Origin of the sequence: Flavobacterium sp. LC2016-13 (genome assembly GCF_009707955.1) — a bacterium.
Lineage (GTDB): Bacteria > Bacteroidota > Bacteroidia > Flavobacteriales > Flavobacteriaceae > Flavobacterium.
Window position 1 is genome coordinate 1 of sequence record NZ_WMDQ01000023.1, and the last position, 42,837, is coordinate 42,837.

The window sequence follows — 42,837 nt, forward strand, 5'->3', positions numbered from 1 at the left end:
TTAGGGCTGTCGGTTCTGTTATGTTGAAAGACTGTGTTGTCGAACAATTGTTTGCATCTTTTATTGTCACAATGTAAGTTCCTGCGGATAATCCTGTAGCTGTTGCCGAAGTTTGAATCGGAGTTGTATTCCAGCTATAAGAATAGCTTCCTGTTCCGCCGGAAACACTTACCGTTGCTGAACCTGTTGACGAGCCATTGCAAGTCACATCAGTTTGAGTTGGAGTTACAGTAAGTGCTGTAGGTTCTCTTATGGTGAAAGACTGTGTTGTCGAACAATTGTTTGCATCTTTTACAGTCACAATGTAATTTCCTGCCGCTAATGCTGTCGCCGTTGCCGAAGTTTGAACCGGAGTTGTATTCCAGCTATAAGAATAACTTCCTGTTCCGCCTGAAACATTTACTGTTGCTGAACCCGTCGCGAAACCGTTACAAGTCACATCAGTTTGAGTAGGAACCACAACCAAAGCTGTCGGTTCTGTTATGGTGAAAGATTGTGTTATCGAACAATTGTTCGCATCTTTTATTGTCACAATATAATTTCCTGCTGCTAATGCTGTCGCAGTTGCTGAAGTTTGAACCGGAGTTGTATTCCAGCTATAAGAATAGCTTCCTGTACCACCGGAAACACTAACCGTTGCAGAACCCGTTGCCGAACCATTGCAAGCCACATCAGTTTGAGTAGGAGTTACCGTCAAGGCTGTTGGTTCTGTTATGGTGAAAGACTGTGTTGTCGAACAATTATTCGCATCTTTTATTGTCACAATATAATTTCCTGCTGCTAATGCTGTCGCAGTTGCCGAAGTTTGTACCGGAGTTGTATTCCAGCTATATGTATAACTTCCAGTTCCACCGGAAACACTTACAGTTACAGAACCCGTTGCCGAACCATTGCAAGCTACATCAGTTTGAGTAGGAGTTACAATCAACGCTGTCGGTTCTGTTATGGTGAAAGATTGTGTTATCGAACAATTGTTCGCATCTTTTATTGTCACAATGTAATTTCCTGCTGCTAATGTTGTCGCAGTTGCCGAAGTTTGTACCGGAGTTGTATTCCAGCTATAAGAATAACTTCCTGTTCCGCCTGAAACATTTACTGTTGCTGAACCAGTCGCGAAACCGTTACAAGCTACATCAGTTTGAGTAGGAGTCACCGTCAAGGCTGTAGGTTCTGTTATGGTGAAAGACTGCGTTGTCGAACAATTATTCGCGTCTGTTATTGTCACGATATAATTTCCTGCTGATAATGTTGTAGCTGTTGCCGAAGTTTGAACCGGAGTTGTATTCCAGCTATATGTATAACTTCCTGTTCCGCCTGAAACACTTACCGTTGCTGAACCCGTTGCTGAACCATTGCAAGCTACATCAGTTTGAGTAGGAGTCACCGTCAAGGCTGTGGGTTCTGTTATGGTGAAGGATTGTGTTTTTATTGTATTAAGGGCATCTTTTACTGTTACTATATAGGTGCCTGCCTTTAGATTACTGGCAGTTGCAGTAGTCTGTACAGGATTAGTGTTCCAACTGTAAGAATAACTTACAGTTCCACCGGTTACATTAACGGTTGCCGAACCATTATTGTCACCGTTACAGCTCAAATTGGTTTGCGCTCCGGCAGAAGTAACGAGTGGAAACACTTGACTTTCATAGGCACCAATATCGATAATACCAGCGTTAGCATAATCAAACACCCTAGGATTGCCGGCAAGATCTTTGGTATTGGAGTCTAGTCCATTATAAAGGCTGTTAGACCCCTTGTTCACAAGAGGACTATTTGCTGTTAACGCATAATTACCAGTAGTAGAAGGTGCGTTACTGTAAGTGTTTGGACTTACAAATAAAGGATCGATTGAACCATCTATAATATTATTAGCAGCATCTGCATTTATACCCTGCACGAGGCTATAAACGATAGTGTTTGGATCAGAACTGCCGGTGCTAATAATACCATCGCTATTGCCATAAATAATACTATTTTGTACAATAATGCTTGCACCTTGCGTATAAATAGCCCCATTGTTGCTACTATTTCCACTTATGACCGAATTAATGAAAGATATCTTACTAGTGTTATTTATTATGTATACACCTCCTCCGTTATCATTAGCTTTATTGCCTGAAATTTCTGTGTTTTTAAATACAGTAGTTGAAATAGATCCTATAAAAATAGCCCCGCCATTCATAGCGCTGTTGCCACTGAATGTAACCCTTTCAAAAACCGAAGCATTATTGGAGAGCGAGTGAACAGCTCCGCCATAGGTGGCTATATTATTTTTAAATATCGTATTCTGAATTATGGGATTGGATCTTGAGTATAATTCAAGAGCACCTCCAGCGTTGGCCGTGTTTTCAAGGAACTGAATGTTGGACAGCACAGGAGAAGACTCTACAAGTATCATGCCTCCACCTTGAGAACCAGATAGAAACTGCCCATTTAGTGGTAAATAACCAGTCCCGTTGGCATACCCTTTTGTAATAGTGAAACCATTCAGTTCGGCATTACTTGCTCCATCTGCCATCACTACGACATGATAAGCATTGTCTGTAACATTATTTAGTATACCCAAATCACCACTTAAGATTGTTTTGTTAGCGGTGAGTGTAAGATTACGACTAGCAAGGGTTGTTTCTGTTCCGGCAAAACCGCCATACATTTTTACATCTCTCAGCATTACAAATGCCTTATTCCTGTTATCTGTGCTGCTAAAATCAGCTGCATATTTAGGATAATAGGTTCCACCAGCTACCCAAATTTGCTTTACGGTTCCGGCAGTACTTGTATTTAGTGTTTTTGCCATACGTAAAGCTTCACCAAGATTGGTAGCTGCATTCGTCCAGCTGCTGCCTGTACCAGAGCCGGTAGCGTTAGTGTTTACATATATAATACCGTCTGTATTTAATCCCTGGTATTCATAAGCACCAATATCAATAGTACCCGAATTATTGTAATTATATATACGAGGCTTACCTGCCAAATCTTTAGACGACGCGGTTAAACCAGAGAAAAAGCTATTACTACCTGCATCTATACCAACACTGCCAGAGCTTAATCGATAATCACCGCCACTGAAAGGAGCGGTTGTATAACTAGGCGCATTTACAAAAGATACCGGTGATGAACCATCAAGAATATGATTGGTTGCATCTGCAGCTATATTTTGCACAAGGCTATAAACGACAGTATTTGGATCAGAAACACCTGAACTGATTACACCATGACTATTGTCATAAATAATACTATTTTGTACAATAATGCTGGCACCTTGCGTATAAATAGCCCCATTGTTGCTAGTATTACCACTTATGACTGAGTTAATAAAAGATACCTTACCAACGTTATTTAGTATGTATACAGCTCCTCCGTTCTCTAAAGCTTTATTACCTGAAATTTCTATGTTTTTAAATACAGAAGTTGAATTAGATCCGATATAAATGGCCCCGCCATGCGAGTTAGCTTGGTTACCACTGAATGTAACCCTTTCAAAAACAGAAGTATTACCGGAGGTTATGTAAACGGCTCCGCCAAGGTAGGCTAAATTATTTTTAAATACTACATCTTGTAAAGAAGCATTAGATCCTGATTGTAATGCAAGACCAGCTCCATTGGAGGCTGTGTTTTGCACGAATTCTAAGTTGGCCAGCACAGGAGAAGCTGCTACCAGTGCCAGACCTCCACCATAAGGACCAAGTAAGGTCTGCCCATTTACTGTTAAACTACCACCCTTACCGGCAGATCCTCCTGTAATAGTAAAACCATTCAGTTCGGCAGTACCTGCTGCACCTGCCATTACTACAACATGATAAGCATTGTCTGTAGCATTATTTAATATACCCAAGTCACCACTTAAGATTGTTTTGTTAGCAGTAATCGTAAGATCACGACTAGCGAGGGTTGTTTCTGTTCCTGCAAAACCGCCATACATTTTTACATCTTTCAGCATTAGAAATGCCTTATCTCCTTCAAATCCGCTGCTGAAATCGACTGCATATTTAGGATAATAAGTTCCACCAGCTACCCATATTTGCTTAATGGTTCCGGCAGTATTTGTATTTAGTGTTTGTGCCATAACTAAAGCTTCACCCAGATTGGTCGCTGCATTCGTCCAGCTGATGCCTGTACCAGAGCCGGTAGCGTTAGCATTTACATATATAATTCCGTCTGCATTTATTTCCTGATATTCATAAGCACCAATATCAATAGTACCCGAATTATTGTAATTATGTACCCTAGGTTTACCTGCCAAATCTTTAGTATTGGAGTCTAGTCCATTATAAAGATTGTTAGCCCCCTTATTTATAACGGGACTGTTTGCTTTTAAAGCATAATTACCAGCGGTAGAAGGCGCATTATTGAAAGCGTTTGGACTTACAAATAAAGGATCGATGGAACCATTAATAGTGTTATTAGCTAAATTTGCATTTACCCCTTGCACGAGGCTATACACAATATTGACGGTAGAAGAACTACCACCATTATTGGTAATACCGTGACTATTGCCATACATAATGCTATTTCGTATAGTAATGTTGCCCGTGAGTATATAAATAGTTCCATCACTGCTGGCATTACCACTAAATACAGTATTGAGAAAAATAACGGTAGATGCGATATTATCACCTATTAAGACAGCGCCTCCGTAACGTGAAGCTTTATTACCAGTAACCTGTACGTTTTTAAATACAGGAGCAACAGAATTTACTAAATTGATAGCCCCGCCATCTGATGAAGCGCTGTTGCCACTGAACGTAACTCTGTCAAAAACAGAGGTATTACCGTAGCGTATAGTAACACCTCCCCCGAAGTCAGCTGTATTATTTTTAAATACCACATCCTGTATAGAAGCATTGGCTTCAGTGAGTAATGCCAGTGCACCTCCGGACTTTGCTGTGTTAGCTATAAATTCAAGATTGGCCAGTACCGGAGAAGCAGACACTAGCTGCATAGCACCACCAAAAGATCTGTTTACCGCATTACCATTCGTTGTTGTTAAACTTTGGATTCCGTTGGCATAGCCTCTTGTAATAGTAAAACCATTCAGTTCGGCAGTGCCCGCTTCACCTGTCATGACTACAACATGATAAGCATTATCTGTAGCATTATTTAACGTACCGAGTTCGCCACTTAATATCGTTTTGTTGGCGGTGAGCGTAAGATCACGGTTAGCAAGGGTTGTTTCTGTTCCGGCAAAACCTCCATACATTTTTACATCGATCTGCATTAAAAATGTTACGTCTCTGTTATCTGCACTGCTGAAATCAGCTGCGTATTTAGGAGAATAGGTTCCACCAGCTACCCAAATTTGTTTAATAGCAGTATTAGTAGAAGCCTCTAGCAATGCATCGGCGAGTTCACCGGTAGCACTGGCCCAGCTGCTTCCGTCGCCCGTAGCACCTTTTTTAACGTAAACAACGCCATCAGCATTAGGAGTAACAGCATCATATATTGGCAAAACACGATTGATAGGGACTTTATCTATTCCTGAGATTGGAATAGTAATCAAAGTATCGCTGGATGAACCTGAATTATTAGTTTTCCAAGTCGGTATAAAAGTATTTGTATTTGAATCCGGAGCTGTTATTTTAGCCTGAATTTGGACAATGACAAATAAAAAAAGTAATAAAGTGTAAAGTTTTCTCATAGAAACTACGTTTTGGAGCACAACAAAGTGTATTTAATGCGGCAAAAGTATAGTCTAAATTTTAACAATTTGGCTTTGTAAATACGAAGCAAATTGAAGAAGTGAAATCAAAATGTTAAAATAATATTTTGTAAAACATTGATTTTAAATAAGTTGATAAAAAATAGGTAAATTTTTTAAAAAAACAAGAATGCAATTATTTGACAATTGTCAAACTTTATTTTTCAGATGTGTTACGAATTTGGCTACGAACCCGACTTAAAGTTTCAAGATTAATACCCAAAAACGAAGCAATATATTTTAGGGGAATGCGTGTCGAAAGATGTTTATAGGTTTTTAAAAAATATTCGTACTTGATTTCGGCTTTACTTAGACGTCCCATCAAAGCTCTAACTTCTGCATCCGAATAGTATTTTTCATAAAAACGTCGCGCGGTTATATTAAATTCAGGTTCAATATCATACAAATGCTGTAAGTCTGAGTGTTTCATACCCAGAAGGGACGAATCTTCAATAGCTTCCATATTTTCATAACTTGGAATTTGTAATATGAAACTATGAATTGAGGCCACCAACTCATTTTCTACTGTAATCCAGGTTGTAATTTCCCTATTAGAATCTTGTACATAACCTCGAATAGCTCCTTTATTCACAAAATAAATCATATCGCAAATTTCTCCTGCCTTATGCAATTTTCTGCCTTTTCTTACCTCAAGTGGGTAGGTATTTTCGATAAGAAATTTTTTAGAGCCCTCACTGATAGTATATACGCTGTTAAAAACGTATAAAAGTGTAGCAGCTTCTTCAGGAGTACTATGACGTACGTGATGATTCAATTGATTCATAATTGATTTTAAAATTTTATTGTTTTAGTTTGCTTTTTAAGTCAATGTATAATTGTTCATGATAAGGAAGACAATTTTTAAATAAAAAATAATTACTCTTTATAGTCCTCATCGTTCACAATAGTTAATAAAGCTTCAAAATCAATTCATTTGGTTTTTTTTTGATGAATTTTAGAACTACAGCTTACTTCGTAATTAATACTGTCCTTTAATTTAAATTTTATGTGTGCTTCAAATCTACTATATTTCATTAAATTTTTGGTTGAATAATTTATCTTTTAATCTGAAAAATTTGAGACACTAAAGCAAAGATGGATGGAATTAGAAATTATAGCAGTAATTTGGCTACGTTTTGATAAATTAGGCTAATTTTTGTTGAATATGCTGATTGATTGGCTAGAAAGAAAGAGGAAAATTAACTATAAAAATATTAAATAATGGGATTGGAACAGGCGCGCGAACATTTAAAAAAATGGAACAAGGATTCAGAAATTGTAATTCTTAATACTTCAAGTGCAACAGTAGAATTGGCAGCAGAAGCTCTTGGTGTTACCGGTGGAGAAATAGCCAAGTCGATTTCATTATACGATAAGGAGGGAGGCGTAATTTTGATTGTAATATCGGGATATCAAAAGATAGACAGTAGCAAATTCAAGCAGGAATTTGGTTTAAAAGCCAAAATGTTGACTTTTGAGGATGTTGAATCTTTGGTAGGGCATCCTGTTGGTGGTGTCTGTCCATTTGGGGTTAATAAAAAAGTTCGGGTTTTTCTCGATGAATCACTTAAGAAATTTGAATATATCTATCCAGCTTGCGGAAGTGTTAATTCAGCAATTCAGCTTACGACTACAGAATTGGAAAATTTTTCAGGATCTGAAAAATGGGTAGATGTTACTAAAGAATAATACGGACAAAGAAAATAAAATAATAATTCAAGATATTTATTGTCTATAAAAAGCTCCATTATTTCTAATGGAGCTTTTTCATCATTTTTATTTCAAAAGAAAGATTGCTTTCATTGTTCGTCCTTATAATTAATTAAACGAATGTCTAAATTCTAAAAGAGAGGGCAGTCTTTGTTTTATACAATTTTTAGGATTTTCAGACATAATAAGTAGATAAGAAAATAATTTCTGCTTCTGGATTTTTTTTTCTAACTGAGTCATCTTTTAGTTTTTAACATAAAAAATGATTAATATTGCTTTTTTAGATTCTCACCCCTTTTAATTAATGTCTGTTTATAGTAAATATGCTGATCATATTTTATTAAATTTTCTTAAAGAAGATGATCAATTAGCGTATACAGAAATTTTTGAAAGGTATTGTAAAATTCTGGTGAACCATGCCTATAAAATATTAGGTAATCGTGATGAAGCAAATGATGTTGTTCAGGAAGTATTTTTATCTATCTGGAACAAACGCCATGAATTAACAATCACAGGGTCTCTTTCCTCTTACTTATACAAAGCAACAAAAAACAGAATCCTAAATCATATCGCCCACGAAAAAGTGGTTTTGCGTTATGCCGATTCAATTTCAAACTTTATTGAAAAGGATTATGTATTCGCAGATTCAAATCTTAGACAAGAAGAATTAGAAGCTATTATTGCTAAAGAAATTGCTTTGCTTCCTGAAAAAATGCGCGAAGTTTTTCTTTTAAGAAAAGTAGAAGAACTTTCGTATGATGAAATTGCACTTCAATTAAATATTACAGATAAAACAGCAAAACAACAGGTATATAATTCACTAAAAATACTAAGGGAAAAACTCAAGTCTTTTATGAGTGTTTTTATTTGGTAAAATATAATATTGCTTTTGTTAATTTCTATGATATAATCTAGTCATAACATCTTTGTTAGTGAACAAAATTTAACGTTGTTGTAGAATTGTTAATGATATAATAATATTTTTTTAATTTTTTTTTGTCATCATCTATGACAAAAGTTATTTATAACTGTCTTACTTAAAACAGGACAAAATTTCTTGTTGTAATTATGAATGAAACTGAAATTTTAGCGTTGCTACAAAAATACCAGAATGGTTCTTTATCCAGTGAAGATGAGGATAAACTAGATGCGTGGTATTTGCACAAAGCTTCTAATAGCTCAATGCAACTTAACGAGTACGAACTCGAAGATAGTTACCAATACCTAAAATCGAAATTGCCATTACAGCAAGAAACAAAAGTAATTAGTATTTGGCCACGTGTTGCTGTTGCGGCATCAATAGCTTTATTGTTGGGCACGGGAATATTTTATTTCACAAAACCAAAAGAGCAAATTATTCAGGTTGCTGCGAAACAACAGGAAATTGCTCCGGGAGGAAATAGAGGAATCCTGACACTTTCAAACGGAAAGCAAATTATTCTGGCTAATATTTCAGCAAAAGACACTATTGCCAAAGAGGGAGAAGAAGTAACAATTAAGATGGGCGCAAATGGAGTTATAACATATGTGATAAATCCAGATGCAGATACTTCAAAAGAAGATCCAAATTCATTCAATACACTTTCTACACCAACAGGAGGACAATACAATATTGTTTTGGCAGATGGAACCAAAGTATATCTAAATACGGTTTCCTCTATTAAATATCCAACCCAGTTTAATAGTGATCAAAGAGTTGTCGAGCTAGAAGGAGAAGCTTATTTTGAAGTGGCTAAAAATAAAAATAAACCTTTCATCGTAAAATCTGCTAATCAGACTATAGAAGTACTTGGAACACATTTTAATGTACATGCTTATAATAATGAAACAGTTGTAAAAACTACTTTATTGGAAGGAAGTGTTGCGGTTACTTATAAAAATGAAAAATCAGTTTTAAAACCCGGACAGCAATCCAGTGTGTCAGATAACTTTACTAAAATTAAAATTAGAGAAGTCGATACCGAAGCCACAATTGCCTGGAAAAACGGTCGATTTAAATTTGATAATGCCGATCTTAAAACAGTAATGAAACAATTGGAACGCTGGTACGGAATTAAAGTAGAATACCGTGGCGATGTCTCTGATGTACGATTTAACGGAGGTACGTTTATGAATAAAAATTTGTCTGAAGTATTAAAAGTACTTGAGCTTAGCGATATAAAATTTAAGGTCGAAGGAAAAACAATTATTGTGTACCCCTGATTTTAAATTTACCTGAATATATTGAGACTATAAACTAAAAAACCAGAAGCAGTTGCGATGCTTCCGGTTTGTTTTAAAAGTTCATAGCCAATATAAGTTGTCCACCTATTGTTTAACTAAAACCAATGTAAATGTATGAAATTTAATTTACAACCAAAAAAACCTTACAAAAAACTCGGAAAAAAAAATCCGAAAATTAATTCTTCAACCAATTTATGGGCGTTTAGTGCCCTGTTCATGCTCCTTTGCAGTTTTGCAGGTCAGGCACAAAATATTACCATTAATTTTAAAAATGCACCACTTGAAACAGTTCTGACAGAAGTGGCAAAACAAGCTAATTACGAGGCTTTTTACACTCAGAATTTACTCAAAAACTCAAGTCCTGTAACTATTAATGTTAAAAATTCTCCTTTAAAAGAGACTTTAAATTTAATTTTTAATAATCAAAATTTAAAGTACACGATTACCAATCAAACGATAGTGGTGACTCCACTGAGAGGCGAAGATTTGGGAAACGGAGTAACGGACGTTCGAGGAAAAGTACTAAACAACAAAAATGAGCCTTTTCCGGGAATCAATGTCTATGTTCAAGGCACAAATAAACATGCAATAACCGATTTTGACGGAAGCTTTACTCTTTATGATGTGCCGAATAATGGTACAATTGAGTGTTCTGGTTTAACTATTGAGAAAACATTATTTCCTATTAACGGACGTAATCTCATGACACTTATAGTGGTAGAGAAAACATCTGAAATGAAAGAAATTGTAGTAACTGGTTATCAAAATATTGCACGTAGTCGATTTACCGGTGCAATTACTAAAATTGACGAAAAAACTTTAAATGAAAATATCAATACTAGTTTATCAACAGCATTAGAGGGGCGTGTGGCTGGTTTAATGTTTCAAAAAAATGTAACTGGTTCAGACGCAGATAAGCCAATATTAAGAGGAATGGGGACTTTTTCTCCTACAGTTGGCTACGCACCGCTTTTGGTAATTGATGGTTTGCCAACCGAATTGACTCTGGAAGATATTAATCCTTATGATATCGAAAGTGTCAACGTTCTTAAAGATGCAGCGGCAGCCTCTATTTATGGTTCAAGAGCAGCAAACGGAATTATAGTTTTAACGACTAAAAAAGGAAACGGTAATTTGAAAGTAAGCATCAATTCTGATTTCTTTATCTCTACAAAGCCAAATTTGAGAGATATGAATTATGCCTCTACAAGTGATATAATTGATTTTGAGCAGAATGTATATGATAAAGAGCGAGCAAGATTTGCAAACACGGCTACTATGTTTAGCAGTTATGGAGATATTGGAAGCAGTAACCCGAAATATTACAGCCCTCTTTACCAGCTGAACAGAAACTTAGAAGATGGAAAAATCAGCAATGCAGATTATAGCAATGCAGATTATAGCAATACTATTGCGCAATGGAGAAAAAACGACTATTATAAAGATTACAGGGATAATGTATGGCAAAATGAATTGAGACAGCGTTATAATGTTGCATTTTCGGGCAGCAGCGCGAAGCAAAATACGTATGTGTCATTTAATTATGATCAGGCAAAAGGCCGTATAATAAACAACGACAGCCGTGCATTTAATCTTTATGCAAAAACCAGTTTTCAGGTAAAAGACTGGTTAAATGCTACTATTGGATTAAATGCAACGTATAGTAACGACGATGCTACTGATGGTGATTTTGGTAATTATGATATTCAAAAAAGATACGAGCGTATTACGGATGATAATGGAAATCGTGTACTATCATCATTTGTAGGTATTAAGGATGGTTTTACCTCAAGCAGTGTTATTAACCCGGCTATGGCAGAAAAAATAGCCGCTTTAAGTGGTTTTAAACCCATAACTTTTAATGTTTTAAATGCACTTGATGAAGGTATTGTACATCAAAACTCTTTGAGTGTAAGAGCTTTTGCAAACCTGAAAGCTAAAATCTGGAGAGGCTTAAGTGCAAGTTCACAATTTCAATACGAATCAAAAAGAAACGAAAACGAGTCGTATTACGATGTTAATTCTTATAAAATGCGTTATGCTATTAATGCTTTAACAGGATATAATGCTACTACGAATGCTTACACCAATGTAGAAGGAGTTTCAACAGGAGGCCGATTCAAACAAATAAGCAGTCAGGTTAATAATTATTCTTTTAGAAATCAGTTAGATTTTAATCAGGATTTTGACGGAGGCAGACATTATGTTAGTGCCATTGCCGGTTTTGAAATGAGAGAAACGTATGTGCCTAAAACTGTTGAGCAGTTACGATACGGCTATGATCCTGTTACACTTAGCTCTGCTGTACTGAACAGTCTTGCATTAAGTCAGACTGGTGTTTCGAGTTATATTTATGGAAATAATCAAACTTTGGCAGCGGGAACAAGAACGCAGAAAGAAGTTTTACATCGTTATTTTTCAGTATTTAGTACTTTAGGTTATACTTTTTTATCTAAATATAATGTAACCGGAAGTTACAGGGTAGACAGAGCAGATTTGTTTGGAGTAGATCCGAAATATAAAAACCGTCCGTTGTGGTCTGCAGGTTTAGGCTGGAATATTAGCAACGAAAATTTCATGAAAGGAATTGAATGGGTTAGTGCGCTAAAACTAAGAGCAACTTATGGTGTAAACGGAAATATAGATCAGTCTACAACTCCATACGTGACTGCTACAAGAAAAAACGATAACTTATATCAATCGTTGCAATACACAAGTATCACAGATCAGCCAAATCCAATGTTGAGATGGGAAAAAACACAAACGACCAACTTTGGTATAGATTACAGTTTGTTTCTAAGTAAGTTAAGAGGTAGTATCGATATTTATAATAAATACAGTACCGATTTGCTGGCTACAACAGATTTAGATCCTACCGTTGGTGCATTGAGCCGAAGAATTAATGCCGGAGCTTTGCTAAACAGAGGAATTGAATTTAGTGTTGGTTCTGACTGGTATAATAATGGAAATTTCCATGTTAGTTCTAATGTTGTTTTGGCCTTTAACAAAACGACTGTTAAAAAAGTAACCAGAGCACAATCAAGTGCATCAGTTTATGTTAGTTCACCTATAGATTACTTTTTAGAAAATGAGGGATATAACAGTTTGTATGCTTACAAATATGGAGGAACAGTTAATGGATACCCTTATGTTTTAGATGAAAATGGAAATCCATCAATCACTTTTGATGCCAATGGAAACCCGGTAGCAAGCAGTATAAAAATAATCAATAATACTGCAGCCCTGGTAAATAAGGGAAGTTTAATACCAACTTATACCGGTTCGTTGTCACAACGATTTTCTTACAGACAATTTGACCTGAATCTGTTATTTGTTTTCTCAGGAGGAAATGTAATGCGTAAAGAAACGCTTGATATGAGTACAGATGCAGTAAATCTTTCAGGTATTACAGATCGTTACACTGATACAAATCAAAATGGTAACACTCGTTTATATGTAGATTTTGCTGATAATCTTAGAAATACCTCTTATGCCGGAACAATCAGCAGCCAATGGCGAAATTCAGATGTAAATGTTGTCGATGGAGATTACGTCAAACTTAGAAACATTTCATTAGGTTATAATTTACCAAAATCGTTCGCAAACAGAATTAAAATGTCATCGGCTAAATTTACTTTTCAGGCAAATAATCTTTGGTATTGGAGTGCTGCCGGAAATCATATAGATCCGGAAGTTTATTCAGCTAATTCAGGAACACGTAATTTACCATTGCCTGTAACTTATTTATTTGGTTTTAACCTTACTCTTTAAAAAAATGAAACACATATATACAATAACACTGTCGCTGCTGATGTTAACCGTAACATCTTGCGAAGACTACACAGATGTTACACCAAAAGGGGCTTTAGTTGTAGAAACAGCTGCACAATATTATGACTTGGTATCACTGCCAAACAGAGGATATCCAATCAATAACTTTCAGTATTTGGTAGACGATCAATGGATGAAAGAAGGAGACGTAATAGGAAAAACACCCAACATCAATATTATCAATTTTACTTTTGATGAAACTACAGATAGGGTTTCCTTATTAACAAGTTCCAGTTTTTACAGTCAGGCATACGCTTATATCAACAGATGGAATACCATTATTACATTAGTGGATGACAGTAAAGGAGATGCAGCTACAAAACAATTGGCAAAAGCCGAAGCCAAAATTAACAGGGCATACGATCACTTTTTGTTAGTAAACACTTATGCAAAAGGCTATGATCCGCAAACTGCTACTACAGATGGAGGAATTTGCATCATGGATAAATTTGATTTGGAGTCACAGCCATCAAAATCTACTGTAGCAGAAGTTTATGCATTTATTCAGAAAGATATAGACGAGGCACTACCATATCTTCAGGAAAAACCAGTTGATGTTTACCATCCGTCATTGGCATTTGCTTATGCATTTAAAGCTAAAGTGCATTTGTTTAAACGTGAAATTGCCAGCGCTAGAGAAGCTGCAGAAAAGTCACTAAGCTATAATAATAAAATATTTGATTTGGTAGCTTATAATGCACAAGGCGGACCAGCTGCAATTTCTGTACCTGCAGCAAATAATGTTGAGGTACTGAGCTACCAGTATATGACCGGTTACAACGAGATGAATTTTGCCTATCAATATCTTATAAGTCCGGAATTGAGAACTTTATTTGGCACAAACGATGCACGTTTTAATTTGTTTTTTAATACGACCAGCACAACAAATCTGGATCAGGGTTCAAATGCAGCATATTGGTCAATGGCATATACGAAATTCTTTTATTCTACAGTTGGAATGAAAACAACCGAAGTTTATTTGATGTTGGCTGAATGTTATGCGAGAGAAGATAAATTTACTGAAGCGGTTGATGTTTTAAATACATTAAGAGCAAAACGTATTTTATCAGGTACTGTAAATTTAGCTGTTCCAACGACGAGAAAAGAAACAATGGAACTTGTTATAAACGAACGCAGAAAAGAATTGCTTTTAGGTTTTAATCGTTTTTTTGATCTTAAAAGATTAAACACTGAGGCAGATTATGCAAAGACAGTTACCAGACTATTTCCACTTGTGAACAAAACCGTTGCCCAAAAAACGTATATTTTACAGCCTAATTCAAGATTGTATATTATACCGTTTCCATTATCGGTGCTTACAAAAAATCCAAAACTTACCTTAAACACAGACGAAAAAGTTCCATTCTAATCCTAATGAAGAAATTATTTATACTAATAATCATGCTGCTTGCCGGACAACAGCATGGTTATTCACAAACTCCGGCAGAAAAAAAAGCAGATAGTACCAGTACACAGTCAAAAGGTTTACAACCCTACGATAAAGTAATTAAAGAAGGTGCTAAAAGCAAATTAGGTCTCTTTACGGTTAGTCAGGTAGATACGAAATACTACTTTCAAATTCCGGACAGTTTGTTTAACAGATATATGCTGGTAGTAACCAGATACCTTACTACTCCAGAAGGTTTTGGACGTTTTGGAGGTGAGAAAGGCAATGAACAAACTATTTACTTTGAAAAAGGGTCTAATAATACCGTTTTTTTAAGGTCAATGCAGTACAAACAAGATGTTCGAAACGCAGAATCGATGTTGGCAAAAGCATTAGCCGGAAGTAACGAAAATGCAATTGTTACCGCTTTTCCAATAAAAACAATCAATCCTGCAACGGGAGATATTGTCATTGATGTAACAGATGCTTTCAAGAAAGAGAATGCGATGTTTTCTTTGGCAAGTCAGGAGAAAACAGAAAAAAAACTAACCTCTCTCGCTGATGATAAATCTTTTATAGAAACTGTAGATGCTTATCCAATCAACATTGAAGTAAAAACTACAAAAACCTACACGCAAGCTACGGCAAGTAGTGGGAGCATGACGTTGCGATTAAACACATCAATTGTACTGCTTCCAAAAACGCCAATGCGTAAACGTTTTGCAGATGAAAGAGTGGGGTATTTTTCGAATAAATATGTTTTGTTTGATGACGATGCACAGCGAGCCGAAGCAAAGTTTATTATTCAGCGTTATCGTTTAGAACCAAAAGACAAAGACATTAAGAAATATCTAAATGGCGAATTGGTTGAACCTAAAAAACAAATTGTTTATTACATTGATCCGGCAACGCCAAAAAAATGGAGACCCTATTTAATTGCGGGAATCAACGATTGGCAAAAAGCTTTTGAAGCAGCAGGTTTTAAAAACGCTATTGTTGGTAAAGAATGGCCGGAAGATGATAAAACAATGAGTCTGGAAGATGCAAGGTATTCTGTAGTAAGATATTATGCTTCTGAAACTTCTAATGCTTACGGACCTCATGTGAGCGATCCCAGAAGCGGAGAAATCATCGAAAGTCATGTAGGATGGTATCATAATGTGATGAAATTAGTGCAAAAGTGGTACATGATTCAAGTAGGACCTTTAGATCCAAAAGGCAGAAAAATGCACTTAGATGATGAAGTAATGGGGCAATTAATTCGTTTTGTTTCTTCTCATGAAATTGGGCACACTATTGGTTTACGTCATAATATGGGAGCAAGTAGTGCTACTCCGGTAGAAAAACTAAGAGATAAAAAATGGGTTGAAGCAAATGGTCATACCGTTTCTATAATGGATTATGCCCGTTTTAATTATGTAGCGCAACCAGAAGACAATATTAGTGCGCAGGGTATTTATCCTCGTATTGGTATCTACGATAAATGGGCTGTTAAGTGGGGTTATGACTATTTTCCGAAAGCTAAAGATGAGTTTGAAGAAGAAAAAATACTAAGCAAAATGGCTACTGATAGTTTGACTGCTAATCCTAAATTATGGTTTGGAGGCGAAGGAAAAGACGAAGATCCTCGAAGTCAAACAGAAGATCTTGGTGATGATGCCGTACTTGCCAGTGATTACGGAATTAAAAATTTAAAACGTGTTGTGCCTCATCTTATTGAGTGGACTTATGAGCCTAACGATCCTTATGATAATTTATCAGATATGCATAAAGCCGTTGTGAGACAATATGGTTTGTATTTATATCATGTGCTAAAATATATTGGCAACAACTACATTACCAAAAGAACTGTTGATGAAAAAGGTTCAGTATATCAGCCTGTTCCTAAAGCAAAAGTAAAAGCGGCTGTAGATTATGTAGGCAGACAATTATTTGCAGCTCCTCTCTGGATGTATCCTCAGGAAATAGGTCAGCTAATTCCTTTAAAAACGGCAGATGAAATATCAGATCAGCAAAATCAGGTATTAAATATGCTTTTAAGCTCCGGTATATTATACAATATCAGTGTTAAAGCAATGCAATTTGAAGGAGCGTATACAGTTCCTGAATTTTTAAACGATTTAGAACAAACTGTTTGGGTAAATTTTAGTGGTAATGAAAAATTAGATTTTTACAGAAGAGGTTTACAACGCAGTTATGTTGACAAGCTAAGCATGCTTTTGTTACCTAAAGAAGTTGAACCCGGTAAAGCTTTAAATGCTGCACAACGTAGTGATGTGAGGTTGTATGGAAAACAACATCTTTTAAAATTAAGAACTGATGTTACAAAGTTAATGAGTGCATCAACAGGATTAAACAAGGATCATTTTGAAGGTATTTTAATCGAAATTGATAAAATTATTTCAAAACTAAATAAAACCGATATATGAGAAAATTATTAGTTATAGCATTTGTTTGCTTTAGCACTTTAGCGCAAGCGCAGTTAACATCAAAAGAAGAAGTAGCTCCAGAATTAGTAGAAAAACGCGAAGCACAGAAAAAGGAAATTACGAATAATTATCTGGCTTTAAAAAACAATCTTGTGGTTTCAGATAGTTTGGCAGTTGTTACAAATGCAGCCGCATTAAAAAAATCATTAAAAGATTTCAGGTTTAAAAAGCTAAGTCTGGAAGAAATGAACGAAGCCACAAAAAAAAGAAAAGAACTTATAGACCTTGCTACTGAAGTAACAGTAACTAAAAATATCAATAAGCAGCGCAAAATTGTTCAGTTGCTTTCGGTTAAATTTTGGGAGCTTGCGCCTAAATTCAAGGCCGCTGATACTGCATTATATTTACAGGTTTGTCCAATGACCAGTGCAGTATGGGCGAGTGACAGTAAGGAAATCAAAAATCCTTACTATCCAAAAAATATGTTGACCTGCGGTGAAATAAAAGCAAGTTTGTAGATTTTTTTAAATTGATTAGTTGGATAAAATACGGTATTCTGAAAAGGTGCCGTATTTGTCTATTTATATAAAAACGATATTGTCAGGAAAAAAGCAATAAATAATACGTTCAACAAATAAATGTAAATTTTATATTGCTGTACATTACAGAATTGATGAAAAAGATTTTTCTATTACTTTTATTTGTTTTGGGTTTACTGTTGGTGTCAAATAATGTTATGGCTTGTAAAAGTAAAGTATCGAATTCTGCTTTTCATAAGAGAAATCTCAAAAAATCTTGATAGCCTATAATCTGTCAATTTTAGAGCATTACTGTTCAAAATACCTATTTCTATGTTTAAATTCAATTTTAAAAGAGCTTTAAATAAAGTGACTTTGATCTGATATTAAACGATTCACTTAAAAACAGCTATTATGTATTCATTAAAAAATATAATGATGGCAATGCTTCTATTGCTATCAGTTGCAAACTATTCTCAAATTAAAAATGCTTCTACTGAAAATATTAAAATATATGGCAAATGTGACATCTGTAAAATCAATATAGAAAAGTCCGGTAATCAAAAAAATGCTGTGATTGTCAATTGGGATAAAAATACTCAAATCGCTTTGATTTCTTATGATCCAAAGAAAACCAATACCAATCAAATTCTAAAACGTATAGCCTTGGCAGGTTATGATAATAGCAGTTTTCTAGCAACAGACGCTACCTATGCCAAGCTGCCAGATTGTTGTAAATATATACGAGAAGCAAAAAAAGTAACGCCAAAATCAGAAATAGATACCAAAAAGCAAGATGTTAATCCTGAAACAGACTCTATATCTTCTTTACAAAAAGTTTACGACGCTTATTTTAATCTTAAAGATGCTTTTGTTCAGTCAAATAATATAGCAGTTTCTGTCAACGCAAAATTATTGTTAGAGGCTATTTCTTCTGTAAAACCAGAATCTTTATCCTTACAGGAATATAAAATCTGGATAAAAGTAAATTCACTATTAACTGCACAATCAAACGCGATTATAACAGTAAAAGTTATTGGTAAACAAAGAGAAAGTTTCAAAGAATTGTCCCAAAATCTATATGAAATTATTAAAACTTCTAAGCCGGCACAACCTGTGTATTATCAATATTGCCCAATGAAAGATGCCAACTGGCTTAGCAAAGAAAATGCTGTAAAAAATCCATACTATGGTGCTCAGATGTTAAATTGTGGTAATACGATAGAGATTATTCAATAATTTGAAAATATAAAAATGAAATCAATTTATATAATGCTGCTTTTTGCTGTGACAGTAAGCGCGCAAAAAGTGGTGCGTTATGATCTTTATGTCAGGGATACATTGGTCAATTTTACCGGATTACCAAAAAGAGCTATTGCTGTTAATGGACAAATTCCAATGCCCACACTTACTTTTACAGAAGGCGATATTGCCGAGATTTATGTTCACAACGAGATGGATGAAGAGACATCGCTTCATTGGCATGGGCTATTTTTGCCCAACAAGGAAGATGGTGTTCCATATCTGACTCAAATGCCTATAAAACCCCGCACAATCTATAAATATACATTTCCCATAATCCAAAACGGAACGCACTGGTATCACAGTCACAGTGGACTTCAGGAACAAATAGGAATGTATGGATCTTTTGTTATAAATAAAAAAACAGATGATCCAAATTTCAGAAAAGGGATTGATGATCTGCCAACGATTCCCGTTATTTTAAGCGAATGGACCGACATGAATCCAGATAATATCCACAGGCTTTTGCACAATGCGAGTGACTGGTTTGCTATTAAAAAAGGAACAACCCAAAGTTATGGAGAAGCGCTCAAACAAGGACATTTTTCCACGAAAGTGATCAATGAATGGAAACGAATGAACGCCATGGATGTGAGTGACGTGTATTACGATCGTTTTTTAATAAATGGTGCGAATGAAAGTAGGCTTACACAATTTAAAGCGGGAGATAAAGTTCGTTTACGGGTTTCTAATGGTGGAGCTTCAAGTAATTTCTGGCTGACTTATGCAGGCGGTAAAATTACGGTCGTAGCCAATGATGGTAATGATGTAGAACCAGTTGCAGTTGATCGATTGCTTATTGCCGTGTCTGAAACGTATGATATTGTGATCAATATTCCAGAAAATCAAACTGCATACGAGTTTTTAGCTACGCCTGAAGACAGAACCAAATCAGCCTCTTTGTATATTGGTTCCGGCATCATACAGCTTGCAGAACCATTACCTAAATTAAAATATTTTGAAGGAATGAAGATGATGAACGGCATGATGAAAATGAATGGCAATCTGGATGACATGGGTATGAGTATGTCATTAAATCAAATGGATATGAACGTGGTAATGTATCCTGAAATAACCGGAGAGACAACTAAAAAAGAAAAATCTTCACATAAAAAACATAACGAAGGAGCAGAGCAATACAATAGCAATGCATTATCAGATATTGTAACTTTAAATTACAGCATGCTTAAATCTACTGTAAAAACAACTCTTCCTAAAGATGTACCAGTAAAAGAACTTCGGTTTGAACTCACAGGAAATATGAATCGTTATGTGTGGAGTCTGGACAATAAAGTGATATCAGAAACAGATAAAATCCTGATCAAAAAAGGAGAAAACGTTCGTATTGTATTGTACAATGGTTCTATGATGCGTCATCCGATGCACCTTCATGGACATGATTTTCGTCTGCTCAATGGTCAGGGAGATTTTGCGCCGCTAAAAAATGTGGTAGATATCATGCCGATGGAAACCGATACGATTGAATTTACTGCTAATGCTGAAGGCGATTGGTTTTTTCATTGCCATATTCTCTACCACATGATGAGTGGCATGGGAAGGATTTTTAGCTACGAAAACCAGAAAACCAATCCTGAAATTCCCAACTCAAAAGCCGCACAGAAAAAGCTTTTTGCTGATGACAGAATGTTTCATTTTATGGCGCAAAATGATTTTGCAACCAACGGTAATGATGGCGAAGCCATGTTGCAAAATACCCGATGGAGTATAGGTACAGAATGGAGGCTGGGTTATATGGATATGCATGGTTATGAAACCGAAACTCATATTGGCAGGTATATTGGCAAAATGCAATGGCTTATGCCTTTTATTGGATTTGATTGGCGATATCGTAAAATGGAAATGGGAGAACGCGAAGAAAATCTCTTTGGAAAAAGAAATACTAAAGATAATCGGGCGGTATTTAGTGCCGGAGTTAATTATACTCTTCCGATGCTCATTGTAGCGCAAACGGAAGTTTACACTGATGGTAATTTCCGTCTTCAGCTCGAACGCATGGATATTCCACTTTCCAAAAGACTCCGAATGAATCTTATGTGGAATACAGATAAAGAATATATGATGGGTTTAAAATACATAGCAGCCAGGAATTTCGGATTTACGACACATTACGATAGTGATATGGGAATAGGATTTGGACTAAACCTGAATTATTAGAATGTACTTCCAAATTAAAATATTCAGTTAAAAAAAGCCTGTAAACAATAAGTTTACAGGCTTTTTTGGAAGATTATGAGATAAGAACATACATTATATTTTTAAATATTTAAAGACAGATGTGTCACGAATTTCCATAAATTCATTCGACCATTTTAAAGACGATGTATATCGAATGTTAGGCGGGAAAATATGTAGTTAGAAGATTTAAGGTTGTCTCATAGATCGGCCTCTGTCTTACTTTTGCAAGTAACCAAGCCAAAAAGCTCATGATTAAAATGTCCTTAGGTCCATTTTGAGATGTAATTATAAAATCCTCTATTGTTTTTTGAAATTTTTCAGTTCTTATAATTTCGGGTTTCATTACATATTGTTCTACAAACAAGAGATATTGCACAACTCGTTCTTCATTCACCGTTAAAAGGTATTTTTTATAACGCCGTTTAAAACTTTTTATTCGTGATATCACCAGTTCAGTATTTTCTTCCTGTATATGAAGTAAGATTTCCACAAGACACTTTTTTATTGTCCAGTCCATACCCATTTTTTTTTCGTACCAACTGTCCGTATGGTTTAGTTTTGCCATTTCTTTTACGGCATTGCGTCCGGCATTTTGCTGTATATAAAAAACGATAAGCATAAGACGAATGTCGTTACTGTCATTAGGATCTGTCTTTTTATTTAAAGTTAAGGACTTCTCAGCAATTTCTATCGCTTTTTGAAAATTTCCAAGATAGTTTTCATTGAAAGAAAGCAGTAAAAAATACCTCAAACAAAAACGATGATAGTATTTCTCAGACTGTTTCTTCAGTTCTGTAAACATCGAATTAAGATAGTTTAAAGACTCTGTAAACCGACCATTACGAAAATAGAAGTTGGCTATAAAATACAATATGTAGATATGGTAGTACAAATGCTTATCGGTCAAATCTGCTTTTTTATTAATAAACCGATAGCTTTTAATAACAAATGGCTGTATAAGTGAGTAATTGTTGTTTATAGAAGCGTATTCATTGGCAATAAATAATATCTGGTACAGCGATTTAAAAGTTAATCCCTGTTTTAACGATATTCCGTATGTTTCAATAGTATTTTTTATAAGCGACTGGAAGTCTATAATTCGACTTTCATGATGAATAGCAGCTAGTTCACGACGTAAAACAGCATATCCCAAATTAAGCTGCTGCTCATATTCGAGCTTTTTTTTATTTGTTTTGAAATTCTGTATTATTTTTTCAATTGGCTGTGACAAATCAAAATGAGCAAATTGTATCTGAGTCAGATATATTTCATTAAGCAAACTAAAATGCTCAATGTTTGTTGCGATTTCTTCAGCCTTTGCCAAACATTTAAAAGCCGTTTTTTCAAGTTTATGCTCAAAAAATAAGCGACTCACAACAATAAGACGAAGTATTGCGTTGTCTTGCGAAGTATCATTTTCAAAACTTCGATTAGCCATGAAATCAATCATGTTGTCATAAAGTCTTTTTCTTTGAGCATGATAAACATCAGCACTTTTTTTATCTGATGAATTCTTTTTTTTAAATTTTATATCGTCAGTTTTTAAAGAATTGAATAATGCTATATTAACAGTGTCTTTGCGTTTGTTTTTTTTAGATAAATATTGTAAAAATGCTTTTTTATCGCTTTCATTCATAATATTCGATATCTCGTGTAGTGCATTCATAAATATGGTTTTATTGAAGTAAAAATAATAAAAATCAAGTTTTATATCGTCAGTTTTATAAATAAATTGATTTTTATAACTCATGTTACATGCTGAAATTTGTCTCATAATTATAAAACATAAAATTATGGAACCGCTAAAATCAAATGAATTAAACAACAATTCAGAATCAAAAAACGCAAGATTAAATATTGAATACAGCCCTTTAAAACCAAGTGCGGCCTTTGTGGGAGCTTCCTGGATGACATTAATTATAGGTATGACCTCGTATTGTATTGGTCTTTATAATTCTGAAATGGCCTATAATGAAAAAGGTTATTATTTTACAATTCTTCTCTTTGGTCTTTTCTCAGTAATATCAGTACAAAAAAGTGTACGTGACAAGCTAGAAGGTATACCCGTAACTGATCTGTATTACAGTATAAGCTGGTTTAGTACTATTGCCTCTATAGTATTGCTTGTAATTGGTCTGTGGAATGCTGATTTACTGCTTAGTGAAAAAGGTTTCTTTGGAATGTTGTTTGTATTAGGGCTATTTTCGTCGCTTGCTGTGCAAAAAAATACCCGAGACCTTAAGCAATTTGAATCGATTAATGTATAATATTTTAGCGGAGCCCCATTACTGTCACAATACTGTGCAGTTTTGGGGTTTTCTAAAGTCTAATTCACATGATTATGAAATCTAAATACAAATCGATTATTTATGGCATTGGAGTATTATTACTTACGGCTGATATTTTAAATAAATTCTGGTGGATATATATTTGTACCAGATACACTAAGTTTGAAGATTGCAAGGCTGCTTATCTTAGTTTGTTTCCCGAATGTCTTCAGAATGCTTTTCTCTTAACTGTCATTGAAATATTTTTATTAGCAATAGCAGCGATTATCTTTTCAGAATCTAAAAAGACAGCTTATCTAAAAAAGTTATCCAAAATTTTGATGATAATTTCTTTAGTCCTGTGTGGGTGGAGTGTTTTTTCTTTAATGTAAAAAAAAAATCATTTTCTCTTTTACAGGGTTAAATAAAAAAGCTCCGGATTTCTCTGAAGCTTTTTTATTTAGTAACCTAAACGGATAATTCGTGAACCGTTTTGATGATTTGAACACTTGGATATTATTTTATTTGAAGATATAAGATTCTTTCCTTGTAGTCTTATAGTTTATTGAATCTTTGTTTTAAATATTGAACAACATGTAGAAAAGAAAAAACCCTACGAATCTTTTGATTTGCAGGGTTTATCGAGTTTTAGAGGTTTTTTTGAAAACTTTAAAAATTTTGCTTTTTCTTAGTTTTAAACCTTTCGCGGAGGAAGAGGGATTCGAACCCCCGGACCTGTTACAGTCAACAGTTTTCAAGACTGCCGCATTCGACCGCTCTGCCATTCCTCCAATATGTTGCGATCATTTGCTGATTGCGAGTGCAAATATAAGACGCTTTTTCGGTTCTCAAAACTTTTTTAAAGCTTTTTTACTGATTATTTTAAATTAATTTTCAAGTGTCTAATAATCAGTATTTACTAAAAGAACATTTTTACGTTAAATAATGCAATTAGTCTAAAATCGGCATTGGTTTTTTGTTTTCATCAACCGCAACAAACGAAAAAGTTCCTGAAACTACTGTTTCACGAAGCTCTGAATACATTTGTTCCATGAAAATATCAACATGAATTTTACAACTCGTTCTTCCAACATTTACCACTTTAGCAACTAATTCGATTAAAGTACCGGCCGGAATTGCTTTTTTAAAATCAATTTGACCTGTAGATATTGTTACTACTTTTTTGCGGCTGAATCGCGTAGCACAAATAAAAGCAACTTCGTCCATTAGATGAAGGGCAGTTCCTCCAAATAAAGTATCATAATGATTCGTTGTACTCGGAAAAACCGCTTTAAAAATATGCGTCTCAGATTTTACAATTCTTTCTTCTAATGTCCCCATATTCAGTAACTAACGTATTCAGTTATTTCTAATCCGTATCCAATCATTCCAACACGTTTTGTTTGTTCAGTGTTTGAAACTAATCTAATTTTAGAAATATCGATATCATGCAAAATTTGAGCTCCAATTCCGTAATCTTTACTGTCAATGATAACTTTTGGTGCTTTCATTGTTCCTCCGGCCTGCAATGTTTTAAGTTCAGAAATTCTGTTTAATAAATTAACAGCCTGCATATCCTGATTAATAAAAATAACGGCACCTTTTCCGTTTTCATTAATCACCTTAAACATATCGTCTAATTGTTGTTCAGCATTGTTGGTCAATGTTCCTAATAAGTCATTGTTTACTTGCGAAGAGTGAATTCTCGTTAAGATAGCTTCACCAAGATTCCATGTTCCTTTTGTTAAAGCAATATGAATTTGTTTATTTGTAGTTTGCTCGTAAGCTCTTAATCTAAAAGTTCCAAATCGGGTTTCGATATCGAAATCTTCTTTTTTAACGATTAAGCTATCGTGTTGCATCCTGTAAGCCACTAAATCTTCAATAGAAACTAATTTTAAGTCGAATTTCTTAGCAACTTTTACAAGTTCAGGCAAACGAGACATCGTTCCGTCTTCGTTTAATATTTCGCAAATAACACCAGCCGATTTAAAACCAGCTAATCTTGCAAAATCAATAGCGGCTTCTGTATGTCCTGTTCTTCTTAAAACACCGCCTTGTTTCGCTACCAAAGGAAAAATATGTCCGGGTCTTGCTAATTCGTGTGGTTTTATATTTGAATCTGTCAATGCTAAAACAGTCTTATATCTGTCTGCAGCCGAAATTCCTGTCGTTACTCCATGTCCTTTTAAATCAACAGAAACCGTAAAAGCAGTTTCCATATGATCTGTATTATTTGTAACCATTGGTCTTAAGTCCAATTCTTTACAACGGCTTTCTGTTAATGGAGCACAAATTAATCCGCGTCCGTGCGTAGCCATAAAATTGATCATTTCAGGTGTTACTTTTTCAGCTGCAGCCAAAAAATCACCTTCATTCTCACGATCTTCATCATCGACTACAATGATAACTTTACCTTGACGAATATCTTCTATAGCTTCTTCAATGGTGTTGAGTTGTATTTTTGTTGACATAATTATTCTTTGTTTTGAGCGGGTGAAAATCGCTCGGAAATTTTTTGAAATAGTTGTGATATTGGAGTTGTAATGGCATCAAAATTAATTAATCCATTATCATTTGTGGCTCGATACGTTAATAAAATCGCTAGAGGTAATAATATGAAAGAAGACATCCATGATCCCATAAACGGAGTCATACCGCCTTCCTGAGACAATCTTTTTCCAAAAGTATTAATGAAGTGGAAAGTAATAAAAATTAAAACCGCAAATACAATTGGTAATCCAAGTCCGCCTTTTCGAATAATGGCACCTAATGGAGCACCAATAAAAAACATTAAAAAACACGCAAAAGCAATCACGAATTTCTCGTACAATGCAGTAAGATGCTTGTTGATGTCTCTTTGTTTTTCTTTTAAATCTTTTTGAGTAGACTCTATAGAGTAAATATTACTAGTAACAGTACTACTAGCCATTTTTAAAATATCTGACTTTTGCTTGTTGGTATAAAGAGATAAAAGATTGTTAGGCAACGGTTTTTTCTTTTTATCTGTTTTTAAAACTTTTGGAGCAGCTTTAATTCCTACTCGCTGATTTATGTTTTCTGAAAAAGAAATTATTTCATTGTTCAGACTTTTGTTTAAAGAGTCTAATGTATAACGTAATTCATTTACATTCAGCATTCCGTTTGTGCTACCTACATTTTCTTTATCTTCATCAACCTTGTTTAATTCAGATAAATCAATATTGATGATTTGCTTTTTAAAATCACTTTTTATAAAAGGAAGTTTAGCACGATCTTCGTATTTTTTTGGAGTAACATCCTGATAATAATAACCATCATTTAAAACAAGTTTTAAAATACTCGATTTTTCATTACTGATCAATTTACCGTTTTTAGCTTTAATTACCGTTTTGTTTTCACCGTAATTATTTGCTTTTTCATGAATAGTAACCCCGGTTAAAATGTTTCCGTTTTCACCTGACTTTTTATTTACCTTAATATTATAAGTTCCAACATCGTTAAACTGACCTTCGGCAATTGCCATGGCAGGTTTAGCCTGAGCAATGTTTTTTCTGAAATTGACAAATTTATATTCGGCATACGGAATCACATTATTGGCGAACCAAAAGGCAACGATACTCAAAACGAATATAAAAACGATTAAAACCCGCATCGCTCTTTGCAATGATATTCCAGATGATTTCATGGCTGCGAATTCGTAATTTTCAGCCAGATTTCCAAAAGTCATAATAGAGGCCAACAAAACCGACAGCGGTAAAACCAACGGAATTATTCGGGGCATTGAGAATAGAAGGAATTTTACAACTAACAACAAATCAAGGTCTTTACCTGCAAGTTCAGAGATAAAAAGCCAAACAGTTTGAAGTATGAATATAAAAAAAAGGATTACAAATACCGTAGTAAATGTAATCAGGAATGTTTTTAGTAAGTATTTGTCTAAAATTTTCAACCTTGGTTTAATCTAATTTGTTGATGTAATATTTTGGATATTTGCTCGCAACAAAGGTAAATTGATTTTTTGATAAAGGTTGATTGGTTTTAAAAGAATTAACGGTTAAAGTGGTTTTTGTTCCATTTTTTCCTGTTTCAATCAAATTATAGATGTGTTTTGTCTGAACATCAATACCTAAAAGAATCTCTTTTCTTTGATCTTTTGTGTTTGTAGGCGCTAATTTAATGTATTGAATTTTTCTTCCTTTTACATTTTGAACAATATCCATATTGTATTTGTATCCTGAATTAAAGAAAGTAAGCATTTTTGAAGGCGTAATAGCATTATCGTCTTTTTCGTTTACTTTAGAAATAGTAACTTCTTCATCTTCTGGATTAATAGTATACGTTTTTTGTCCGTCAAATATTTTAGTTACACCCATGAAATTCAATACATATTGATTGCCTTTCATGACTACATTCCCTTTGCTGTCCTGATTGATGTTTTCTTTAGCGTTATTCAAAGAATATTTAAAGTCAATAGAGATATTATCGTAGCTTTTGATTTTAGTAGTAACTTCGTTCAATAAATCCTTAGCTTTTTTATCCTGAGCCTGAATAGAAGCAAAGCTCAAAAGAAATAAAACTGCTATTTGAAAACATTTTTTACTTCTGTTTGTGATAGAATTGATGTTGATTTCTTGAAATTTTTTCATGATGGGGTTAATTTTGTTCATTATTAAAAAATTGATCAAGAGCACTTAAATCAGAAATATTCACGCTACGTGCTTTACTGCCTTCAAACGGACCAACAATTCCTGCTGCTTCCAGCTGATCGATCAAACGACCGGCTCTGTTATATCCTAATTTTAATTTTCTTTGCAATAAAGATGCTGAACCTTGTTGTGCATTGACAATAATTTCCGCAGCTTCTCTAAATAAAGTGTCTCTGTCAGAAATATCCATATCAAGATTGATGCCAGTTTCTTCTCCAACAAACTCCGGAAGCAAATAAGCCGTGGCATACGCCTTTTGTGAGCCAATGAAATCTGTAATTTTTTCAACCTCAGGAGTGTCAATAAAGGCACATTGAACACGCGTTACGTCATTTCCATTGGTATATAATAAATCTCCTCGTCCAATTAACTGGTCGGCACCTTGAGTATCAAGAATAGTTCTTGAGTCAATTTTAGAAGTTACCCTAAAGGCAATTCTCGCAGGGAAATTCGCTTTAATTAAACCTGTAATAACATTTACCGAAGGTCTTTGTGTTGCGATAATTAAATGAATACCAATAGCACGTGCCAATTGAGCCAAACGCGCAATCGGAATTTCAACTTCTTTTCCTGCGGTCATAATCAAATCGGCGAACTCGTCGACAACCAAAACAATGTATGGTAAAAATCGATGTCCGGCTTCCGGATTTAATTTTCTCGCTTTAAATTTTTCGTTGTATTCTTTAATATTACGAACCATCGCATCTTTTAATAACGAATAACGATTATCCATCTCAACACAAAGAGAGTTTAAAGTGTTTACAACCTTTGCGTTATCTGTAATAATAGCATCTTCGGTATCAGGAAGTTTGGCTAAATAATGTCTTTCAATTTTATTGAACAGGGTTAACTCTACTTTTTTCGGATCGACCAAAACAAATTTTACTTCGGCCGGATGTTTTTTGTATAAAAGAGAAGTTAAAACCGCATTTAAACCAACAGATTTCCCTTGTCCTGTAGCACCCGCCATCAATAAGTGAGGCATTTTAGCTAAATCGACAACAAAAGTTTCATTAGAAATGGTTTTTCCTAAAGCAATTGGAAGTTCCATTTCAGCTTCCTGAAACTTAGCTGATCCAATAACACTTTTCATAGAAACCATAGTTGGATTCTTGTTTGGAACCTCGATACCAATAGTTCCTTTTCCTGGAATTGGTGCAATAATACGAATTCCTAAAGCTGATAATGATAAAGCAATATCGTCTTCTAAGCTCTTAATTTTAGAAATCCTGATTCCGGCTTCCGGTACAATTTCATATAAGGTTACCGATGGACCAACAGTTGCTTTGATTTGGGCAATTTCAATTTTGTAGTTACGAAGCGTATCTACAATTTTATTTTTATTTTCTTCTAATTCTTCCTGATTAATCGTAATTCCGCCAGTCGAATATTCTTTTAATAAATCGATGGTTGGAAATTTATAATTTGATAAATCTAAAGTTGGATCAAATAATCCAAAATCAGCTACCAGGCGAGAAGCCAGGTTTTCTTCGATAATATCTTCTTCTTCCGCTTTTTCAATAACAAACTCTTCCGTATGAACAGGATTTACTGTTATTGGATTTATATCCATTTGCATTGGTTTTAAAACCGGATTCAAATCAATTTCTGATGAATTTGAAATAGTTGGTTTTAAAGCTTCTTTGTTGATTTCGAATTGAGTATCATCTGTTTTTAGATGAATATTATCCAATTCAGGATCTTCTTCCTCAATAGCAAATTCTTCTAAATTATAAGCGCTTTCCGGTTCGTGGGGTTTGTTTAAAGAATTCAATTCTGATTTAAATTCTTTTTTAGTAGAATCGAAATACGATTGAATTTTTTCCGGAGATAATTTTATTTTGAAAATCAAATACACAATTAATCCAAAAAGCAAGGATAATAAAGTTCCTGTTTTTCCGATGTAATCTTGTGAAAATAAATTCAGTTCATAACCAATTGTTCCGCCTAATTCAGGAGCTGAAGTGGCGAAAAATCCAAATAAAACAGACAGGATAATAATGGCAAACAAATCCCAGAACCAAATGTTTTTAAGTTTTCTCAGTGATAATTCCAGAGCTAAAAACATTCCGGTCAGGAAAAATAAACGCACCAATATAAAAGAAGCAATTCCGAAACCTTTATACACGATCAAATCAGCAAGAAAAGCCCCGAATTTTCCGAGCCAGTTTTGCACAACTTCAGAGCGATCATCAAGCTGACTTACAGCGCTTTGATCTAATTGCCATTGTCCGTTGACGTAAAAAGAGATAAATGCAACTAATAATGCAATAGAAAATAGTACCAAAAGGCATCCTAAAACAAAACGTTGTTGTTTAGTAGGTCTCCAAGATCTTAAATTCTCAGCTTTTGGTTCGGTTTTTTTATTTACAGTTTCTTTTTTGGTTGTTTTTGCCATTCTTGCGTTCCTATTGCCTATATAAATTTGGGTAAATAAATAATCAAGCCTATTGCTATTGCTGTCATTGCGGCAAAAAATACCGCTCCAGCAGCAATATCTTTAATAAATCCGATTCTTTTACTGTAATCAGGATGAATAAAATCAGCTATTTTTTCAACTGCCGTATTCAATCCTTCAACACTTAAAACTAAACCGATTGCTAAAGTTTGACAAAGCCATTCGGTTTGTGAAATATGAAAATAGAACCCGGCAATAGTCATTACAATTCCTAATGAGAACTGTACCATAATGCTGTGTTCTGTTTTAATAAGTTTTACAGCTCCGTTAAAAGCATAAGTCATGCTTTTTAATCGGCCTGTAACAAAAGTATTATCTTTTTGAAACTCCATTTAAATGGTATTATTGTATTAAAGTGCTGCTAAAGCTGCTTCGTAGTTTGGTTCGTTTGCAATTTCAGCAACTTGTTCAGTGTGTAACACTTTTCCGTTAGCATCAACAACGATAATAGCTCTAGAGTGTAAACCTGCTAATGGTCCGTCAACGATTTCTAAACCATTTGCTTTACCAAAAGCACCTTCTTGAAAATCAGATAAGTTTACTACATTTTCTAATCCTTCAGCTCCACAAAAACGTTTTTGAGCGAATGGTAAATCTCTTGAAATACATAAAACAGTAGTATTTTCTAAGTTACCTGCACTTTCATTGAATTTTCTAACAGAAGTTGCACAAGTTCCTGTATCAACACTTGGGAAAATATTTAAAACTAATTTTTTACCTGCAAAGCTGCTTAATGAAGCTACTGATAAATCATTTTGTATTAATTTGAAATCAGCTAGTTGTGAACCTACTGTTGGTAATTCTCCTGAAGTGTGAATAGGATTTCCTCCTAATGTTATTGAAGCCATGATATTTGTTTTTTTATGAGGCTCAAAAGTAAGGATTAATATTTGAATCTAAAAGTATTTGTTGCGGGTTCTGAACGCCTAATTTTTATTGTCTGGGAGAATTTTATCAATAAAAAACGCCAACTGTAGAAGTTGGCGTTTTTTTAATAATTATTCAAAAGCATACAAGTATGACCTTTGAATGCTATAAGGATAATTAAGGTCGTGTAGTTGCTTTAGATGATGAGGTAGAAGCAGAATTTCCATCAATATTTGATTTGGTTGATAAGTTGTCAAATAAATTGAGATTCGAAGAAAAACAAGCAACAAAAAGCATTAGCACTATTCCTTTCTTTGTAAATAAATTCTTTTTCATTTTTGAGGTTTGATTTAAGATTGTTCACTAAAAATAGAATAAGATAATTACATATACAAGTAAACTAGAATATCTTTTTTATTTACTAATTAGTTTTTGCTTTTTTTTACGCGAGAGGGATAGGAACTAACTGCCGAAGCAGTGTGGATAGCCCGACAGCATTGGAGAAAGGGGCGAATAAGCACAAAGTAAGTAGCCCCTTTTTCTAATGCTGTCTCGCCCAAATGATAATTTTCATACATAAAAAAAGCGTTCCTTTTCAGAAACGCTTTTCAGTAGTCATGTTTTTTTGTTTTTTCTCTGAAAGGAGGTCGATATTATTTATCGATAGAACCTAAAACACGTTTCATAAACGCATTTAAGGCTTCTTTTTTATCTGTGCCCTGAACCACCATTTTGTGTACTTCAAGTGCACCGTACATATTTGAAATTAATTCACCAATTACATCTAATTCTTCATCTTTTAGAGAAGGAATCTCAGTCATCGCTTCAAGAACTTCAATCGTTTCAATGATATAATCCTGATCGTTTTCTTCGATAAATTGGGTCAATTGCTTTATTACGGGTAATTTCATTTTTTAGATTTTTAGATTACTGATGATTCGATTTTTAGATAAGATTCGAAAAATCTAACAGTCTAAAAATCTAACGATCGATTTACGCGATAGCGTTTACCAAGTCGATTAAAACTTCTTGTTTGTTGGTTTGAGTTTCACCAACCAATTGTCCGTTTACGAAAGTTGCAAAAGTAGGCAAGTTGCTTACATTGGCTAATTTTCTTGATTCCGGAGAATTTTCAGCATCCACCAAAACAAAAGTGATAGCTTCATTTTCTGTTGCTAATTTTTTGAATTTTGGTTTCATAATACGGCAATTTCCACACCATGAAGCTGAATATTGTACTACTACTTTTTCGTTTTTAGCAACTAAATCTGCTAACGTATCTTCGTTTAAGTCGATTAACATGTTTTTGTTTTTAAGGTTCAAAGTGGCAAAGGGACAAAGTTTTTTTAAACTTCGTTTATTTTTGTGCTTTGTAGCTTTGTATGTTTTTGAATAATTTAAAGTGGCAAAGGTTCAAAAGAACAAAGTTTTTAAACTTTGTTATAGAGCAGCAAAAACCTTTGCAACTCTGTACCTATGAACCTTTGTACCTTTATAAAAAAAAATTAGTTTGCGCTTAAGTACTCAGCAGTACTAACTCTGTCTGCAGACATAGCTTCTTTTCCAGCTTCCCAGTTTGCAGGACAAACTTCACCTTTTTCCTGAATGTGTGTGTAAGCATCAACCATTCTTAAGTATTCGTTTACGTTACGGCCTAATGGCATATCGTTAACACTTTCGTGGAAGATTTTTCCAGTTTCGTCAATAAGGTAAGTAGCTCTGTAAGTTACGTTTGAACCTTCGATAACAACTGAATCAGTTTCTTCGCTGTAAGTAGTAGATTCGATATCAAGGATACCTAAAATGTTAGCTAAGTTACGGTTTGTATCTGCTAAGATTGGGTAAGTTACACCTTCGATTCCACCGTTGTTTTTTGGAGTGTTTAACCAAGCAAAGTGTACTTCGTTTGTATCACATGAAGCTCCGATTACGATAGTATTTCTTTTTTCAAATTCTGGTAATGCAGCTTGAAAGGCGTGTAATTCAGTTGGACATACAAAAGTGAAATCTTTTGGGTACCAAAACAATAATACTTTTTTGTTGTTGTTTACTGCTTCTTCAAGAATGTTGATTTTTAAGTTGTCACCCATTTCTGAGATAGCATCTACTGCAATACTTGGGAATTTTTTTCCTACTAAAGACATATTTTTCGTTTTTAATTAAAAATTTATTTGATGCAAAAGTAGGGTATAAGTAAGGCTTCTTACAATAAGATGTAATTATTAATATTTATTTCATAATAACTTTTTGTTATAACGAAAAACAATAAAGATGTAAGTTATTGAATGTCAATATTTACGGGTAAGCTCCCGAAACAATTACTATTTTCAAGAAGTTGAATTCCTGCAATTTTTTGAAATTCATTAAAATCCTGATATACCTGAATTAACCCAGAAGCCTTTTTGAGATTTGAAATTAAAGGTAAAACGTAAGGATTTCCGAAGACATAAAGGATACATTTCTTCGTTTTTAATAAATTTGAAAGTAATATAAAAACGTCATCCTGAACTTCAAAATTATTTAAAGGTTTTGCTTTTGGAACAAACAATGAAATAATTATGGTTTCGAAGTTTTCCAGTTCTTTTTCAATTGATTTAATATTGGAAACTTCTAAGTTTTCAAAAGCAAATTCTGGAGTATTTAATTTTGAATTTAATGTTTTGAAAAAAGTATTCTCGACATTTTTATATAAACTAAGTTTAGCTAATTGATTGTTTTTTTGAGCATCAAAAGCTAATTCTGAGTTCGAATTGTCAATGATTTTTGTAATTGAATTTTGAGCAATTTCAAGATTTAATGCTGATGCTTTTTCGAAGTTTAATTCGCCGGAAGTAAATTCATCTCCAGACAAAATTCCAACTTTTTGTTTTGCTTTTCGAATTCGGTTGAAGCTCTCTTCGATGCGGTCCGGTGAAGCATTTTTAAGAATCGCTTCAATTCCTTCCGGAACATTTTCGGCGAAACATAAAATATCGTTTCCGGCATTAAAAGCTTCCCATTCAAGTTCGCCTTTTGTTTCATACAATTTAGAAACACTGTGCATATTTAAGGCATCAGAAATTACTAAACCATTATAACCTAGTTTTTCTCGTAAAAGCGTTTCGATAATAGATTTTGATAAAGTTGCCGATGTATTTTTTCCGTCATTTAAACTCGGAACAGCCAAATGCCCAATCATAATTGAGTCGACATTATTTTCAATTCCTTTAATAAACGGATATAATTCGTTTTCTAATAATTCTTCCAGAGTTTCGTTTAAAACCGGAAGTCCTAAATGGGAATCAACATTGGTGTTTCCGTGTCCGGGAAAGTGTTTCAGACAGCCTAAAATACCAACTTCAGACATTCCATTTAAATATTCGACCGCAAAATCAGCGACTTTTTCTTTGTTTTCACCAAAAGAGCGATATCCAATAACCGGATTATTTGGGTTATTGTTGATGTCTGCCAAAGGCGATAAATTATAATGAATTCCGGCTGCTTTTAAATCTAATCCAATTTGTTTTCCAACTTGATAAACCAAATCAGATTTGTTTTCAGGTAAAGCGCCAAGTGTAATAGCATAAGGATATTGAGGTGTTTTTTCGATGCGCATTGCTAAACCCCATTCTGCATCAATACTGATTAAAAGTGGAGTAGAAGCGGCTTTTTGATAGCGAACAATTAAGTCTTTTATTTTTTGATAACTATCATCATTAAAAACAACTTTTTTCTTGCTTTCATAATTCGTTGCGGCACTGGCACGGCTGTGAAAAAAAGTCAATCCGCCAATGTTATGTTCTTTAATCAAACGTTCGGTTTCCTGAATGTTCTCTTCGGTATCGTTTATAAAAACAGCAGGAAAAAAAAATTGTCCCACTTTTTGTTTTAATGCTTCAGCTGTCATTTTCATTATTATAAAGTCTTTTTCATGCAAACACTGTTTTCAACGTTTTCATAAGGCGGATAATTGGGAATTATTTCATATCCCGATTTTTGGTATAAGGCAATGGCTTCGGGTTGTTTTTTTCCGGTTTCTAAAACCGTGTAAGGATAATTACTTTCGGCTGCCCAAAGTTCCAGAGCTGCTAAAATCTGAGAAGCAATTCCTTTTTTTCGATAATCCGGATGCACATACATACGTTTGATTTCTACTGCATCTTTTTCCTTTTCCCGAAAAGCGCCACAACCAACAGCAATATCATTGTCATAAAAAACAATCACATGTTTTATTTTATCAATTTTATTAAACTGATTATAAAAAGTGTGTTCTTCTCCGTCTCTGATTTTTAAATCCTGATCTAATAAAGCGACCAGATTTATAAAATCGATATCATCAGAGTTGGTTCGTTTTAAAATGTTCATGATACAAATTGCAATGAAATTTATTCCTATTTCAGTTTGCTTTTCTTTAGTTTAGCAAGCTGTGCTTTAGTGTGTAATGCTTTTTCTAATCGATTTTTAAATCGAAAGAGTTTAGGCAATCCTTCAATTCGGTCTTCGATAGTGATTTCTTCAAAAACAATAATTGCTTTTTCTAAAACCCTGATCTCGTTATCGATATCGTTTTGGTTTTTGTAGATCGTCGCTAAACGATCATAAGGATGGTTTCCTTTAAAGCTTTCCTTGACATTTTCCTCATACAACTCAATTGCTTTTTCAAATTCTCCTGTTTTCTCGAACTCAGACCCTTTCAGGTTGCGTTCGGCCTGCAAATTCTCATTGATTTCCATATGTAAGATGTTTGATTTGGGGTTAAACTTCTACTTCTGATTTTTTCCCAAAATCTTTCGGGAAAATTAAAAAACGTGATAAAATAATTCCTGGAATCGTGGCAAGAAATACCCAAATAAAGAAATTTCCATAGCCTAAATATTCCTGAATATAACCGCTAACCATTCCGGGCAACATCATTCCCATAGCCATAAATCCGGTTGCAAGAGCGTAATGTGCGGTTTTAGATTCTCCTTCAGCCACATAAATCAAATACATCATGAAAGCTGCAAATCCAAAACCGTAACCAAATTGTTCGATTATTACAACAGCATAAATATAATAAATAGAAGCCGGATGAAAATGCGCTAACAAGATAAAACCAATTATTGGTAAGTGCATGGTTAAAATCATTGGAAGCATCCACTTTGTCAGACCTTGTTTTGAAATTGCAATCCCGCCCAGAATTCCGCCTAAGGTTAAAGCTATTAATCCAAAAGTTCCGTAAATCAAACCAATATCTTCGGTTTCAAGTCCCATGCCGCCTTTTTTGATTGTTTTTTGATTTCCTTTATTAACAATCAATACATCTACAAAGTCAATTCTGGCCTTATTTGCATTTTTATATTCTTCTTTATCTTTATTTTCTACTTCTTTCAAAGGTTTCTTCTGATCTCTCATTTCCACTAAAATAGGAAGATTAGAATAAAGTGATTGTAACTCTGAATCAGATAATTTTTCTCCGTTTTTAACTTTTAAATTATATAATTCTAACGCTTTTATCTGACCTTCGTCTGATCCGTTTTCTACTAATTCGTATTTAATTGGATCTACTAAAAAAGGCGTCAGCATCTTAATTAATTGCGATTCTCCTAATCTGAATAATAAGATAAAACAAAGCACTATTATAATTTGTTTTTTCCTGAAGAAACTTGCAAAAATGCTTGCAAAACTTTGTTTATTAGTATCTACAGGTTTTTCACTTGCGTTTATTTCGGTTTTTGGTGTTGAGAAAAAATTGTATACCGTTATAAAAGTCATTAACAAGCCAACAGCAATCATAGTATAAGACCAGGCTTTGGTATTGTCACCATATTTATGTTCCAGATATCCGGCTAATAAAACAATTAATCCGTTTCCGGCCAGCATCGCAAGTCTATAAAAGGTACTTCTGATTCCGATAAAAAAAGATTGTTTATCTTCCGGTAAAACCAATAAATAAAAACCATCGCTGGCAATATCATTAGAAGCAGAGGCAAAGGCCGCAACCCAAAAAATGGCTAAAGTCATCATGAAGAAACCATTTGTGGGAATTGTAAAACCGACTAACAAAAACGCAATAGAAATAAGCAATTGCATTGACAAAAACCATTTTCTTTTGGTTCCGAATAACTCAATAAATGGACTCCATAATGGTTTGATTACCCAAGGTAAATATAATAAACTGGTGTAGAGACCAATATCTTTGTTAGAGATCCCAAGCTTCTTGTACATGATAACCGAAACGGAAATAATGACGGCGTATGGTAAGCCAGAGGCAAAATTTAGTAACGGAATCCAAAACCACGGTTTATTATCTGTTTTCATTAGGCTGCGCAGGTGAATATATTTTAAACGTCTTTTTTAAGTCGATCGTAGTTGGGGTACTTTCGTTCGCAAAATAATCAATAAATGTTACAGCACAAGCTTTATACTGATTCATTTTTTCAGCAGGAATCGAAAACGTAATGAGATCGTTGATTTCATGCACATTTATTTTTTCGATTATTTGAGTTGCATCATTGGTATTGACTCTTGAAATATGATCTGCACCATAAATTACCATATAACGCACTCTCGTATTTAGCGGAGATTTGATGGTAAATTTATAAAATGAACTGTCTTTTGCAAATTCGTTTACGGTTGGAATATCAATAACAATTCGTTTTAAATTAGGAACTGCCGGCGGAAGTGCAGGATATTTATATTGATTTTCTTCTAAAAGACGCACTATATCGAAGTTTTTATCTATGAACCATTTTGAACTGAAATAAGCACTTCCGCCCACTTTTTTGAAACTTCTGGCATAATCAATCTGCGTTGGAATTTCGCTCACATAATTCCAGCTTTTGTCACCATCGCCTCTAATTTTATAAGAAGCATGACCAATATAAAGTGCTGTGTTATTAGAATTTTCAGACCACCATTTTACTAATTTAGAATAAGAAGCTCTCGGATTATTCATGCTCCAATACAATTGAGGCATAATATAATCGATCCATTTTTGATCCATCCATAAAACCGGATCAGCAAATAAATCATCATAATTAGCAGTAGATTGTGTCTCAGAACCTTTTGGATCTACGGATTTGTTACGCCAAACGCCAAACGGACTAATTCCGAATTGAACCCATGGTTTGCTTGCTTTTATTGTGGTAGAAATCGTGTGCACAAAATTGCTCACATTCGCACGTCGCCAATCGCCAAGTGTTAAACCTGAACCGTATTTTTTGAAAGAAGCAGTATCATTAAACACTTTTCCGGGAACGGCATAAGGATAAAAATAATCGTCAAAATGAATCGCGTCGATATCGTATTTATCAACAACTTCTTTTACGACTTTCGTTAAATGCGTCTGAACTTCCGGCAAAGCAGGATCATAATATAATTTTCCGCCGTATTCGATCATCCATTCCGGATGTTTAAAAACGTCGTGAGTTGGGCTTAAAAGATTTTTGTTTAAATCGAAAGTGGCACGATACGGATTCATCCAGGCATGAAATTCAAAACCTCTTGAATGTGCCTGCTCAATCATCCACGCCAAAGCATCATAATACGGAGCTGGCGCCTGACCTTCTTTACCGGTTAAAAAACGCGACCACGGAGCCAGTTCTGAAGGATAAAAAGCATCACCAACACTTCTAATCTGAACAATTACAGCATTATAATTTAGTTTTTTATACGTATCTAAAATCTCAATAAAATCAGCTTTTTCTTTTTCGACACCGTCGATGGCTGTTTTAGGCCAATCTATGTTTACTACAGTTGCTATCCAGACACCTCTAAATTCAGTTTTTGGATGTGATGTTCTTTCTTGCGAACTGGCATTCCAACCAATGAATAATAAAAATAGGAGAGAGTATATTAAGTGCTGATTTTTATGCATTTCAATCTTTTTTAAACAGAAATCAAAAATAGTTTTTTTAGCCGATTATAATAAATAATTCAGAAATTATAATTCGAACGTTATTTATTTGATTTTCATGTGTTTGGTTTTGAATAAATTTACGAAAAATAAAATTATATATATATTGTGTGTATTTTGCCACGAATTGCACGAATTTTCGCGAATTATTTTTGCCACAAAGACGCTAAAACACAAAGTTTTATTTAATAAAAAAATCTGCTTAATCTGTTCAATCTGCGAGAGAAAATTTTAAGCAGATTAAAATGATTCTTTCAGATTATTTAATATCAATTTCACGCAGATTTAAAAAGATTTGAGCAGATGGGCACAGATTATTTTTATAAAAATCTAAAATTTAATCTGCTTAAATCTGCAGAATCTGCGTGAAACAAAATCATTTTAATCTAAATAATCTATAGCAAAAAACTAATTCGTGGCAATCCTTTAATTTGGGAAAGAAATTTTTCCCATTGTTACCGACGGAATTCCTTTTTTTGTTCCAAAATTGTAATCTCCTCCGGCAACCGTTTCATTGGCTAAAATGGCAAATAATACAGCTTCTTTGGCATCACTTAAAATACCCAAATCATCGCTTTTTTGAAATTCGCAAGGCAATAATTCTTTCAATCCTTTAACCAATAATGGATTGTTGATACCGCCGCCCGACATATAAATTTTGACATCTTCGAGTCGATTTGTACTGTTTTGAACTACAAACTGAATCGCTTCCGCAATCGTTTCTGCACTAAGCTGTGTTAAAGTGGCTAGCAAATCTGGTGCCGAAATATTTTTTAAGTTCGTTTTTAAAAGTGCATTTTGAACAAACTCAAAATTAAACAATTCCTGACCAATGGTTTTAGGGAAGCTTTTCTTGAAAAATGAATCGTTTTTTAATTCCGTTAAAAGTGCTTGATTGACAGTTCCTTTTTGGGCAATTTCGGCATCTTTATCGTAACTTTTTTCAGGGAAATAATGTTTCGTATAAATGTCGATTAAGGTATTTGCGGTTCCAGTATCGGTTACAAAAACGTCGCTGGCGTTTAAAGAAGCAGGCAAATAAGTAAAATTTGCAATACCGCCCATGTTGAGCATAATTCGGTTTTCGCCTTTTTTGCTGAACAATAAGTAATCGCCATAAACAGCCAAAGGTGCACCTTCGCCACCCGCGGCAACGTGTTTTTGCCTGAAATCTGATAACGTAATAATTCCTGTTTTTACCGCAATATGATCGCCATCTCCAATTTGTAATGTTGCATTTGGAAATTTTTCCTGCTGATGCAAAAACTTCGGAGCGTGCAGAACCGTTTGTCCGTGCGAAGCGATCAAATCAACTTCATGCGCAGGAATATTCCATTTTTGAAGACAATCGTTAACCATATTCGCATGCAAAATTCCGATCCATTCGTTTAGTAAAGCAAAATGCTGAAAATCGACCGTTTTCTTAGCAAACACTTTACGAATTTCGGTTTTAATATCTTCGGTATAATTAATGGTTTCGAATTCCAGAATTTTTACAGCTGTATTTTCGCCCGCGCCAGAAATTTCACAATACGCAATATCAAGTCCGTCGAGTGAAGTTCCGGACATTAAACCGATTATTTTTCGGGTTTCTTTTTGAGCGAGATTGTACAGCGTACTTATATTTTTATTCATTCAGATTATTTTAAAAAAAGCCATTTTATTTGGTAACGCTAAAATCAGATTTATTCAGCTATAAATATACTAAAAAAGGAATTTTTTATTGGAGAAATTCATTATTTCGAAAAAAAAAAGCTCAAATCAGAAAAGTAATAAAATGGGTAAAAAGTTTTACAATTAATAAGTTGAAAACCTTAATGTCGAATAAATTTTATGAGCTTGTTTTTTAGTTAAGTTTGCCTCGAAATTCTTCAAAATCGCTTGGTGAGTTTTAATCTATATCAATCAAAAAATCAAAATTTTAATTAAGAAATTCTATGAAAACATTTTTTTATTCTGTTGCTTTATTGTTGCTGTCTTTTTGCATCAAAGCACAGGAAAACAGCCCTTTTACAACTGGATTTGAAGAAATAATCTCATCAAAAATATTAGGTCAGGAACGCAAAGTCTGGATTCATATTCCTGAAATCAATGGAGGAAATAAAATCAAGAACAGAGGAAATTATCCTGTACTTTATTTATTAGACGGAAGCGAAAATTTTAATACCGTTGTAAGTATTACAGAACACATGGCTGAATCAAATCTTTGTCCGCCGATGATTGTGGTTGGAATTTTGCACCAAAACAGATTAGTCGATTTAACGGTTGGTACCGATAAAGAATTGCCTAAAATTGTTGGCGGCGGCGAAAAATTTATGGCGTATATCGAGAAAGAACTGATTCCTTATATTGATAAAAATTACCCAACAACGTCGTATAAAACTTTTGTCGGACATTCGCTTGGAGGCTTGACCGTTGTGAATACTTTTTTACACAATCCGAATTTATTTAACTCGTATGTTTCTTTGGATGCTTCACTTTGGTGGGACAATCAGAAACCTGTAAAAGAAGCCAAAACGATTTTACCAACTCAAAACTATAAAGGAAAAACCTTGTTTATGGCCATGGCGAACCGTCTTGAAAAAGGCGTAGATACATTAAGTGTTCAAAAAGATACAAGTGGTCATACGTCGCTTATTCGCAGTAATTTAGAATTTATTAAAGAACTTTCAAAAAACAAAAAGAACCAATTGCGTTTTAAATACAAATTTTATGAAGACGACAATCATCCTTCGGTTCGCTTAATTGGTGAATATGACGCGCTTCGATTTATTTTTGGGTTTTACAAGCTTACTATTTATGACAGCCAATTAGATAATCCTGATTTTAAATTGGATGAATTATTGGCAGATCACTACAAAAAAGTTTCTGAAAATATGGGCTATACCGTGAAGCCGGGAGAAAGCCAAATTAACAATCTTGGTTACCAAATGTTGGGAGCAAAACAATATACTAAAGCCGAAACTTTATTTAAACTCAACATTGCCAACAATCCGGAAAGTGCCAATTGCTACGATTCTCTGGGCGATTTATATCTTGCAAAAGAAGATAAAACAAAAGCTATTGAAGTTTTCAAAAAAGCTTTAACACTGCAGGCAATTCCGGAAACGAAAGAGAAGTTGGAAAAATTATTAGCAGAGAAAAAGAAATAAAATTATTTTATTATAAAATGTAAAAGCTCAACTGTTTAGTTGGGCTTTTTTTTATGTCTTATTCTATTGTTTACATGACGTATTGTGGTTAATAAAGAAGATGTTTTAGGGTTGCTTTACTTCAAAAGTTTATCAGCCAAAATAATAAAATAAAAAAACATCATGTCAACATTCTCAGAACAAGTTCATATTACTATTGACGAATTTACACAAACCGTTGTGTACTACGATTTAGAGT

Annotated in this window: 31 protein-coding genes and 1 tRNA gene; 12 read left to right on the plus strand and 20 right to left on the minus strand. The window is 34.2% G+C overall.

Annotation, left to right across the window (positions count from 1 at the left end; genetic code table 11):
- Together GKZ86_RS24440 and GKZ86_RS24445 are read right to left on the minus strand one after the other, a co-directional pair.
- A partial coding sequence (locus GKZ86_RS24440) for a choice-of-anchor Q domain-containing protein (protein WP_305069149.1) occupies window positions 1-5,635 on the minus strand: 5,635 nt, incomplete at its 3' end.
- A 217-nt stretch (window positions 5,636-5,852) separates the two neighbouring features.
- Window positions 5,853-6,479, minus strand: a complete 627-nt coding sequence (locus GKZ86_RS24445) for a Crp/Fnr family transcriptional regulator (protein WP_154785641.1) — start codon at window positions 6,477-6,479, stop codon at window positions 5,853-5,855.
- A 437-nt stretch (window positions 6,480-6,916) separates the two neighbouring features.
- Here GKZ86_RS24445 and GKZ86_RS24450 point away from each other — a divergent pair, with 437 nt between their 5' ends.
- The 9 genes from GKZ86_RS24450 to GKZ86_RS24490 all read left to right on the plus strand — a co-directional run bounded on the left by GKZ86_RS24450 (window position 6,917) and on the right by GKZ86_RS24490 (window position 21,270).
- Window positions 6,917-7,384 carry a YbaK/EbsC family protein gene (locus tag GKZ86_RS24450; protein WP_154785642.1) on the plus strand — a complete coding sequence of 156 codons (468 nt, stop codon included), beginning with the start codon at window positions 6,917-6,919 and terminating at the stop codon, window positions 7,382-7,384.
- 325 nt (window positions 7,385-7,709) lie between these two features.
- Complete coding sequence (locus tag GKZ86_RS24455) at window positions 7,710-8,279, plus strand: RNA polymerase sigma factor (protein WP_154785643.1); 570 nt, start codon at window positions 7,710-7,712, stop codon at window positions 8,277-8,279.
- 194 nt (window positions 8,280-8,473) lie between these two features.
- Entirely contained in the window at window positions 8,474-9,607 is a 1,134-nt protein-coding gene (locus GKZ86_RS24460) for a FecR family protein (protein ID WP_154785644.1), read from the plus strand.
- Between the two features lie 135 nt (window positions 9,608-9,742).
- A complete protein-coding gene (locus GKZ86_RS24465; protein ID WP_154785645.1) occupies window positions 9,743-13,399 on the plus strand; it encodes a SusC/RagA family TonB-linked outer membrane protein in 3,657 nt (1,218 codons plus the stop codon).
- 4 nt (window positions 13,400-13,403) lie between these two features.
- Window positions 13,404-14,828, plus strand: a complete 1,425-nt coding sequence (locus GKZ86_RS24470; RefSeq protein ID WP_154785646.1) for a RagB/SusD family nutrient uptake outer membrane protein — start codon at window positions 13,404-13,406, stop codon at window positions 14,826-14,828.
- Window positions 14,829-14,833: 5 nt separating this feature from the next.
- Entirely contained in the window at window positions 14,834-17,275 is a 2,442-nt protein-coding gene (locus GKZ86_RS24475; protein ID WP_154785647.1) for a zinc-dependent metalloprotease, read from the plus strand.
- Window positions 17,272-17,793, plus strand: coding sequence for a DUF3347 domain-containing protein (locus tag GKZ86_RS24480; protein ID WP_154785648.1), 522 nt, complete (start codon window positions 17,272-17,274; stop codon window positions 17,791-17,793). The genes GKZ86_RS24475 and GKZ86_RS24480 overlap by 4 nt, the downstream gene beginning before the upstream one ends.
- A 414-nt stretch (window positions 17,794-18,207) precedes the next feature.
- The gene (locus GKZ86_RS24485; protein WP_194632476.1) at window positions 18,208-19,032 is read left to right on the plus strand and encodes a DUF3347 domain-containing protein; all 825 of its coding nucleotides are present in this window, start codon (window positions 18,208-18,210) and stop codon (window positions 19,030-19,032) included.
- Window positions 19,033-19,047: 15 nt separating this feature from the next.
- Window positions 19,048-21,270 carry a multicopper oxidase domain-containing protein gene (locus GKZ86_RS24490; protein ID WP_154785649.1) on the plus strand — a complete coding sequence of 741 codons (2,223 nt, stop codon included), beginning with the start codon at window positions 19,048-19,050 and terminating at the stop codon, window positions 21,268-21,270.
- A gap of 178 nt (window positions 21,271-21,448) precedes the next feature.
- On the opposite strand, the gene GKZ86_RS24495 is transcribed toward GKZ86_RS24490, so the two are convergent.
- Window positions 21,449-23,065, minus strand: a complete 1,617-nt coding sequence (locus GKZ86_RS24495) for a tetratricopeptide repeat protein (protein WP_154785650.1) — start codon at window positions 23,063-23,065, stop codon at window positions 21,449-21,451.
- A gap of 19 nt (window positions 23,066-23,084) precedes the next feature.
- Between GKZ86_RS24495 and yiaA the strand changes: the two genes are divergently transcribed.
- The gene (yiaA, locus tag GKZ86_RS24500; RefSeq protein ID WP_154785651.1) at window positions 23,085-23,558 is read left to right on the plus strand and encodes an inner membrane protein YiaA; all 474 of its coding nucleotides are present in this window, start codon (window positions 23,085-23,087) and stop codon (window positions 23,556-23,558) included.
- Between the two features lie 74 nt (window positions 23,559-23,632).
- A complete protein-coding gene (locus tag GKZ86_RS24505; RefSeq protein WP_154785652.1) occupies window positions 23,633-23,950 on the plus strand; it encodes a hypothetical protein in 318 nt (105 codons plus the stop codon).
- A gap of 314 nt (window positions 23,951-24,264) precedes the next feature.
- Here GKZ86_RS24505 and GKZ86_RS24510 read toward each other — a convergent pair.
- The 17 genes from GKZ86_RS24510 to GKZ86_RS24590 all read right to left on the minus strand — a co-directional run bounded on the left by GKZ86_RS24510 (window position 24,265) and on the right by GKZ86_RS24590 (window position 41,082).
- Window positions 24,265-24,349, minus strand: a tRNA-Ser gene (locus GKZ86_RS24510).
- 160 nt (window positions 24,350-24,509) lie between these two features.
- Window positions 24,510-24,899, minus strand: coding sequence for an acyl-CoA thioesterase (locus tag GKZ86_RS24515; RefSeq protein WP_154785653.1), 390 nt, complete (start codon window positions 24,897-24,899; stop codon window positions 24,510-24,512).
- Window positions 24,900-24,901: 2 nt separating this feature from the next.
- Window positions 24,902-26,032, minus strand: coding sequence for a 3,4-dihydroxy-2-butanone-4-phosphate synthase (gene ribB, locus GKZ86_RS24520; RefSeq protein WP_154785654.1), 1,131 nt, complete (start codon window positions 26,030-26,032; stop codon window positions 24,902-24,904).
- Window positions 26,033-26,034: 2 nt separating this feature from the next.
- Complete coding sequence (locus tag GKZ86_RS24525) at window positions 26,035-27,489, minus strand: LptF/LptG family permease (protein WP_154785655.1); 1,455 nt, start codon at window positions 27,487-27,489, stop codon at window positions 26,035-26,037.
- 7 nt (window positions 27,490-27,496) lie between these two features.
- Window positions 27,497-28,186, minus strand: coding sequence for an outer membrane lipoprotein carrier protein LolA (locus GKZ86_RS24530; RefSeq protein ID WP_228526550.1), 690 nt, complete (start codon window positions 28,184-28,186; stop codon window positions 27,497-27,499).
- 7 nt (window positions 28,187-28,193) lie between these two features.
- A complete protein-coding gene (locus GKZ86_RS24535; protein ID WP_154785657.1) occupies window positions 28,194-30,644 on the minus strand; it encodes a DNA translocase FtsK in 2,451 nt (816 codons plus the stop codon).
- Window positions 30,645-30,661: 17 nt separating this feature from the next.
- Complete coding sequence (locus tag GKZ86_RS24540) at window positions 30,662-31,036, minus strand: diacylglycerol kinase (protein ID WP_154785658.1); 375 nt, start codon at window positions 31,034-31,036, stop codon at window positions 30,662-30,664.
- Between the two features lie 18 nt (window positions 31,037-31,054).
- A complete protein-coding gene (gene tpx / locus GKZ86_RS24545; protein WP_154785659.1) occupies window positions 31,055-31,552 on the minus strand; it encodes a thiol peroxidase in 498 nt (165 codons plus the stop codon).
- 672 nt (window positions 31,553-32,224) lie between these two features.
- Window positions 32,225-32,482: a hypothetical protein gene (locus GKZ86_RS24550; RefSeq protein ID WP_017495510.1), complete on the minus strand. Its 258-nt coding sequence runs from the start codon at window positions 32,480-32,482 to the stop codon at window positions 32,225-32,227.
- Window positions 32,483-32,564: 82 nt separating this feature from the next.
- Window positions 32,565-32,873, minus strand: a complete 309-nt coding sequence (locus tag GKZ86_RS24555; protein ID WP_007805605.1) for a co-chaperone YbbN — start codon at window positions 32,871-32,873, stop codon at window positions 32,565-32,567.
- 203 nt (window positions 32,874-33,076) lie between these two features.
- Window positions 33,077-33,715: a peroxiredoxin gene (locus tag GKZ86_RS24560; protein ID WP_154785660.1), complete on the minus strand. Its 639-nt coding sequence runs from the start codon at window positions 33,713-33,715 to the stop codon at window positions 33,077-33,079.
- Window positions 33,716-33,849: 134 nt separating this feature from the next.
- A complete protein-coding gene (locus tag GKZ86_RS24565) occupies window positions 33,850-35,463 on the minus strand; it encodes a glycoside hydrolase family 3 protein (protein ID WP_154785661.1) in 1,614 nt (537 codons plus the stop codon).
- A 2-nt stretch (window positions 35,464-35,465) separates the two neighbouring features.
- Window positions 35,466-35,915, minus strand: coding sequence for a GNAT family N-acetyltransferase (locus GKZ86_RS24570; protein WP_154785662.1), 450 nt, complete (start codon window positions 35,913-35,915; stop codon window positions 35,466-35,468).
- Between the two features lie 26 nt (window positions 35,916-35,941).
- Window positions 35,942-36,283 (minus strand): tetratricopeptide repeat protein, encoded by a 342-nt coding sequence (locus tag GKZ86_RS24575; RefSeq protein WP_154785663.1) that lies wholly within the window; start codon window positions 36,281-36,283, stop codon window positions 35,942-35,944.
- 22 nt (window positions 36,284-36,305) lie between these two features.
- A complete protein-coding gene (locus tag GKZ86_RS24580; RefSeq protein ID WP_154785664.1) occupies window positions 36,306-37,850 on the minus strand; it encodes an MFS transporter in 1,545 nt (514 codons plus the stop codon).
- A complete protein-coding gene (locus GKZ86_RS24585; protein ID WP_154785665.1) occupies window positions 37,837-39,408 on the minus strand; it encodes a glycoside hydrolase family 10 protein in 1,572 nt (523 codons plus the stop codon). The genes GKZ86_RS24580 and GKZ86_RS24585 overlap by 14 nt, the downstream gene beginning before the upstream one ends.
- Window positions 39,409-39,873: 465 nt before the next feature.
- Window positions 39,874-41,082, minus strand: a complete 1,209-nt coding sequence (locus GKZ86_RS24590) for an anhydro-N-acetylmuramic acid kinase (protein WP_154785666.1) — start codon at window positions 41,080-41,082, stop codon at window positions 39,874-39,876.
- A 302-nt stretch (window positions 41,083-41,384) separates the two neighbouring features.
- Here GKZ86_RS24590 and GKZ86_RS24595 point away from each other — a divergent pair, with 302 nt between their 5' ends.
- Window positions 41,385-42,599 (plus strand): alpha/beta hydrolase-fold protein, encoded by a 1,215-nt coding sequence (locus GKZ86_RS24595; RefSeq protein WP_154785667.1) that lies wholly within the window; start codon window positions 41,385-41,387, stop codon window positions 42,597-42,599.
- The last annotated feature ends 238 nt before the right edge of the window (window positions 42,600-42,837 follow it).

Coding starts and splice junctions, on each gene's coding strand:
- GKZ86_RS24445 (WP_154785641.1), bottom strand. CDS start 6,479: ATGAATCAATTGAATCATCACGTACGTCATAGTACTCCTGAAGAAGCT.
- GKZ86_RS24450 (WP_154785642.1), top strand. CDS start 6,917: ATGGGATTGGAACAGGCGCGCGAACATTTAAAAAAATGGAACAAGGAT.
- GKZ86_RS24455 (WP_154785643.1), top strand. CDS start 7,710: ATGTCTGTTTATAGTAAATATGCTGATCATATTTTATTAAATTTTCTT.
- GKZ86_RS24460 (WP_154785644.1), top strand. CDS start 8,474: ATGAATGAAACTGAAATTTTAGCGTTGCTACAAAAATACCAGAATGGT.
- GKZ86_RS24465 (WP_154785645.1), top strand. CDS start 9,743: ATGAAATTTAATTTACAACCAAAAAAACCTTACAAAAAACTCGGAAAA.
- GKZ86_RS24470 (WP_154785646.1), top strand. CDS start 13,404: ATGAAACACATATATACAATAACACTGTCGCTGCTGATGTTAACCGTA.
- GKZ86_RS24475 (WP_154785647.1), top strand. CDS start 14,834: ATGAAGAAATTATTTATACTAATAATCATGCTGCTTGCCGGACAACAG.
- GKZ86_RS24480 (WP_154785648.1), top strand. CDS start 17,272: ATGAGAAAATTATTAGTTATAGCATTTGTTTGCTTTAGCACTTTAGCG.
- GKZ86_RS24485 (WP_194632476.1), top strand. CDS start 18,208: ATGTATTCATTAAAAAATATAATGATGGCAATGCTTCTATTGCTATCA.
- GKZ86_RS24490 (WP_154785649.1), top strand. CDS start 19,048: ATGAAATCAATTTATATAATGCTGCTTTTTGCTGTGACAGTAAGCGCG.
- GKZ86_RS24495 (WP_154785650.1), bottom strand. CDS start 23,065: ATGAGACAAATTTCAGCATGTAACATGAGTTATAAAAATCAATTTATT.
- yiaA (WP_154785651.1), top strand. CDS start 23,085: ATGGAACCGCTAAAATCAAATGAATTAAACAACAATTCAGAATCAAAA.
- GKZ86_RS24505 (WP_154785652.1), top strand. CDS start 23,633: ATGAAATCTAAATACAAATCGATTATTTATGGCATTGGAGTATTATTA.
- GKZ86_RS24515 (WP_154785653.1), bottom strand. CDS start 24,899: ATGGGGACATTAGAAGAAAGAATTGTAAAATCTGAGACGCATATTTTT.
- ribB (WP_154785654.1), bottom strand. CDS start 26,032: ATGTCAACAAAAATACAACTCAACACCATTGAAGAAGCTATAGAAGAT.
- GKZ86_RS24530 (WP_228526550.1), bottom strand. CDS start 28,186: ATGAAAAAATTTCAAGAAATCAACATCAATTCTATCACAAACAGAAGT.
- GKZ86_RS24535 (WP_154785657.1), bottom strand. CDS start 30,644: ATGGCAAAAACAACCAAAAAAGAAACTGTAAATAAAAAAACCGAACCA.
- GKZ86_RS24540 (WP_154785658.1), bottom strand. CDS start 31,036: ATGGAGTTTCAAAAAGATAATACTTTTGTTACAGGCCGATTAAAAAGC.
- tpx (WP_154785659.1), bottom strand. CDS start 31,552: ATGGCTTCAATAACATTAGGAGGAAATCCTATTCACACTTCAGGAGAA.
- GKZ86_RS24550 (WP_017495510.1), bottom strand. CDS start 32,482: ATGAAATTACCCGTAATAAAGCAATTGACCCAATTTATCGAAGAAAAC.
- GKZ86_RS24555 (WP_007805605.1), bottom strand. CDS start 32,873: ATGTTAATCGACTTAAACGAAGATACGTTAGCAGATTTAGTTGCTAAA.
- GKZ86_RS24560 (WP_154785660.1), bottom strand. CDS start 33,715: ATGTCTTTAGTAGGAAAAAAATTCCCAAGTATTGCAGTAGATGCTATC.
- GKZ86_RS24565 (WP_154785661.1), bottom strand. CDS start 35,463: ATGAAAATGACAGCTGAAGCATTAAAACAAAAAGTGGGACAATTTTTT.
- GKZ86_RS24570 (WP_154785662.1), bottom strand. CDS start 35,915: ATGAACATTTTAAAACGAACCAACTCTGATGATATCGATTTTATAAAT.
- GKZ86_RS24575 (WP_154785663.1), bottom strand. CDS start 36,283: ATGGAAATCAATGAGAATTTGCAGGCCGAACGCAACCTGAAAGGGTCT.
- GKZ86_RS24580 (WP_154785664.1), bottom strand. CDS start 37,850: ATGAAAACAGATAATAAACCGTGGTTTTGGATTCCGTTACTAAATTTT.
- GKZ86_RS24585 (WP_154785665.1), bottom strand. CDS start 39,408: ATGCATAAAAATCAGCACTTAATATACTCTCTCCTATTTTTATTATTC.
- GKZ86_RS24590 (WP_154785666.1), bottom strand. CDS start 41,082: ATGAATAAAAATATAAGTACGCTGTACAATCTCGCTCAAAAAGAAACC.
- GKZ86_RS24595 (WP_154785667.1), top strand. CDS start 41,385: ATGAAAACATTTTTTTATTCTGTTGCTTTATTGTTGCTGTCTTTTTGC.